This is a genomic window from Citrobacter freundii complex sp. CFNIH4 (genome assembly GCF_002934505.1).
Classification (GTDB): Bacteria; Pseudomonadota; Gammaproteobacteria; order Enterobacterales; family Enterobacteriaceae; genus Citrobacter; species Citrobacter freundii.
This window is the reverse complement of sequence record NZ_CP026234.1, coordinates 111,834-169,137: the sequence shown is the minus strand read 5'-3', so window position 1 is coordinate 169,137 and position 57,304 is coordinate 111,834. Positions and strand designations below refer to the sequence as shown.

General features: G+C 46.2%; 63 protein-coding genes (1 of these 63 running past the window's edge). 45 read left to right on the top strand and 18 right to left on the bottom strand.

What is annotated here, in order from left to right:
• The 3 genes from C2U41_RS28615 to C2U41_RS28605 form a co-directional block, all read right to left on the bottom strand.
• Entirely contained in the window at positions 1-792 is a 792-nt protein-coding gene (locus C2U41_RS28615) for an ABC transporter ATP-binding protein (protein WP_001325019.1), read from the bottom strand.
• Between the two features lie 5 nt (positions 793-797).
• Positions 798-1,943, bottom strand: a complete 1,146-nt coding sequence (locus C2U41_RS28610) for an MlaE family ABC transporter permease (protein WP_001325018.1) — start codon at positions 1,941-1,943, stop codon at positions 798-800.
• Between the two features lie 113 nt (positions 1,944-2,056).
• Positions 2,057-2,308: a hypothetical protein gene (locus tag C2U41_RS28605; protein ID WP_001515736.1), complete on the bottom strand. Its 252-nt coding sequence runs from the start codon at positions 2,306-2,308 to the stop codon at positions 2,057-2,059.
• Between the two features lie 58 nt (positions 2,309-2,366).
• On the opposite strand from C2U41_RS28605, the gene C2U41_RS28600 reads away from it, so the two are divergent.
• Complete coding sequence (locus C2U41_RS28600; RefSeq protein ID WP_004118358.1) at positions 2,367-3,071, top strand: IS6-like element IS26 family transposase; 705 nt, start codon at positions 2,367-2,369, stop codon at positions 3,069-3,071.
• A 242-nt stretch (positions 3,072-3,313) separates the two neighbouring features.
• Here C2U41_RS28600 and C2U41_RS28590 read toward each other — a convergent pair.
• From C2U41_RS28590 to C2U41_RS28575, 4 genes are all read right to left on the bottom strand, one after another.
• A protein-coding gene (locus C2U41_RS28590) for an IS3-like element ISSen4 family transposase (protein ID WP_085954994.1) occupies positions 3,314-4,440 on the bottom strand; the annotation gives its coding sequence in 2 pieces (ribosomal slippage) (positions 3,314-4,176 and positions 4,176-4,440; 1,128 coding nt in all).
• 806 nt (positions 4,441-5,246) lie between these two features.
• Complete coding sequence (locus tag C2U41_RS28585; protein WP_016241600.1) at positions 5,247-6,221, bottom strand: hypothetical protein; 975 nt, start codon at positions 6,219-6,221, stop codon at positions 5,247-5,249.
• A gap of 23 nt (positions 6,222-6,244) precedes the next feature.
• Positions 6,245-7,360, bottom strand: coding sequence for a toxic anion resistance protein (locus tag C2U41_RS28580; RefSeq protein ID WP_016241599.1), 1,116 nt, complete (start codon positions 7,358-7,360; stop codon positions 6,245-6,247).
• A 6-nt stretch (positions 7,361-7,366) separates the two neighbouring features.
• Entirely contained in the window at positions 7,367-8,137 is a 771-nt protein-coding gene (locus tag C2U41_RS28575) for a hypothetical protein (RefSeq protein ID WP_016241598.1), read from the bottom strand.
• A gap of 170 nt (positions 8,138-8,307) precedes the next feature.
• On the opposite strand from C2U41_RS28575, the gene C2U41_RS28570 reads away from it, so the two are divergent.
• The 7 genes from C2U41_RS28570 (at position 8,308) to C2U41_RS29885 (ending at position 14,255) form a co-directional block, all read left to right on the top strand.
• Complete coding sequence (locus tag C2U41_RS28570; protein ID WP_016241597.1) at positions 8,308-8,724, top strand: hypothetical protein; 417 nt, start codon at positions 8,308-8,310, stop codon at positions 8,722-8,724.
• 4 nt (positions 8,725-8,728) lie between these two features.
• Positions 8,729-9,457 (top strand): signal peptidase I, encoded by a 729-nt coding sequence (lepB, locus tag C2U41_RS28565; protein WP_007372211.1) that lies wholly within the window; start codon positions 8,729-8,731, stop codon positions 9,455-9,457.
• 6 nt (positions 9,458-9,463) lie between these two features.
• Complete coding sequence (locus C2U41_RS28560; RefSeq protein ID WP_016241596.1) at positions 9,464-10,099, top strand: hypothetical protein; 636 nt, start codon at positions 9,464-9,466, stop codon at positions 10,097-10,099.
• Positions 10,096-10,404: a hypothetical protein gene (locus C2U41_RS28555; RefSeq protein WP_016241595.1), complete on the top strand. Its 309-nt coding sequence runs from the start codon at positions 10,096-10,098 to the stop codon at positions 10,402-10,404. Before C2U41_RS28560 ends, C2U41_RS28555 begins: the two co-directional genes overlap by 4 nt.
• A gap of 459 nt (positions 10,405-10,863) precedes the next feature.
• The gene (locus tag C2U41_RS28545) at positions 10,864-11,943 is read left to right on the top strand and encodes a restriction endonuclease (RefSeq protein WP_007372212.1); all 1,080 of its coding nucleotides are present in this window, start codon (positions 10,864-10,866) and stop codon (positions 11,941-11,943) included.
• Positions 11,944-12,175: 232 nt separating this feature from the next.
• Positions 12,176-13,504 (top strand): hypothetical protein, encoded by a 1,329-nt coding sequence (locus tag C2U41_RS28540; protein WP_007372213.1) that lies wholly within the window; start codon positions 12,176-12,178, stop codon positions 13,502-13,504.
• A gap of 58 nt (positions 13,505-13,562) precedes the next feature.
• Positions 13,563-14,255: a hypothetical protein gene (locus C2U41_RS29885; RefSeq protein ID WP_016241592.1), complete on the top strand. Its 693-nt coding sequence runs from the start codon at positions 13,563-13,565 to the stop codon at positions 14,253-14,255.
• Positions 14,256-14,290: 35 nt separating this feature from the next.
• On the opposite strand, the gene C2U41_RS28530 is transcribed toward C2U41_RS29885, so the two are convergent.
• Positions 14,291-14,863, bottom strand: a complete 573-nt coding sequence (locus C2U41_RS28530; RefSeq protein WP_016241591.1) for a phospholipase D family nuclease — start codon at positions 14,861-14,863, stop codon at positions 14,291-14,293.
• A gap of 261 nt (positions 14,864-15,124) precedes the next feature.
• Between C2U41_RS28530 and traA the strand changes: the two genes are divergently transcribed.
• Complete coding sequence (gene traA, locus C2U41_RS28525; RefSeq protein WP_007372215.1) at positions 15,125-15,460, top strand: TraA family conjugative transfer protein; 336 nt, start codon at positions 15,125-15,127, stop codon at positions 15,458-15,460.
• Between the two features lie 48 nt (positions 15,461-15,508).
• On the opposite strand, the gene C2U41_RS28520 is transcribed toward traA, so the two are convergent.
• Positions 15,509-15,796: a DUF1294 domain-containing protein gene (locus C2U41_RS28520; protein ID WP_007372216.1), complete on the bottom strand. Its 288-nt coding sequence runs from the start codon at positions 15,794-15,796 to the stop codon at positions 15,509-15,511.
• A 175-nt stretch (positions 15,797-15,971) separates the two neighbouring features.
• On the opposite strand from C2U41_RS28520, the gene C2U41_RS28515 reads away from it, so the two are divergent.
• Entirely contained in the window at positions 15,972-17,447 is a 1,476-nt protein-coding gene (locus C2U41_RS28515; protein WP_007372217.1) for a UvrD-helicase domain-containing protein, read from the top strand.
• 39 nt (positions 17,448-17,486) lie between these two features.
• Here C2U41_RS28515 and C2U41_RS28510 read toward each other — a convergent pair whose 3' ends face one another.
• Positions 17,487-18,386 (bottom strand): DsbA family protein, encoded by a 900-nt coding sequence (locus tag C2U41_RS28510; RefSeq protein WP_016241590.1) that lies wholly within the window; start codon positions 18,384-18,386, stop codon positions 17,487-17,489.
• Positions 18,387-18,408: 22 nt separating this feature from the next.
• Positions 18,409-18,978, bottom strand: a complete 570-nt coding sequence (locus C2U41_RS28505; RefSeq protein WP_016241589.1) for a hypothetical protein — start codon at positions 18,976-18,978, stop codon at positions 18,409-18,411.
• A gap of 149 nt (positions 18,979-19,127) precedes the next feature.
• On the opposite strand from C2U41_RS28505, the gene mobH reads away from it, so the two are divergent.
• From mobH to C2U41_RS28425, 15 genes are all read left to right on the top strand, one after another.
• Positions 19,128-21,830, top strand: coding sequence for a MobH family relaxase (gene mobH / locus C2U41_RS28500; RefSeq protein ID WP_007372219.1), 2,703 nt, complete (start codon positions 19,128-19,130; stop codon positions 21,828-21,830).
• A complete protein-coding gene (gene traD / locus C2U41_RS28495; protein ID WP_048242093.1) occupies positions 21,823-23,799 on the top strand; it encodes a conjugative transfer system coupling protein TraD in 1,977 nt (658 codons plus the stop codon). Before mobH ends, traD begins: the two co-directional genes overlap by 8 nt.
• 2 nt (positions 23,800-23,801) lie before the next feature.
• Positions 23,802-24,188: a hypothetical protein gene (locus C2U41_RS28490; protein ID WP_009654243.1), complete on the top strand. Its 387-nt coding sequence runs from the start codon at positions 23,802-23,804 to the stop codon at positions 24,186-24,188.
• Positions 24,173-24,823, top strand: a complete 651-nt coding sequence (locus C2U41_RS28485) for a DUF4400 domain-containing protein (protein ID WP_007372221.1) — start codon at positions 24,173-24,175, stop codon at positions 24,821-24,823. The genes C2U41_RS28490 and C2U41_RS28485 overlap by 16 nt, the downstream gene beginning before the upstream one ends.
• An 84-nt stretch (positions 24,824-24,907) precedes the next feature.
• The gene (locus tag C2U41_RS28480; protein WP_007372222.1) at positions 24,908-25,201 is read left to right on the top strand and encodes a hypothetical protein; all 294 of its coding nucleotides are present in this window, start codon (positions 24,908-24,910) and stop codon (positions 25,199-25,201) included.
• Positions 25,198-26,016: a DsbA family protein gene (locus C2U41_RS28475; protein ID WP_007372223.1), complete on the top strand. Its 819-nt coding sequence runs from the start codon at positions 25,198-25,200 to the stop codon at positions 26,014-26,016. Before C2U41_RS28480 ends, C2U41_RS28475 begins: the two co-directional genes overlap by 4 nt.
• A gap of 54 nt (positions 26,017-26,070) precedes the next feature.
• Positions 26,071-27,039 (top strand): IS5-like element IS903B family transposase, encoded by a 969-nt coding sequence (locus tag C2U41_RS28465; protein WP_000654812.1) that lies wholly within the window; start codon positions 26,071-26,073, stop codon positions 27,037-27,039.
• 92 nt (positions 27,040-27,131) lie between these two features.
• A complete protein-coding gene (gene traL / locus C2U41_RS28460; protein ID WP_007372224.1) occupies positions 27,132-27,416 on the top strand; it encodes a type IV conjugative transfer system protein TraL in 285 nt (94 codons plus the stop codon).
• Positions 27,413-28,039 carry a TraE/TraK family type IV conjugative transfer system protein gene (locus tag C2U41_RS28455; RefSeq protein ID WP_007372225.1) on the top strand — a complete coding sequence of 209 codons (627 nt, stop codon included), beginning with the start codon at positions 27,413-27,415 and terminating at the stop codon, positions 28,037-28,039. The genes traL and C2U41_RS28455 overlap by 4 nt, the downstream gene beginning before the upstream one ends.
• Before the next feature lie 159 nt (positions 28,040-28,198).
• Entirely contained in the window at positions 28,199-29,317 is a 1,119-nt protein-coding gene (locus C2U41_RS28450) for a TraK domain-containing protein (protein ID WP_016241588.1), read from the top strand.
• Between the two features lie 4 nt (positions 29,318-29,321).
• A complete protein-coding gene (locus tag C2U41_RS28445; protein ID WP_007372227.1) occupies positions 29,322-30,719 on the top strand; it encodes a TraB/VirB10 family protein in 1,398 nt (465 codons plus the stop codon).
• Complete coding sequence (gene traV, locus C2U41_RS28440; RefSeq protein ID WP_016241587.1) at positions 30,716-31,282, top strand: type IV conjugative transfer system lipoprotein TraV; 567 nt, start codon at positions 30,716-30,718, stop codon at positions 31,280-31,282. Before C2U41_RS28445 ends, traV begins: the two co-directional genes overlap by 4 nt.
• Before the next feature lie 93 nt (positions 31,283-31,375).
• Positions 31,376-32,974 carry a YadA-like family protein gene (locus tag C2U41_RS28435; RefSeq protein WP_007372228.1) on the top strand — a complete coding sequence of 533 codons (1,599 nt, stop codon included), beginning with the start codon at positions 31,376-31,378 and terminating at the stop codon, positions 32,972-32,974.
• A 180-nt stretch (positions 32,975-33,154) separates the two neighbouring features.
• Positions 33,155-33,919, top strand: coding sequence for a DsbC family protein (locus C2U41_RS28430; protein ID WP_007372229.1), 765 nt, complete (start codon positions 33,155-33,157; stop codon positions 33,917-33,919).
• A 27-nt stretch (positions 33,920-33,946) separates the two neighbouring features.
• A complete protein-coding gene (locus C2U41_RS28425; protein WP_233901309.1) occupies positions 33,947-34,927 on the top strand; it encodes a conjugal transfer protein TraC in 981 nt (326 codons plus the stop codon).
• A gap of 45 nt (positions 34,928-34,972) precedes the next feature.
• On the opposite strand, the gene C2U41_RS28420 is transcribed toward C2U41_RS28425, so the two are convergent.
• Positions 34,973-35,941, bottom strand: a complete 969-nt coding sequence (locus C2U41_RS28420) for an IS5-like element IS903B family transposase (RefSeq protein ID WP_000654812.1) — start codon at positions 35,939-35,941, stop codon at positions 34,973-34,975.
• An 81-nt stretch (positions 35,942-36,022) separates the two neighbouring features.
• On the opposite strand from C2U41_RS28420, the gene traN reads away from it, so the two are divergent.
• On the top strand, positions 36,023-38,596 hold the full coding sequence (gene traN, locus C2U41_RS28415; RefSeq protein WP_233901308.1) for a conjugal transfer mating pair stabilization protein TraN: 2,574 nt from the start codon (positions 36,023-36,025) through the stop codon (positions 38,594-38,596).
• 44 nt (positions 38,597-38,640) lie between these two features.
• On the opposite strand, the gene C2U41_RS28410 is transcribed toward traN, so the two are convergent.
• The 6 genes from C2U41_RS28410 to C2U41_RS28385 all read right to left on the bottom strand — a co-directional run bounded on the left by C2U41_RS28410 (position 38,641) and on the right by C2U41_RS28385 (position 42,752).
• The gene (locus C2U41_RS28410; RefSeq protein ID WP_007372251.1) at positions 38,641-39,411 is read right to left on the bottom strand and encodes a hypothetical protein; all 771 of its coding nucleotides are present in this window, start codon (positions 39,409-39,411) and stop codon (positions 38,641-38,643) included.
• A 127-nt stretch (positions 39,412-39,538) separates the two neighbouring features.
• On the bottom strand, positions 39,539-40,069 hold the full coding sequence (locus C2U41_RS28405; RefSeq protein ID WP_007372252.1) for a FlhC family transcriptional regulator: 531 nt from the start codon (positions 40,067-40,069) through the stop codon (positions 39,539-39,541).
• A 2-nt stretch (positions 40,070-40,071) separates the two neighbouring features.
• Positions 40,072-40,602: a hypothetical protein gene (locus C2U41_RS28400; protein WP_016241572.1), complete on the bottom strand. Its 531-nt coding sequence runs from the start codon at positions 40,600-40,602 to the stop codon at positions 40,072-40,074.
• Complete coding sequence (locus C2U41_RS28395; RefSeq protein WP_016241571.1) at positions 40,595-41,155, bottom strand: transglycosylase SLT domain-containing protein; 561 nt, start codon at positions 41,153-41,155, stop codon at positions 40,595-40,597. The genes C2U41_RS28400 and C2U41_RS28395 overlap by 8 nt, the downstream gene beginning before the upstream one ends.
• Before the next feature lie 29 nt (positions 41,156-41,184).
• Positions 41,185-41,715 carry a hypothetical protein gene (locus tag C2U41_RS28390; protein WP_016241570.1) on the bottom strand — a complete coding sequence of 177 codons (531 nt, stop codon included), beginning with the start codon at positions 41,713-41,715 and terminating at the stop codon, positions 41,185-41,187.
• A gap of 14 nt (positions 41,716-41,729) precedes the next feature.
• Entirely contained in the window at positions 41,730-42,752 is a 1,023-nt protein-coding gene (locus C2U41_RS28385; protein WP_007372253.1) for a ParM/StbA family protein, read from the bottom strand.
• A 1,183-nt stretch (positions 42,753-43,935) separates the two neighbouring features.
• Here C2U41_RS28385 and mobI point away from each other — a divergent pair.
• From mobI to dinG, 19 genes are all read left to right on the top strand, one after another.
• Positions 43,936-44,367, top strand: a complete 432-nt coding sequence (gene mobI / locus C2U41_RS28380) for a conjugative transfer protein MobI(A/C) (RefSeq protein ID WP_016241569.1) — start codon at positions 43,936-43,938, stop codon at positions 44,365-44,367.
• Between the two features lie 876 nt (positions 44,368-45,243).
• On the top strand, positions 45,244-45,933 hold the full coding sequence (locus tag C2U41_RS28370; RefSeq protein ID WP_009652897.1) for a hypothetical protein: 690 nt from the start codon (positions 45,244-45,246) through the stop codon (positions 45,931-45,933).
• Positions 45,934-46,527: 594 nt separating this feature from the next.
• Positions 46,528-47,091 (top strand): hypothetical protein, encoded by a 564-nt coding sequence (locus tag C2U41_RS28365; RefSeq protein ID WP_007372259.1) that lies wholly within the window; start codon positions 46,528-46,530, stop codon positions 47,089-47,091.
• A 12-nt stretch (positions 47,092-47,103) separates the two neighbouring features.
• Positions 47,104-47,520, top strand: a complete 417-nt coding sequence (locus C2U41_RS29605) for a hypothetical protein (RefSeq protein WP_016241566.1) — start codon at positions 47,104-47,106, stop codon at positions 47,518-47,520.
• 121 nt (positions 47,521-47,641) lie between these two features.
• Positions 47,642-47,893: a hypothetical protein gene (locus C2U41_RS28355; RefSeq protein WP_007372261.1), complete on the top strand. Its 252-nt coding sequence runs from the start codon at positions 47,642-47,644 to the stop codon at positions 47,891-47,893.
• Positions 47,894-47,908: 15 nt separating this feature from the next.
• Complete coding sequence (locus C2U41_RS28350; protein WP_016241565.1) at positions 47,909-48,181, top strand: hypothetical protein; 273 nt, start codon at positions 47,909-47,911, stop codon at positions 48,179-48,181.
• Between the two features lie 13 nt (positions 48,182-48,194).
• Positions 48,195-48,578 (top strand): hypothetical protein, encoded by a 384-nt coding sequence (locus tag C2U41_RS28345; protein WP_007372262.1) that lies wholly within the window; start codon positions 48,195-48,197, stop codon positions 48,576-48,578.
• A gap of 62 nt (positions 48,579-48,640) precedes the next feature.
• Positions 48,641-49,345: a hypothetical protein gene (locus tag C2U41_RS28340; protein WP_007372263.1), complete on the top strand. Its 705-nt coding sequence runs from the start codon at positions 48,641-48,643 to the stop codon at positions 49,343-49,345.
• 168 nt (positions 49,346-49,513) lie between these two features.
• Positions 49,514-50,686, top strand: coding sequence for a hypothetical protein (locus C2U41_RS28335; RefSeq protein ID WP_048213837.1), 1,173 nt, complete (start codon positions 49,514-49,516; stop codon positions 50,684-50,686).
• A gap of 792 nt (positions 50,687-51,478) precedes the next feature.
• Positions 51,479-51,814: a hypothetical protein gene (locus C2U41_RS28325; RefSeq protein ID WP_007372266.1), complete on the top strand. Its 336-nt coding sequence runs from the start codon at positions 51,479-51,481 to the stop codon at positions 51,812-51,814.
• Positions 51,815-51,961: 147 nt separating this feature from the next.
• The gene (locus C2U41_RS28320) at positions 51,962-52,555 is read left to right on the top strand and encodes a hypothetical protein (protein WP_007372267.1); all 594 of its coding nucleotides are present in this window, start codon (positions 51,962-51,964) and stop codon (positions 52,553-52,555) included.
• Between the two features lie 92 nt (positions 52,556-52,647).
• Positions 52,648-52,914, top strand: coding sequence for a hypothetical protein (locus tag C2U41_RS28315; RefSeq protein ID WP_007372268.1), 267 nt, complete (start codon positions 52,648-52,650; stop codon positions 52,912-52,914).
• Positions 52,915-53,022: 108 nt separating this feature from the next.
• Entirely contained in the window at positions 53,023-53,481 is a 459-nt protein-coding gene (locus C2U41_RS28310) for a hypothetical protein (protein WP_007372269.1), read from the top strand.
• 35 nt (positions 53,482-53,516) lie between these two features.
• Positions 53,517-53,993: a hypothetical protein gene (locus C2U41_RS28305; RefSeq protein WP_007372270.1), complete on the top strand. Its 477-nt coding sequence runs from the start codon at positions 53,517-53,519 to the stop codon at positions 53,991-53,993.
• A 74-nt stretch (positions 53,994-54,067) separates the two neighbouring features.
• Positions 54,068-54,343, top strand: a complete 276-nt coding sequence (locus C2U41_RS28300; protein WP_007372271.1) for a hypothetical protein — start codon at positions 54,068-54,070, stop codon at positions 54,341-54,343.
• Positions 54,344-54,457: 114 nt separating this feature from the next.
• The gene (locus C2U41_RS28295) at positions 54,458-54,730 is read left to right on the top strand and encodes a hypothetical protein (RefSeq protein WP_007372272.1); all 273 of its coding nucleotides are present in this window, start codon (positions 54,458-54,460) and stop codon (positions 54,728-54,730) included.
• Positions 54,731-54,884: 154 nt separating this feature from the next.
• Positions 54,885-55,190, top strand: a complete 306-nt coding sequence (locus C2U41_RS29425) for a hypothetical protein (RefSeq protein WP_016241563.1) — start codon at positions 54,885-54,887, stop codon at positions 55,188-55,190.
• A 12-nt stretch (positions 55,191-55,202) separates the two neighbouring features.
• Complete coding sequence (locus C2U41_RS28285) at positions 55,203-55,496, top strand: hypothetical protein (RefSeq protein ID WP_007372274.1); 294 nt, start codon at positions 55,203-55,205, stop codon at positions 55,494-55,496.
• Positions 55,497-55,590: 94 nt separating this feature from the next.
• Positions 55,591-57,304 carry the 5' portion of an ATP-dependent DNA helicase DinG gene (gene dinG, locus C2U41_RS28280; protein ID WP_016241562.1) on the top strand. Its footprint extends 359 nt past the window's final position, so 1,714 of the gene's 2,073 nt are visible here — the first part of the coding sequence; it begins with the start codon at positions 55,591-55,593; its stop codon lies beyond the right edge, outside the window.

Here is a 57,304-nt window from a genome sequence, read left to right as displayed (position 1 = left end):
TTACAACCTCTCTCCACTGTTAATTGCCGCTGCCTGATAAGCAGCCCGGCCACGTGGGCCATGAAAATACGCCTGAATCCAGCCATCATCAGTCGCTGCAACTTTATCCAGAGTATCAACCACCAGCACTTTTTTCTGCGAAAGCACCGCCACACGATCACACAGTGTATACAGCGTATCCAGATCGTGGGTCACCAAGAATACCGTTAGATTGAGGGCATCCCGCAGGGTGCGGATCAAACTGTCAAACGCCGCCGCACCAATGGGATCAAGACCCGCAGTCGGTTCATCAAGAAACAGAATATCCGGGTCCAGTGCTAAGGCACGGGCTAGCGCAACACGCTTGACCATACCACCCGACAGAGATGCTGGATACTTACTGCCAGTGCCCGGCGGTAGCCCAGCCAGTGCCAGTTTAACCTGAGCCAATCGCTCAGCCTCAGACCGGGGTAATCCGGCGTTTTCTATTAATGGTAATGCCACGTTCTCGGTCACGGTTAGAGAACTGAACAGTGCGCCTCGTTGAAATAATACGCCGAATCGGCGCTCGACCATGGCGCGGGATTGACCTGACAGTGCCATTAAATCCTTGCCAAAAACATGAATTTTCCCGTCAGTCGGACGACGTAACCCAACAATACTGCGTAACAGAACAGATTTACCGGTACCCGAGCCACCAACCACGCCAAGAACTTCGCCGCGCTTAACATCAAGATTCAACCCTTGATGCACGCACTGTACGCCAAAGCAGTTAACCAGATCGCGAATTTGAATGATTGCATCTTGCGTCATTTGGCTCACCACCCCATTTCCATGAAAAATAGCGCTGCCACGGCATCAAGCAAAATCACCACAAAGATCGAATGCACCACACTGGTGGTGGTATGAACCCCGACTGATTCAGCACTACCGGTTACTTTGAACCCCTCCAGACAGCCAATAATAGCAATCAGGAAAGCAAAAATAGGGGCTTTACTTATTCCCACCAGAAAATGCTGCAACCCATTACTGTTTTGCATAATCGACAAAAACATAGTGGGAGAGATATCCAGTGTTAAGGCACACACCACCATGCCACCGAAAATACCGCAAACCATGCCAATAAAGGTTAGCATCGGCAGAGAGATCAATAGTGCCAAGACGCGCGGTAGCACCAACAGTTCGACCGGATTCAAGCCCAGTGTTTGGATAGCATCAATCTCTTCATTGGCTTTCATCAAGCCAATTTCAGCGGTAAAAGCACTGGCTGTTCGCCCTGCCATCAGGATCGCGGTAAGCAGTACCGCAAATTCACGTAGAAAAGAAAATACCACCAAATCGACGGTAAAAATGCCCGCGCCGAAAGTAGTGAGTACGGTTGCACCGAGAAAGGCGATAACTGCCCCCACCAAAAAGGTGAGCAACATAATGATCGGCACAGCATTGAGGCCAATCTGTTGAATATTGGCAATTAATGAGGTAATGCGCCAGCGGGAGGGGCGAAAAAGTGTTCCCAGCAAGGTTTCCAGCGCCAGACCAATAAAGCCCAATAGTGACTTAATATCTTGCCATAAGTTATCTACCGAACGGCCGGTATTAGCCAGCATCTCAAGCCAAAACCGTGTGGGTTTTTCAGACAACTCAGGGGTTAAGTCAGGCAATACATGGCTTACCGTTTCAAGTAATATCCTCCGCTCTTCTGGCAATTTAGGCGCAAGTTCGCGTAAATTTGCTACACGGTCCTCACCCAGAAGCAGAGCTAACAACGTTGCACCGGCGGTATCTAACGCCCCCAGTTGGTTGAGATCAAATACCCCCCCACTGGGCATATTAGCGCGCAATTGCGCAACGCGCGGCTCCAAAACGCAGTAATGCGCCAACACCCAGTCCCCCCGGATATAAACTCTGGGGGGCTGAGCCGCGCTATCGAGATCAAGTTGTGCGGGGGACGTTTGCTCAGTCATTGCTCAGACCTTACCTATTTCAAACTCTAATGTTTCAAACCCTAAATAGGTATATCACACAGTTAAGTAAGAGTAATGACTGTTTAATTAATGAAGTGTTAACCACACCCTAATCAGTGAGGTGTGGCACGCTGTTTGCCCAATTGCCGTATTTTCCTCTCTGGCAGGGTAAACCAAACGACTACCGCCAGCAGAATTAACAGTACGCTGGCAGTACCTAATACCAGACTATGTGAGGCAGAAAAGGCCAGTTTGGCGCTGCTCAGTAGATGCTCGTCCCCACCAAGGCTATTGACCACCTGAATGGTTTCACTGATAGAAGCACTGGCCTGTGTAACCAGATCAGCGGGTAAATCTGCCGGCACTGTTGCAAATAGTCGGTGGTGATAAACTTATCATCCCCTTTTGCTGATGGAGCTGCACATGAACCCATTCAAAGGCCGGCATTTTCAGCGTGACATCATTCTGTGGGCCGTACGCTGGTACTGCAAATACGGCATCAGTTACCGTGAGCTGCAGGAGATGCTGGCTGAACGCGGAGTGAATGTCGATCACTCCACGATTTACCGCTGGGTTCAGCGTTATGCGCCTGAAATGGAAAAACGGCTGCGCTGGTACTGGCGTAACCCTTCCGATCTTTGCCCGTGGCACATGGATGAAACCTACGTGAAGGTCAATGGCCGCTGGGCGTATCTGTACCGGGCCGTCGACAGCCGGGGCCGCACTGTCGATTTTTATCTCTCCTCCCGTCGTAACAGCAAAGCTGCATACCGGTTTCTGGGTAAAATCCTCAACAACGTGAAGAAGTGGCAGATCCCGCGATTCATCAACACGGATAAAGCGCCCGCCTATGGTCGCGCGCTTGCTCTGCTCAAACGCGAAGGCCGGTGCCTGTCTGACGTTGAACACCGACAGATTAAGTACCGGAACAACGTGATTGAATGCGATCATGGCAAACTGAAACGGATAATCGGCGCCACGCTGGGATTTAAATCCATGAAGACGGCTTACGCCACCATCAAAGGTATTGAGGTGATGCGTGCACTACGCAAAGGCCAGGCCTCAGCATTTTATTATGGTGATCCCCTGGGCGAAATGCGCCTGGTAAGCAGAGTTTTTGAAATGTAAGGCCTTTGAATAAGACAAAAGGCTGCCTCATCGCTAACTTTGCAACAGTGCCTTCCTGAATACTCCAAGCTCATTAATCAAGGTATCGTGCCTGAAAAACTAAGTACGGGGGCTATTCACTTCCACGAAACGGCAAAGAGCGACATTGCTCAAGCCTGTTGTGAGTTGTATCAGCAATCACCTGAAAATAGTCGCGTCATGGCACCGACCAAGTGACCTGCCCCCACGATTAGATACAACACTCAGTTAGTAACGTCGGAATCTTCATTCTCAGAATGACCCTTTCTCCAGCCCGCTGCAAATTCAGACGGTGTCTGATAATTCAGCGTGGAGTGCGGGCGGCATTCGTTATAATCCTGCCGCCAGTCATTAATAATTTTCCTGGCATGAACGATATCGCTGAACCAGTGCTCATTCAAACATTCATCGCGAAATCGTCCGTTAAAGCTCTCAATAAATCCGTTCTGCGTTGGCTTGCCCGGCTGGATTAAGCGCAACTCAACACCATGCTCAAAGGCCCATTGATCCAGTGCACGGCAAGTGAACTCCGGCCCCTGGTCAGTTCTTATCGTCGCCGGATAGCCTCGAAACAGTGCAATGCTGTCCAGAATACGCGTGACCTGAACGCCTGAAATCCCAAAGGCAACAGTGACCGTCAGGCATTCCTTTGTGAAATCATCGACGCAGGTAAGACACTTGATCCTGCGACCGGTGGAAAGTGCGTCCATGACGAAATCCATCGACCAGGTCAGATTGGGCGCCGCCGGACGGAGCAGCGGCAGACGTTCTGTTGCCAGCCCTTTACGACGTCTTCTGCGTTTTACGCTCAGGCCACTGAGGTGATAAAGCCGGTACACGCGCTTATGATTAACATGAAGCCCTTCACGGCGCAGCAACTGCCAAATACGACGGTAGCCAAAACGCCTGCGCTCCAGTGCCAGCTCAGTGATGCGCCCTGATAAATGCGCATCAGCAGCCGGACGGTGAGCCTCATAGCGGCAGGTCGACAGGGATAAACCTGTAAGCCTGCAGGCACGACGTTGCGACAGACCGGTCGCATCACACATCAACATCACGGCTTCCCGCTTCTGGTCTGTCGTCAGTACTTTCGCCCAAGAGCCACCTGAAGCGCCTCTTTATCCAGCATGGCTTCGGCAAGCAGCTTCTTGAGTCTGGCGTTCTCTTCCTCAAGCGACTTCAGGCGCTTAACTTCAGGCACCTCCATACCGCCATACTTCTTACGCCAGGTGTAAAACGTGGCATCGGAAATGGCATGCTTGCGGCAGAGTTCACGGGCGGGTACCCCAGCTTCGGCTTCGGCTTCGCGGAGAATACTGATGATCTGTTCGTCGGAAAAACGCTTCTTCATGGGGATGTCCTCATGTGGCTTATGAAGACATTACTAACATCGGGGTGTACTAATCAACGGGGAGCAGGTCACTATTGCCTTCTTTTATGAATTTTACTCAGAAGAAGTTAACCTTTAATCCACGCTAAATCAATTGCTTCCAAGCGTACATCATTTCGCTAAGTAAGCGCTCTAGCGGTTTCGCGCCCGCAAGACCGTGGTTAAAAACTTAATAAGAAATACTAAACGTTAAATCAGCTTATACTGTTGATGGATAGTGCAGGTGTTTGGGAGATTTATTCGTGGATTAACTAAAACCTGCAATTCAGTAACAGCCAAAGTCAATGTCCGTTTTTGGCACAAAGCCGAGATCCGACGAAGTGGTACTTTCCGTGAAAGTTGTGGTGCGATTAATTTGCAACACGTGGTAAGGAGCGGTTGCAATGTGGTGGTAAATTAAGTGCAATTAATCAAGAAGGTGAATCAATGAGTGAACAACTGAACTGTCAAAGCCGCATGGATGCGGCGACAACTCTGTACTTGCCGCAAATAACTATCCCCGTCCTGCTAAACCAATGACGTAACTCCTATCTCTCCCGACTTGTTGGAACAAGTCGCACTCACAAGGTGCAATTAAACACTGAACAAAAATTCATGGATGAATGGTTACCGCCGAAGGACTCGGCGCAAATAAAAAACGTACATACCATTATACACAGTATGTACGTTTGAAATGAAAGCCGCTGACGTTATATGTAAAGCCCTGTCACTCACTCACACGCGAATAGACACTGTTTTTACTATATACTCCGCAGGGGCGTTTTATTTTATTTCGACAGATATTTAATATTAGACTCTATCAAATAAGTAAGCCTACGGCCATTTCTAACCGTCAGCAGTATAATCACCACAAAAATTACGGCAAGTATAAAAAATATTAGAGCAGTACTTTTTATAATATATTTAATATAATTGGATTTAAGATCATTTCCCGACTTCCAAGCAGAAAGAGGATTTGAAGCAAGCGCACCAGACTTGTAACCAATGTCATAAATATGGTAATCAATAGCTTTATAAAGTTGTGAATCAAACAGTGTGTTTTTGTCTTTGACACTATCCTCTTTATATTCAGGCATTAACAAAACCAAGTTTCCAAGATGATTTTTATAATTGCTATCAGATACTTTTTCAGCAGTAATTATTACACCTCTGAGTAACAGGCCATCGATATCTCCCAGTTTTTTTGCAGTAGCTGGTTTAGGATCTGCAAGTGCTTTTTCAACTGACTTTCTTAGTAAACTCCCTCTGTCTCCATAGATTTCATACAAAGAGTCCAAGTCTCCAGTTTTCATAGCAGTACTTATTTTGTCGGTATTGTATTTATAATTATGAGGCTCATCACCAAATGCAGCAATAAATAAATTAAACCCTACAAACAATACTATGCAACTTGTCATTATCTCAAGTTGTAAACCATTCCCATTAATAATTGCCCCTAGTATTACAATCAATATACATACACCCACACCAACTCTTCCATATATGGAAATAAATGATCCTATCGTATCAAAAGCATTTTCAGGAACTAACTCATTGGAGCGTAGAATGTTGAATATATCGTCAGAAACCTGTTTGACTTGCTCATCTACTGGCATGTCTGATGGAATACAAAACCATAATATTAGAAATATAATAGCGAAGATTAGAGATATAGCTAAGGTAAAATATATAGCTCTATCACGCTTCCGTCTAATAGCATTCTCAACATCATCATATGGATTACTTTGTCTGATTCTAGCCATAGCACATCCTCTAAATTTAACTATTATTTGGAAGACAGTTCTTTTGCTACCATAAAACGCTTCTCCTTCCATTGCGCTGCGCGAGCTTCAAGCTGGGTATGTTGCGTCTTGGCTCGGTCGTGGATTTTTTTAATTTCTCGACCGGCCTCATTGATCTGGTTTGATATGTAATCAATTGTCTCAACATCATATACAGTACGATTAGCTGTTTTGGCTACACGAATACTGCTCTCTTTTACTAACAAAGCTTGACGTCTGGCTTGTTGATTTACAGAATCACCAATTGCCTGAATCAGTAATGAGCTTTTATCACTCCTTTCGGCCTGGTCAATAATAAGATGGCTGCGTTTAGAAGATGGTATCGTTACTTTAATAATAGTTTCAAACTGGTCTACCATCGAGAGGTTATTGAACTTCATCATTTTCATCATCTTTAGGTCTTCAAATGCCTTTTGTTGTTCCGTGATCATGTCATTTCGACGTTTTGTTATGAGGGCGATTTGATGTTCAATATTCATTGCTTCCATGCTCAGCATGGTATTATCAGGCTGATTTTTTAGTTCCTTACGAATAGAAGCCTGAACTGTTTGTAACTTCTCCAGAATGTAATAGGCAGCTACAATGTTAACCCCTGTATTTTTTACACTAGTTAAAGCTTGGTCATACATTCCATCAATATTTTTATTCATTTCAAACAACCCCTCCGATATGCTTTCGATATCCGAGGTTAAAATATCGATTTGTCCTTTAACTAAATCAAATCTTGACATTGCACTAAAATGAAGACCGATGGCTTTCATTATGAAAGGCCCAACATACGGTATCCGTGACAGTTTCTTTTGAAGATAACTTGGTTCGACTGCATTACTGACTTCACGAGCCAGTGCAACAATCTCATTCAGAGTCTCTCCCTTCTTGCCCTGAGATGATGAGCTGACGCTGAGAAGGAGGTTATCAAGATAATTAATATCAGTAGTGTCCTCCAATCGTCCAAAGTTATGCGCGGCATCAATATCACCAATCTGGAAAGATCTGACTGCATCTTTTATTGATGATTCCATACTTACATCAACAGCATATTTATCAAATTCCTTAGCCACTTTGACATCTAATATATCAATACTATTTATGATCTTCATGTTATCTCACCTTATGTTCTTATTTAATTTATTGACCAGCTTCTTGAATTTTTCATGAGCCACTTCATCAATACCACTACAAACACCACTGGCGTTGATGTTCTTAGCCTGCCCTTCCCACATAGGTAATAAATTATCTTTAATATCTCGAAGGCTATCTTTTACATCGACAGCTGTTTCATAGCTCATTTGTGCTTGAACCTGACTTAGTTTTAAACCAACAAGAACTCCCTGAAAGTTATTAACTCTTATCCGTAGCCTGTTAATTGCCATATATTCATTGCTTGTGACACTATAGTCACACTCGTTCTTATTTTTCAGATATGACTCAACAACATCTATGAAAACCTCTAGCTGATGAATATCTTGCGCATAGATTGCCTCCAAACCCTTCGTGATTTCAGCATGAGCGGTTAGCATTTTGAAATGATCAGGTATCCGTTCGCATAGTTTCATAACTACTTTGTTATAAATATCTAGCTGGGCTTTCCGTAAGATTTCGGAACCTGTTAAATGATCGAACATCCGACGAAAAAGATTCTTTTTTCCCTTTGAGAAATTGACTTCCGCTTTTGTCATTGCGTCTATGAGATGGTAAATTTCATCTAAGAGCGACTTTTCAATATCACTCATCTTAACTGCTTCATCAATTGACATTTCATGCCCATTGATGTTGAGGACACATTTTTGATTTGAAATAAGCTCTGGCCCAAATCTATCGTAACTTAATGGGTCTTTAACAAAGGCTTCAACCATCTTAGTGGCATCACTGCTCATTTCAATTCTCCACAAATTTCGATAGAAAAAATTTACCATGTTCTCTTAAACTATCGAAATTCCTGACCATATAATGTCCGTTTTTCGGGGTCGTTTTGCGTTCAAAAAAAGTCGGAGAAAATTTGTCTGTCTATAAGATGGTGTAAACAAGTATAACTATGGTGGATTTCATGGTTAAATTTATACCCATTATGGTGGTAGCGGGCAGAACGCAGGCCAACTCTATTGCCAGGTTTCTACTGGATTCAGTGCTGGTGTGGTCATTATTGTGCTGGCTCAATACAATTATTCCATTCTATGTGCCGTTGGTAATAACCATTACAACATGCACAATTTATGCACGAGTTGGTTATAAAGTATTTTTCAAGCCGTTAACCTTCATGAAAACTAGAAGTTTTTATGTCGATGCTGAAAAACCAACAGTTCAACTCAATTACACATTAGCTGGTGGGCAGGCGAACCAATTTTTCACTTTAGCCCAAAAAACCACCAGCATCCATTTTGTTTACCTTTTCACCTGTCTCGTATACCTGTTTTTGGGTAAATCGCTCTCTAATTACGCAAAAAATATTAAGCGTGGTATATAACTCCATGAAACCGTTAATTATTGTTTTTATCATCTCTGCACTTTACCTCTCTTATCAGCTGATAAGGTCTCGTCGTCCAAAACATTGGTTGATAGTTTCCTCCTCATTGTCGCTTGCGGTTATTGTGTCCTTTCAGTTTCTCGGCGGTGTATTCCTGATCCCGACAGAATCCATGTACCCAACTATAAAACCTGGAGACTTGGTTATCGCTCAGCGTGTAGGTGGTTTATTCGATCATCGCGCTATTAGGCGTGGGGACGTACTCGTTTTTAACGCCCCTTCTGTTCCCGGCGTTTACTATGTCAAACGCGTATTAGGTATTCCTGGCGATACCGTCACATACAACGAAGAGAAAATCTTCTCGATAAACGGTAAACAAAACGGAAACCAGATTAAAAAAGATGGTTTTACTACTCAATACCAGGCAGATACCGACACTGCCGGTCAAAGTTATATCTTCCAGACAGATAACCGTATCGGCTACGTGAAAACGGGTAAGAAATGGATCATTCCCGAAGGATACTACTTTATGGCCGGTGATAACCGAGACCATTCGCTTGATTCCCGTTACTGGGACAATCCCCCTGGCACACCTAGGAACCTCAGAGGTCTCATTCCCCATGATAGTCTCGTAGGGCGAGTAAATTTCAGGATCGTCAATTTAGGCTTTCTGGCGCGTGGGGATTCAGGTGACCGTTCCATTAAACAACGACAGCAGCCGCATCAAAGGTAATCAGTCATGATGATCGAAACCTTTTACAAAACCAATAATGTGGAGGTCAGAAGCACTTACGAGGAGGTACTATCTGCCTACCAATTGTGGTTCAGGTTAACAAACCAGCTCTGTAACGATGAAGGATTCGAAGGTTTTACTGCTCATGATTTTTGTGTGCCTGATTTGTTTCTGCGATCAGTCGAATGCCATATCCAACGTGTGTCTGGTTTCCGTCAATTCAAAGAGCAATGCTTAATTAGCCCCGACAATACTATTCCTTTTGCCCTAAGAACAGACCATGAACATGGCTCTGCGCTATTCAATAGGTTTAATGATATATCGAAGTCTGCACTGACATCGCTGGGTATCGATCCAATACGCTTTGGTAACCCACCATTTGGTTTTGCGAAGGCTGTATTTTCGATTCTGAAAATTCACCATGAAGCAAAATTAAATGGATTAGTTGGGTACAGCCAGTTGTGGGCACTTGAAAACCAGTTCGACGAAATCCTGTTTGTTTGTTCTCTACCCGTAGCAGGCTGCGGGAGAATTCCATTTTATGAGGCTCCAGCCATCCCTCCTTACTGGATACCCATCACGGGAACTGAAGCCATCGACCTCTTTAATACCCACAACACCAAAATGAGGAAGAGAGAATGAAATCTATCACGACTGTTCTTTTATGCTTCCTTATCCTGGGTTGTGGAAGTCGGGATAAATTACCAATTCCCGCAACCAAGGCAATAAACGCGCTTCCAGATGCGATGGCAACCCTTTCTAATGCTGGTCTCTGGAATGAAAATGAACTTTCTGGCGCTGAATTCCTTGAAAACAGTGACAGAAGTATGATAGTTGCGAACTTAACGAGCGTTCCATGCAGAATGGTGTTCAGTTACGTCAAGACTTCAAATCATCCTTATTGGATGCCGAGCCAAATTGCTTGTGAGGGAGATGAGAATGATTAACTAGATACACTGATATGCTTCGTCAATCGCTACACGGTGGTATTCTGTTATACAGGCCTGTAAAGTGTATGAGGAAACCATGAACTCTCTACTCCAGCGTGTTGTGATTTACGCCATTGTGATTCTGATATGTAGCGTTTATTGCGTTCTGTACTTTGTGCCGCTCACTTCCATAAAGACGATCAACGCCATAGGCATTGCAAACTTAGTGGTACTGGCGTTACTCACATGGTTGTTAGTAAGACCACGGTTGTTCCAATTGTGGGGTGGGTATCTTGTACTGTCAGCAATTTATTTAGGTGCGATTTACCCTGATTTTCCATATGTTGAAGAAATCATCGTTTATACATTTGCCCTGATTTGTTTATCAGTCATGTTTTACGATGTATTCATTGATAACTGTAATGGGATACTGAGGCGCACCTTTCTTAGAATTAATTCTGAATGAATGGTGACCATATGGTTTTTAGAAAATTGGCAGCAAAAGGAATGTCCCGATGCGCCAAATTCCAGTGGTGCTTTTTCCTGCTAGCGTCATTAGCTTTATTCTTTCTACATGATGGCCCGTTGGTCATTGCGGGCCTCTTTATTACACAATTGTCTCTCCAGATGTCGATGACCCGTACAGGAAAGGAAGTCTTCGGCGTTATTTTTAATATCCAGTCATGGAGAAACAGTGGTGCTAGCCAGCAAACCTATTTTTTCCGGTGGTATATCGGCTTCCCGATTTCCTGCTTGCTATATATTCTTTCTCTTACTAATTATGTGTACGTTCCAGGCGATTTGTATTATCAGTTTATTGCAAGCAGTACTGATGACCTAGCACTCGTAATGAATCGTTTTGCTGTAGGCGTGAGTAACATACTCCCTGAAATCCTTCGAGGCGCATCTCTAACCCTTTCGATGATGATGTTTGTCGCAACATTGCTAAAAAATGTACAACTTGCTGAAGTACGTCGAATTTACTCCTCCATTCAGGATGGAAATGATTCCCAGAAAATTCTCTCGAATATGACATGGGAGCAATTCGAAAAGATTATAAGACTGCATTTCGAACTCAATGGCTACAAAGCAACTCTGACTAATACAGGAGCTGACGGCGGAGTCGACATTCTGCTGCAAAAAGATGGTCGCCGCGAAATGGTACAGTGCAAATTATGGAAAACCAGCAAAGTAGGAGTCTCGGTAGTCCGCGAAATTTACGGTGTAGTGCAAGCCAATGCATATGAGCGGGGTTATATCATCACCTCTGGGTTCTTTACTCAGGATGCATGGGAATTCGCTCTTAGCGCAAATGTTAAAGGAACATTATCGCTTATCGATGGTTCCAGACTTCTGAAAATAATCAAGGATAAAGAAATCCCCCCGCCTGCCACTGAGATAATAAATGTTGGTCCAGGTGAGAATCAAATATACGATCTTAATGTCATACCTAGCTGTCCCCGTTGCCATAGCAAAATGGTTAGAAGAATGTCGAATGGAAATTATTTCTATGGTTGCTCGGCTTACCCAATTTGTAAAGGAACCCGTAACCTCTAGAAATCTATTTTCAAGAAAACCATCTCATTTTGCGGTCGTTTTCAGGCCGCAAAATTTCGAGAGCTACCTCCCTCAAGATATAATCCGTTTATTATCGCGAGAGCATATTTTCCTAATCAATTCCGGGGCAACCATCTCACGCGATTATGGGGCTTTCCATATCATGCTCACTTTCATATACACCGTGAGTTGGGGCTTCGGCCAGAACGAATAGTGATCAACGAGGTTTTCAATGACGAGTGAAAAACGTGGCACAAGTGCTGAATACGGCCAGGAGAAATTACGCGAACGCGCAGCGCAGAATGCTGGAGATGAAACCCCCAGTGTTAAGGCGCGATTTTCTAAAAAAACCTTGAGTATCCTGGTTGCCGGTATCTTTGCGGTAAGCACATTAGGCGCATTTATTTTAATGAATGGTAAACCAGACAAAGAACCGAACCTATCTATCGTCGAAGTTGCAAAGAGTGGGATCAGCGTTAACCCGGATATTGCAAAACAACATGGTATCGATGTGGATGACGATGACCTTGATACCGATGAGGCTGGGCCTCAGCCAACACTGACACTTCCTATCACAAATAATGAACAGGAACCCGCATCAGCGCCCCCTGATGATGATAAAAGTGAACCTACTGTCACAAAGCAAGATAGCGCCGGTGTTTCCCCTGCATCGTCTGATAATCTTGGCGATCAGATGCTAAAAATGGCCACAACCACGCCACCAGCTAACCCGGATGCAAATTCACCAGTTGTATCTAAGTCAGATCCTGCTACGCAGTCATTGGTTGACTCAATTAAGGCTGAACCTGGGTTTACTGACGGTAGCGAGGTTTCACAAAACGCAGAGCAACCTGGAACGGTTGAGATAACTCCTGCACAGGAAATCGCTAAAAAAGCACTATCTGGGGCCACTAGTGAAGCCCCGGCTTCAGCTCCAGTTACAGCAGAACCAAATCAACACGCTGCGGCGCAGACCAACCCGGTTCAAACACCGCCATCACCTACCACACGTGATATTGCAGGTGTTGAAAACATCACTAAAGATACCTCTGGCCATCAAATTGACCCAGCTGAGTTCGGTTATACGGAACCCACTAAAACTACTGCTACGTCAGACTATAAAGCAGCATCAGAAGGCTATACAGCCCAACAGTTTGTTGTTCAGGAGAAGAATGCGCTTACTGGCGCTGACCTGGACTATAGTGGGCACTTTAAAACTGTTGAATACAATTCGCAGGGACAAAATACGGTATTCGTTTATTCAACCTTTTCATCAAAAGTATTCTTGTTACCATCGAAAGGTAAGGTCAACGTATACCTTTCTGATGAAAAAGGTTGGTCAGTCTCACTCCTCCCAGGAAATATCCTGCGGGTACAGCGTTCTGAAAACAAGGGGGCATGGTCGCAGGCAACCGACCTCTTTGTACTCAATGGCGAAAACTCCTACTCGTTGATTCTTCAGGCTGTTGGCGATCCTGATAAACGAACCGATTCCCTCAAATTCACAAAAAAGGAACTTTCTAAGCAAACGGACAAGTTGGCCAAAAAATCCAAAGCCTGACTGTTGAATTGAAAATACGAGCGCATCTTTGGTGCGCTTTTTTTTCGGGAGAAGTTACATGACAGATTCATGCATCGACGGCTTAAGGCTGGTTTCGACCAGTTACCACATTGGTTTACCCTGGATTGAATGGTCAGAGGCGAGATCCTACATCGTATGCCGAGCACTGGTAGATCAGGGAGTAATTGCCGGAACTGCTACTATAGGAACACGTCGAAAAAAGGTCAAAGAACGCATCAATCCAGGAGATCGTGGGTTATACCAAGTCACTGAAACTCAGTACGGATGGATAGCACTTAAGGGTGGTGGCGTGATCGATCCCTGCGGCTTTCTTGGTAACTCTTTTTCCGGCCCGGAACCCCAGTTTTGTATCCTTGAGAATGATGAGTGCTATATCAGGGGTATAAATCCTGTTCAGTGCCCGAGAACTCACTTACCTGAACATCTTGTAAGTGATGAGTTATTCCCGCTAACACGCGGTGTTATGCGCGATACATGCAGCCGTCTGCTGGGTTACAGGTTGCATATACAGGGATTGACTATGTCAGAGGCAGCATACCTTCTGTCGAGACCGCTTACCGATTTTGACCGGTACAGCCGCCTGGTATATGAATACTTTATTAAAATGGGACTAAGCAGCATTATGCCATTAAGCAACATCAAAATGCTGCATCCGAATTTAGCCCGTAAAGGTTGGCGTTCATTTTATAACGACCTGGATATGGACGAACTTGAAGCGTTTCTTAAATGATAAAATCAGGGTTCATCCCGAACCCTGATTAAAATTCAATAATTAGGTATGTAATCCACACCACCAGTCCAACGAGATTCCCAGTGGGCCAGATACAGCGCTGTAACATCTGGTGCGTTATAAAGTACAAGGCTATTTTCACTATTTTTATTGAAAGCCGAACTTGAGTAATTATAACTACCGGTTTCAACAGATATCCTATCAACACACAAATACTTATCATGGTGCAGAAGAAATTGATCATTCGTCCGTAACGGAATGCCCGCGTTAACTACTGTATTCATAGTCGAGACTGCATATCGGTTATTATTTTGCCCTTTGTCAACTACGATCCTGACATCTACTCCCCTTCGGTGAGCATTAATTAATGCTTTCGCAATTACGGGTGACGTAAAAGAGTATGCCGCCATACGGATTTCCTGCTGAGCTGAATTGATCAGATCCAGTATTGCTTTCTGTGCAGACCCTTCAGGTGAAAATCCGACAACGACTCTAACGCCACCAGCCGGTAGCATTACTTCTGTTGGATTATCAGCCTGTGCAAAAGTAGAAAAAAATAATAATCCCAACGATGTCAACGTACTGACCAACACCTCTGATTTCAACATATCCACCTCGTTTAAATGTGACACTAGTAAAGTTGGCTTTCATACTCAAAAAGAAGTTTTCATCCAGATTTTCATATATGTTAATAGACACGGATAAATGTCACCTTATATCACACATTGCTATTGTATAACGCCCTGCTTTAACAATGAAATCAAACAAAACAAATTTTATATTAATAAAGTTCCCGGCTCAAACTCGTTAAATAGCTGGAGAACATCCAAAGATCGAAATTATTAAAACTCGTTATTAAGGATGTTTAAATGAACGCTATCAAATTTGAGAAGTTTAAAACCCCGCTGGTGATCACCGGCATTCTGATTCTTGCCATTGTTACCGCTCACGCTTCTGGTTCAACCCAGGCAGGTTTTGACGATGTATGGCTCAAAATCTCTGATTACATGCAGGGTTCTCTGGGTAAGGTGCTGATCGGTCTTATCGTTCTGGTTGGTCTCGCAGCTGCTGTTGTACGTCAGAGTCTGATGTCACTGGCGGTTGCTGTTGGTGGTGCGATCTCCCTGTACTACTCACCGGACATTATCAATGGCATGATGGCCGCATCCCACGCAGTGCAAACCACTTTACCGGCATTCATGTAACCATCATGGATGTAAAAAAAACCGGCTCTGGCCGGTTTTTTTACATCTTCATATTTTATTTCCCGCCCATAGAAAATTCCATAATCCGATGTAAAGAACTATCCAGACCGCAACGATAACCCGGAACCGACGTTGGTAAGCACTGCGTGTTTTGTGTTTAAACATTCGTTGAGCAATGAAACAACCTGGCCACCCGCCCAGCACAATGAGCGCATCCAGCGTCAGTTCATCCACACGGTACTCGCCAGCAGTCGCGGCCTTTTTATCTTTGTAATAGATGTAAATCGAAATCAGACTCCAGATTGACATCCAGACAAAGGACGATAAATAAAACATAGATTACCTCCTGTTGAGGGCCGCAGTAATAGTTTGATGGTACTATCTTATTGTATTACTCATGAACAGATAAATTTGTATTCTTAAAAATGGGTACAATTTGCCCCCATTTTTAAATCATTCGCGCCGTGTCAAAAGGTACTATGAAACGATATCTAACATAAAGGTAATTCTGATGCCGGTAACTGATGAACAGAACGTGATCATAGGTTTCAAACCTACACCTGGCAGTATTGTTTCAGTACAGGCATACGCGGGGTCTGGTAAGACCTTTACACTAAAAGAATTCGCGGATGCAAACCCCTCACTCAAAATTCTCTATATCGTTTTTAATAAAGCTATTAAAGATGATGCAAAAAAGAAATTCCCAAAAAACGTCGAGTGTAAAACATCTCATGGTTTGGCCGTGACCCGGTACAAACACTTTGCTCATAAATACAGACAGTTTATATCCGTGAGCGAATACCGCGCAATGATGGGTGAAGATGACTGGAGAGTGGTTAAGCTTGCAATAAATGGGCTTACCCATTTCATGAATTCAGATGAACACGAAATTACTACTGAACACGTACTTAAAGACTTAAGTAAAACCGATAAAATATCTCAAAGCAGGTTGGATCAAGCGCTACGTGCAGCAAAACGTACATGGCAAATGCAATCTGACCCACTCAACGATGCCTATTGCTCACCGAATACCATCCTCAAGTTGTTCCAGTTATCGAACCCAGCCCTAGACCAGTTCTACAATGTCATTCTCTTCGACGAATCGCAGGACGCAAATCCGGTAACGATCGATATCGTTCTTAGAAACAACTGCTGCAAAGTTTTTGTCGGCGACCAGCACCAAGTGATAAACCGCTGGCGCGGTGCGGAAAACGCCCTTGAGATTGTTGAAGACCACGGGGCTCAGGTTATGCGCCTGACTAAGTCATTCCGGTTTGGGCCTCTTGTTGCAGCACTGGCCAACGTTGTGCTGTCAATGAAGGGTGAAACGTTCCCCTTGGTAGGCCTGGGTAGTCTTGATGCTATCGTTGAGCCATCGGCGATACAGGATCAAAACTTTTACGCCATCATCAGCCGCACCTACATGGGAGTCATACAATCTGCCTACGAGTCGATTATGTGGGGCAAACGGGTGATGTGGAATGGAGGTATTTCAAAATACCGTCTCGACGAGCTCCTTGATTTACATGCGCTAAAAACAGGTAACATTGCTGCTATTAAAAATAACCGTATCACTACGGAATACGGGAACTGGGCAAATTTTTTAGAGATCGCAGAAACCACCAAGGACGTGGACATGGTGCGGGCGATTAAGTTAATGGAAGTCTATGCTGATATCCCCGGGATGGTTGAGACCATGAGGATGAATGAAGCCAGAACAGAAAAGGAAGCTGATTTAATTGTTACCACAGCCCATACCTCGAAGGGAAAGGAATTTGACCATGTCATCATCAATGACGACTTCCCATCCATTATAGAAGCCGTTGTGATGAAGAAGCCACGGGAAGTAATTATTGACGAACTTAATCTGCTGTACGTAACTATTACCAGAACCAAGAAATCTGTAAACATCAATACTTCGTTAATGGAGCTATTAGAAGAATACCGAAGTCGTATTGAGCGAAATGTTTCAGTAGTGATAATCTGACAAAAAAAGCCCTGGTTAATTCAGGGCTCTTTTTTATTTCTATTTATCTTGTTGAGCTGGTGAGGCTTCGCCTGATGTGTCTCTCTGAGAATCGACAACCATAGACTGGATCACTTCAACGAATTTTGAGAAGGGCTGTGCGCCTACAACAGAGACTTCTTTACCGGTGACATTATCACGCACAATCGTGGTTGGTGTACCATCAACACCGGCAGCTGAACCGGCCTCCATATCCTGCTTAATGCGCTTAATCACTTCAGTACTGCCCATACAGGTATCAAATTTCGCCTGGTCTACCTCAAACAGTGCTGGGATGCTGTCCGCATCCTTAAAACCTTTACCGTTTGTTTCAGTATGGTTAAACCAATAATCAGTAACGGCCCAGAAAGCACTCGGCCCTTTCTGCTCCGCAATACACTCAGCAACAGCTGCGCCCTTCGATGCGACCGGCTCATGGAATGACATAGGGTAATGACGCCATTCCCAGTTAACAGCCCCGGCTGTCGCGGTATCAACGATATACTTCGGCGTTTCTTTGAAGCGTTTGCAGAATGGACACTCCAGATCTTCATAGTTGATCAACGAAAACCGAGCGCCAGGCTCGCCATAGATATAACGGCCATCAGTATTTTTATTTGCTTTGTCCCAGCCTTTATAGAGTGCCTTTCGTTCTTCCGCGAGCTTTTGGTCGGCGATAGACTTAAGAGCACCCTTTACTTCGTCCTGAATATTTCCGTTCACTCCCTGTTGAACTGCGGGGTTCTTGGCCAGCGATGTACTAATTTTATCCAGCAGTTGATTGGTCATCACCTGGGTTTTGTACGAGATAAAACTAATTACCATCAACCAAACCATTCCGATTACAACAACGATTCCCCCGGCCCAGGCAAAAATTGTTTTATTTCCAGAACTGCACTTTTCATTTCTTTGCTTATCCATTGTACCCTCGCATTTTGATGGATTAGGACTTAGGTTGTTGGTTATCGATCTGCATCTGAATTCGATATTTCCGCAGCTCTTCCGGTTCACCACTGGAAAGCACATTTAATTCGTGGGCACTTAACCGATAGCCAGGTGTTGAGCAGTATTTATCTTTGATACGGAGGTATTCAGCCCTACTGGCGTTCTGTGTGTTATTAGGAAGGAGAAAGGTATTTTCCCCGCAAAATGCTGGGGTCTGTGTGAACGTGCCACGCGGCCCATTGGCATACTTTGTGTTTGCCACTGAAGTGAGCAAGACCTGGGTGTAATTGTCATGTGCCACATATCGCTTCCCGGATGGATCATTGATGGCATACGGACTCACGAGCGTATGCTCATACCCAGGGTAACGTATAGCCGCGCCACCGCGTTCTGTACCACGCCAGGATTCGGAGTACTGATACTGGTAGGGGTACTCGGCCCTGGCGGGGAGATTGCGCGTTTCGTCGAGGTAAGTACGTTGTGGCTTACCTGTCCCACTGCAACCGCTGGTGATTACGCCGGTAATAACCACCAGCAGGGGCAAAACAATTTTATTCGCCAATTTCATTGCTTAGTCTCCAATTGGATAGCAACGTCATTATCTTAATTTCTCACCCTTGACGTTATGTTTTATGAAGACAAAACGTCGTCATTTTCCAGCACGATTTTTTTCTCAATCGGTTAACTTACAAGGTACTTAACCGGAGAAATCTTTTAATGCTGAGACACATTAAAAATATTCTGAATACTTTTTTGCCTGATAACAAAAAGGCTACCACTGATCTATTCGGTGACGAAATCGATATGTCAGTAGATGAAGAAATCGGGAAACTCATTTCATCACGAGATAATATGCGCTATCCGGCAAGCGAAATCGGATTCCCGGCTCAAGTACCGGGTGAGTACGTATTACGTCATTACCAGAAACCACTTGTGATGGCGATTAAACGAGAACTGGATATTAGGGACTCTGAGTTTAATCAGCTTATTCTTCCTATGCTGATAAATTTCGCTAACTTTGTTCACCTCTTCCCGGCATCCGAAAACCATCATCACCGTGCTGCAACCGGATTGTTGCGTCATTCATTGGAAGTGTGTTTCCAGTGTATCCGGCGTTCTAAAAACATCGAGTTTGATTCAATGGCGGTTCCCGTACATAAATCAAATCGTGCATTAGCATGGCGACTTGCAGTCGCAGCTGGTGGGCTACTTCATGACCTCGGGAAACCATTTACCGATTTTGAAGTATGGAACGAAGACGGGAAAATTCACTGGCCTCCAGGCCATGAACCAATCCATGTCTGGGCAAAAGAGAACAATGTAAAAAGATACTATCTTGTATGGAAACCAGGCCGTCACCGCCAGCATACCTCCAGCACGAGCAATATGTTGTTGATGATCATGCCAAAAGAAATGCATGTTTACCTTCTTAACGGCGGGAATGATATTTTCAATGAATTGACCCGGGCACTGAATGCCAGTGCGCAGCTCAATGCAGAAAAAATCAGTGGTCAGGACGTCAAAAACAAGATCCTCACTACCATTAAGGCCGCCGACTCAGCATCCGTTAACTATGATATGCGGCAATACGCCGGTGATGCGATTCGTGCAAGCCAGTCAGGTGTACCTGCGGTTCAGCGTGTAGTTGATGCCATGCGCCATAGATTGAAAAAAGGAGATTGGATTCCCAACAAGCCAGGAAGCCCTGTATGGGTGACTACCTATGGCGTATTCATCGTCTGGGGTGTTGCGGTCAAGGATATTATTGAGACCGTTAGGAACTCCGGCGCTGTTATTCCACAAACCCAGAATAGTCTGGCTGACCTGATGCTAAGTTATCATCTCTGTCGACCAAACGTTCACCAGGACGATGACACTGCATACTGGCGTATTGCCCCTCATATCTTGAATGATAAAAGTTCAAGAGAAAGCAAAGACCCTAAAGTTGCGTTGAGCTGCATCCTTCTGATATCTCCAGAAGTACTATTTGTCGATACTGTTGACCCTCTACCATGCAGCAGCCGCATCCGTATTGAAGGTAAATGGGTGGAATACCTGACCGGGAGGCCAAACCAGCCAAAACTCGTCGAAAGCGAACCCTACATTGGTCAGAAGCCGGTTCCGTCAACCGGAATACCGAATGAGGTCGACCGCTCAGTTTTACAGGGCGGAACAATCATTGCTGATGAACAGGAATCTCCACTGGAGAGTATTTTTGGAAACCGACAGGTTACGCCGGAAAACGCCCACGAACTGCTGCATAAGCTCAATCTGCTTTCTGATGAGGACTACAATCGTGTAAAGGAAAGAAATACCAGTACCAAAAATCAAAAAGATTGTCTGGATGACACTAATTCACCAACAACTGAGCTGGCGGGCAGCGGGGAATCAAAAGGGCTCAAAGATAATCAACCAAAGCCAGTGTCGGAGAATAATGAACCCAAGCGCCGTCTTTCCCTCAAAGAAACCCTGGCATCGGCACAAACAGAGATTGAGTTCTCTGTACCCAGTTCACTTATAAAAGAACCAAACCATAAAACTCTGAACGAAACCCTTGAGTTTCATTCAATCATCAACTCGTATAATAGCAACGAACCAACTTCAAGCGATGCATTGGATCAGACCCAGCCCTCACCTACCCGTCAGGCATTAAAGGAAATTCAGCTGCACCAGGATGCTGTCGATACCGGCATTCAGTCTGGTGAGGTAATTGATGATTATTCAATTTACGAAGATTATGATTCCATGTGGCAGGATGACGTGAAAGCTGATAACGATTTTGGTTACTCGGCTCATGCGGATACTTCGGCCAACATACCGGCTAACGTAAAATTTTACGATAAATTTAGTCAGCTATACGTATCTGGTCTTGAAGCGGCCAAAGAATTTCTCGTTAAATATGTTACCGACCACTCAGACGATCTTTTCATTGAATCAGGCCACTTAATCATTGCTATTGATAAAGATTTTGATGAGCGTAATTATGCTCTGCTTCAGGACTCCAACTGGTTATGGCAAAGGTTTATGGAAGCCCCAGCCCAGTATTATTTCCATCGTACTCAGAAGTGCTTATATCTCAGAAAAGAACTTAATAATGATATCGACTTGCTGATGGATGGGAAGTTTAACGATCTGCTTTACTCTGCTTTAACTGATGTTTCTGATAAAGATTACAACATTACAGATTTATGCAATGAAATGATTTCAAAAGGTATGCTGAAGCGAACCTATTCTGGAGAGCCTGTCATTGCCGTAAGCGTTGCCTTAAAGCGACGTATTGCGGATGAACTCGGCATTGATATTACTCAATTGCAGAAGATTATGCTGATGCACTTTGATTTCTATTCAAAGACCGGTGTTGACTACATTCTTCCTAATAGTGAACGAATGCATAATCAAATGGTGGATAAAGATGAGTGAGTGGAAATATAACTTACGTTGGCGCACAAATTTTGAAGGCCTTGAGACTCTTGGTTGGACAGCAGGTATAGCCGCAACTATCGGGGTTAATACACTGTTTAACATGCCATCTCTACCCTGTTACCTCTCAGTTGCAGTCCAGGCTGCTTATGGTATTCGTAGTCTCCCGGCAGCATGGGATATTTATACGCACAAACGCCGCCTGAAGCGAAAACCAAAACCACTCGTAATGGACATGAAATCATTTATCGAACAGATGATTCGTGAGCCTGACAGCTATCTTATTTGCAGAGGCTTTGAGTGGGGCCAGAATGAGGGTCAACTGGCATCTGAGTTGATAAAGCGTGACATAAAGAAATTTGTAGCCAAACCATCCAAAAATTTTATGGGCCTCGGCTGGATTCATGCGCTAGGTAAAAAAAACGAATGGATCGGAATTTCTGAAGAACTTTTATCGTTGCATACGCTTATAACTGGCACAACCGGCTCAGGCAAAACAACATATTTTAAACTACTTATTCTTCAAGCCGCACTAAAAAAACAACCACTAATCCTCATTGACCCCAAAAATGATGAAGAACTGGCTGAATGGATGAAGTTCTGTCTGGAATTGGTGGATCGCTCAACGAAATATAATTACGTTTCATTGGCGCATCCTGAAAAATCAGCTCGAATATCTCCAATTACTAACTACACTCAGGCTGGCGAGGTAGCTAACAGAATTACATCGGTTATTCAACGTGCTGATAGTACGAGCAATCCGTTTGTTTCATTTGGTATTATGTCATTAACTACGGTTGTTGAGCTGATGAAAATCTGTGAAATCAAACCGACTTTACGCAATATTAAATCACAACTGAGTGCTGACATCTCTTCATTAGCATCTCTATTGATTATGGCCATCACTAAATTCGGCCACAAGACTTTAGGAGAGTCCGATTTCGACATTATTTTACAGGCGAAAATTGACCGTTACTCGTCTAAAATTAAAGGCCCAAAAGAAATAGCAGAAATATGTGCAGACATTTACCGAAATGACATTAAAGGTAATAAAGGGAAAGGCGATACTTCAATTGAAGCCGGTATTGATATGTTCGGTCATCAGCGCGAACACTTCCAGAAAATGATTCTGAACGTGATGCCAATTCTTAGTCAACTAACTCAAGGGTTTATGTCAGAGTTGTTATCCCCTGACAGTGCTGATGAAGATGAACTGAATGATACTCGTCCAATTTCGAATATTCAGGATATCATCACTACCGGGGGAATGTTGTATTTGGGGTTAAATTCCCTTGCAGATGCTGAGACTGGATCTGCGGTCGGTTCTATTTTCCTGTCTGATATAACATCTGTTAGCTCGACTGTGTACAATTTTTTAAAACCTGGTGGTCAGGACTTGGCTTCTGTAATGGTGTTAATCGATGAAGCAGCTGAAGTTATTAATGACCAAGTTATTAAAATGTTGAATAAAACCCGTGGTGCTGGGTTCCGCTTATTTATTTCGTCGCAATCGACTTCCGACTTCGAAGCCCGTCTCGGTTCAGAAGCCAAAATGAAGCAGGTTATAACCAATACGAACCACTTTACGGCGCTACGCACACCAGATCCTGATGCCCAGGAAGCAGTCATGAAACGAGTACCACCGACAAAGTTCAAATATATTATGCGTGGTCATGGCTCCAGCGCAGGTGCAGATCCTGAACAAATCACCGGCAGTGTCGGGGAACGATTGATGGAGGAAGAAGGCGAGTTATTTCAATCTCAACTGCTAGGTTGGTTACCCAACCTCGAATGCATGGCCATAAATCAGGCTAATAAAATAGTAAAAGGTAAAGTCCCCGTCATATTAATGCCGAGGAATGAGTCCGAGTTAAGCGATGTCCGAACTATCGCTAAAAAGTACCTTTCAATCTACGAACGTCAACAAAAGGTTCGTGGTGAAAAATCACGTATCAGCGCCGAGGGGTAAATATGATTAAAACCAAAACTCTATTAAAGCGTAAAGATGATCAAGCCTCATATGACGGTTTGACCATGATCTGGCCATGTGTTGATGGCATCACTGGGCAAATGTTAGCTCTACTGAAAACCCTTACTCCTGATGAACGCGTTGGTGCAGCAGTGAGCTCCGCTATCAAAGCTTATCATCAGGACAACGAGCAGGAGCTGAATGACTGGGAGCGGCTTGCGATCTATATCATTGAGCTTGGCTTGTTCGTTTGCCGGGAACTTCAACACACGTTGAATTTCTGTGAAATTACTTCACGGATAAATCTCCCGAGAAAGCTAACCAACGAACTGATTATCCAGGCTGGGAGGAAGGCGAAGATTGGGGATATCGAATGTCTGATAAGTTGAATGAGGAAAAGTGGCCTAAGACGATAAAGACACTGATCATCTGGAGTTCGACGATTCTCCTTTTTATCTCTGTCTTCTTTCCGGTTGAGTATTTTAAGTCTAATGCTCTGAAAGAAATCGCATGGGGTCATAAAATGATAGGCGAAAAAGATTTCGTCATGGTATTGCAAAAGGCTCGCGACAATTATACTGAAGCATTTGTAAATACGGGGATTGATAAGGCGTTAAAGGATTTTTACCAGCTTCCTCCCAGCGACATGGCCAACCACGGCGGGCCACTGAAATACTTTGTTGGGCTTTTCCAGAACATTGCCGAGAACCTGAATTATTGGCTCTACATGATTATGTATCGTTTAACACTTGATATGTATTGGTTACCGTACATGGCCGTGGTCATCATCCCGTCTCTGTTTGCAGGGGTAATGCGGTGGATGGCAAAAAGATATAACTTTGGATATGCCAGTCCGTTTCTTAACCGTCGTAGCATGGTATTGATTGGCTGGGGTGTATATAGCGTTCTCCTGTCGCTTTTTATACCGTTACCTGTGCCTCCAATGATCGGGGCACTCATAATGATAGTAATGATTCCTATTGGTTCATCTCTACTTATTTCAAACCTACCAAAACGTATTTAACCTTAAGAAAAGCACCTCAATTTGCGGTGCTTTTCTTTTTCCTCAATATTTCATGTTTGTTAAATTAGCTGTGCGAGGTGATGCATGACTAATTCGAAACCATTTATTCTTTCTGCCCTGCTCTGCCTGACGTTTACCGTAGGGATGATTAGCTATTTGCTAATTTCTGATGTCCCAGAAAAAATCCGTATCCTCAATCAGAAGATCACGGCATCAACTTACCCTCAGTCACGGGATGTCCTGAACAAAGACATGGCTGAAATCATACTGCCCTATCTTAAAAAGCAAAAAGCTGCTGAGGCGTCTCAGGTCAAAGTCCAAAAGCCAAACGAAATCTATACGCCGGAACAATTGCAGCAATCAAGAGGCTACAAATGAAAAAGAACATTTTGAACTCTCTTATATTTGGAATTCCGCTCATGGTTATGGTAAGCACGGCTGCATTTTTTACTTACCAAATCGATAGACAGTCCCAACTTCTTAATGACCTAGCGATCGTTGCTGAGACTCACAAGCCCGTAGTAAACAACAAAAGCGAACTACTGGACGCATTTGCAAAATACATTAATGCAGCGGGCCTAAAACCTGAATCGCAGAAACAATCCAATGTCGGTTACCGGACTGGAAACAAACCCGATACCGCCTATGCGCCTTCTACGGACAACGAACGTATTTATGGGAACCCGGATGCTCAGTTCTATATCATTGAGTATTCCGATTTTGAATGTCAGTACTGCAAACAACATTTCCCAATCGTTATGGATCTCGTGGATTCATCACAAGGGAATATTGCGATGGTTTTCAAACATGTTCCTGTTCACGGGCAGGCTTCCCGTACTGAAGCTTTAGCAGCGGAGTGTGCTGTTGAGCAGGGAGGAAATCCATCTTTCTTCCAGTTATCTAAAGCGTTATTCCGCTACAGCCAATCTGACGGGCACGGTCTTAGCGCACCGCTAGACCAAATCGCCCGCGAAACTGGTTTAGACCCGAACCGCTTACTTGAATGTATCAATGCGGCCAGGCCGTCCAGCAAGATAGCCGACGACGTTCGTGAAGCAGGTCAGCTTGGTATCCAAAAGACCCCTACAAACATTGTTGTCTACGGTGATAAGTCAGCCATTGTTCAGGGCGCAGTAGATGGAGCAGGCCTTATGCAAATGATGGCTCAGCTTGCAGGCTCTGGTCAGAAATAGGCGCATTTTGTCGTCAATAAATGGCTTTGTTGAATAAATCGAACTTTTGCTGAGTTGAAGGATCAGATCACGTATCTTCCCGACAACGCAGACCGTTCCGTGGCAAAGCAAAAGTTCAAAATCACCAACTGGCCCACCTACAATAAAGCCCTCATCAACCGTGGCTCCATAACTTTCTGGCTGGATGATGAAGCTATTCAGGCCTGGTATGAGTCAGCAACACCTTCTTCACGAGGCAGACCTCAGCGCTATTCTGACCTTGCCATCACGACTGTGCTGGTCATTAAACGCGTATTCAGGCTGACCCTGCGCGCTGCGCAGGGCTTTATTGATTCCATTTTTTCTCTGATGAACGTTCCGCTACGCTGCCCGGATTACAGCTGTGTCAGCAGGCGGGCAAAGTCGGTTAATGTCAGTTTCAAAACGCCCACCCGGGGTGAAATCGCACACCTGGTAATTGATTCCACCGGGCTGAAGGTCTTCGGTGAAGGCGAGTGGAAAGTCAAAAAGCATGGCCAGGAACGCCGCCGTATCTGGCGTAAGCTGCATCTCGCCGTTGACAGTAAAACACATGAAATCATCTGCGCTGACCTGTCGCTGAACAACGTTACGGACTCAGAGGCCTTCCCCGGGTTAATCCGGCAAACCCACCGGAAAATCAGGTCAGCCGCCGCCGATGGCGCTTACGATACCCGGCTATGTCACGATGAACTGCGGCGTAAGAAAATCAGCGCGCTTATCCCTCCCCGAAAAGGTGCGGGTTACTGGCCCGGTGAATATGCAGACCGTAACCGTGCAGTGGCTAATCAGCGAATGACCGGGAGTAATGCGCGGTGGAAATGGACAACAGATTACAACCGTCGCTCGATAGCGGAAACGGCGATGTACCGGGTAAAACAGCTGTTCGGGGGTTCACTGACACTGCGTGACTACGATGGTCAGGTTGCAGAGGCTATGGCCCTGGTACGAGCGCTGAACAAAATGACGAAAGCAGGTATGCCTGAAAGCGTGCGTATTGCCTGAAAACACAACCCGCTACGGGGGAGACTTACCCGAAATCTGATTTATTCAACAAAGCCTCAATAAATCTGAAAAAATTCATATGAGAGGTCATCATGGAACCTGTTTATATTTCTCACTCGATTGACGAACCACCAAAGTTATTTTTTTGGTCGATTGATGAAGCCATGCCATTTTTCGTTGCTCTCGCGGTTGGGATTATCACTGGACGATTATTACCGATGATAATTCTGGGTGTTGTAGTTTCACGTGTTTATGGCGGTTTTCTGGCGCGAGCTTCTGAGAAATATTTTATGCACCTCTGTTACTGGAAATTCGGAGTCACATTCGGTGGTGGCACTTTTGTACCTGAATCCTTCGACCGGGAGTTTATTGTATGAATATCCATAATTTCAAAAAAGGGTTAGTTGGACTTCAGTTAGAAAACAAAAGTTTCAAGTTAATCTCTGCCTCAATGATTCTGGCAAACCTTGTACTTGGTTATGCTCTGTTAGCCAAAACACAACCCATCACTATTATTCCGCCAAACCTTACAGAAACAGCCTGGCTGGATGAAAAAGCCGCCAGCAGCTCTTATATGAAGGCATGGGCGTTATATATAGCCGACAGTTTTGGAAATGCTAACCCAGCCACTTTAGATCTACTCAAGAATTCTATCGGCCCGTTTCTTGACGCTTCAATTTACACAAAAGTTATGAAAGCAATGGACGACCAGATTGACCAAATTAAGCGCGACCGAATCTCGCTTTCTTTTAATCCGGTCGGGGTTATCACCGACCCGTTAGCAGTTGGTACTTTTTATGTCACCGGTAACCAAACTCTCGAAGGTATCACCGGCAAACCATCGACCACGCCAGTCTATTACGAGATTACTGTTAACGTAAAAGGCTACCGGCCCATTATTACGTTCATTGAGATAAAGAGTGGCAAACCGTTGCTGCCAAGTGAAGAAGATAAACACAAAGGTCAAAGGCAGAAATCTTCGGCAGCTCGAACTTCCTGACAGAATTTCGTTAGTTGATTTAACCGAGATATAAATCTTTAAGCGAGAGATTAATAAATCAGCAATCAGTAAACAAAACGGATGTGCCGAAATGAATTTTCTGATTGGTAATAGCCAATTTAAAAATGAACGTAGTGTTGCCACTTATCGGGGGGCTAAATGTTGAATAGTAAACGCATAATTATCCTGTTGCTTACCGCGTCGTCCACATTAGCGACCCATAGCGTAACGGCGGGCGAAATGTCTGTTGATCAAGGCATGGTATTTGAGCAGCCTGATGCGCAGTCGCAACCCAAAGTCACTGCAAAACTCGCCTCTCGACCAGCATCCTCAACTCAGGCAATGCTCAGCACAGAAACACGCCCATATCCTGACAACTATACACCACCAGCAAGTAACTCTATCAATGGCGGGAGTGAACCAGCTATTGATGGCCGTAATATTCAACCAGTACCTGCTGCAATTGCCAGTCCCGTTCCACTCACAAAAGAAGTCATTCCTTCTCGGCTGGAATATATCGTTGCGCCTGGCGTGAACACCCTCGTACCGATTTCGATTAACCAGATCAACCGGCTTGTTACACCGTTTGAACACCCTGTAGTGCAGAAAGTTAAACAGGAGGGTGTAACTGTAAATGTAAAAGATAACGCTCTCTACGTTTCCACCTCAGACAGTAACCCGGCAAGTCTCTATATCAGTGAGAAAGGTGACGAAAGTGTAGCGATCTCCGTGTCGTTAGTACCTCAGAAAATTGCACCGGTGCAAGCCACTCTCATGCTTTCACGAAAGCTGAACAACACGAGTACTTCTGGTGTTATGCCTGCGGCATATAACAACTATGGTGGAAGCGAAGTCAAAGCCAGGCGATGGGAACAGAAAGATAATTACATCGAGACGATTCGCAACATAATGCGAACCATCGCGCTTGGGGACATTCCACCCGGATACTCTCTGGGAAATCTCTCTTCAGGAGTTGGTATCCCGAACTGTAATTTCCGCACGGGTACTGACCAGGATCAGATTCGCTACTCCTTTGCAAATGGCCAGTATCTTCAGGGTAGTCAATTCAGTGTCATCATCGGCGTTGCACAAAACACTGGTTCATCAACAGTAATGGTTGATGAATCACTCTGCACCCATCCTCAGCTTGCAGCAAGAGCACTATGGAGTCGCAACACTCTCCAGCCTGGCCAGCGAACTGAAGCTTACTTCGTTATCCGCAACATCCAGCCAAACGAACAAGCTAACGATTCCATGCGCCCTAAACTCGCGGAGTAAAATCATGCTTATCCCCTTAAAAGAGAAATGGGCCTCAATTTCAGCAAAGCATAAAAAATGGGTTTTATGGGCTGGCGTATTTACTTTCGCCGTTCTTTTTTTGCTCTTGGTTATACCCGACTCAGCTGGCCCCCGAAATCGAGCGCCACAAGAAAAAGTGATTGCCAGCGTCCTTACCGATGGTGATACCAATGGAGTTAGCCAGAATGCTATTGCGGCGCGAATTCGCGCACTCGACAAGACCATTAAAGAGCAAGGTCAACTGATTAAAACGTTAACCGAGAAATATGGTGCTGATCAGACAGCTCAGCGTCTTAGCAATCTGGAGAACAACCAGAAAAAATCAGGCGCTGAGGTTGCAGCTATTAAGAAACGCGTTGATACCGTCTCTAACCCTGTGCCTTACTCACAACAGTCTCGCGGAGCGACACCACTGGCTGGAAACGGCCAACGTAACGTCCCTACTCTGTATAAACCTGAAGAGATATCTGCCCCTTCAGTTGCGCCAAGAAACTCAGGAAGTTTCAATAACGGGAAAACATTACAGCGCGTATACGAAGATGCGGCCCCCCCTGTCGTACCGGAACCCGCAGCAAACCAGCGTCAGCAGAAAGGGAAGGATGGCAAAGCAGTACCAAGCCAGGCAACTCCTGAAATCATCACTGTACAGGAAGATATTGAAGCCGCACCCGTTGCTGACGAAGATGATAACCCCGAGAACCAGACCTACCTTCCTGCAACGTCGATCATAAGTACTGTTTTGATTGCGGGGATGGATGCACCAACATCTCGTGATGCACGAAAAGACCCTTATCCGGCGCTGGCCAGGGTGAAAAAGGATGCAATTCTCCCAAACCGTTTCCGTGCAGATATACGTGAATGCGGAATGCTTGCAGCTGGGTTCGGTGATTTGTCCTCCGAAAGAGCTTATTTCAGATCGGAAGTCATAACGTGCATTCGGGATGACGGTGCAGTTTTTGAAGCCCCACTCGTAGCCTACGCTGTTGGTGAAGATGGTAAATCAGGTGTTCGTGGTCGACTGGTTACCAAACAAGGGCAATACCTGGCACGAGCCCTGACCGCTGGCTTCCTACAGGCTGCATCTCAGCTCTTTAACGTACAGAGTATTCCGACAATCAGTATTAAACGCGATGGAGATAGTAGTGACGCTACTCCTTACCAGCAGGTTATGAGCTCTGACGCACTCCAGGGCGCAGCAGTTTCTGGCGTAGGTGGCGCATTGAATCGTCTTGCCGATTTCTATATGCAAATGGCCGGTGACCTTTTCCCTGTAATTGAAATTGATCCAGGCCGTAGTGTTGATTTTATTGTGCAAAAAGGGGTCATGCTGAAATTCACACGTGTTACTTCAAAAACTCAAACCGTTGGGGGCAAGAAATGATGACGAAGAAAATTGTATCGGCATTGTTTTTAGTTAGTGCCGGTTTTGCGATGTCGGGTTGCTCACTACTGGGCCAGAACGATGAATATGGATGCAAGGGAATGCCCAATTCGGTCACATGTATGAATGTCCGAGATGTGTATGCCCTGACCGATGGAGATGATTACCAGGAGCAGATTGACACCGCATCTGAAAACCAACTTTCGGGAAAGCCTGTGGAGGTTAAGCGGCTGCGCACTACAGCCGGGAACGGTGGACGGAATACTGCCGATGGTGGTCGATACGTCCCTGTGCCTGCTACTGCTGCTGATCCTCAACCCATCCGAACGCAATCTATCGTCATGCGGGTGCTGGTTGACCCCTATGAGACCGCAGATGGAGACCTTAACGTCCCTGGCTACGTCTATACCGAGATTGAGCCGCGTCGTTGGGAAGTCGGTGCAAGAAATAGTGCCACATCAACTGCTGTTATCAGACCAATGTCTGCACCGGTTGCCGCTGCTCCAGCACAATCCCAGGGTGAGACATCACAACCTCCTCAGAAAGGGAGTTACATTAAATAATTGTCCAGTAGTACCGGTATACCGGTACTACTTTTTTCATGTGCTGTATTCCTTGGTCGTCTTTTTAATACCCATCACTGAAAAGGTAAGCACATGAAACAAAAGTCATTATATATTGCTATTGTTCTGGCACTTCATTGTGCTGTAGCCGTGGCAGATAACTCAATCGATAGCACCCAAATTGACGAAGTTACTGTAAATGGTGATGGCAATAACATTTCAGGGCTAACACCCTGTGCAACCCCATCAAACTGTAAATCACCACTCGGCAACTCAAGTGTTTCAGGGAATAACAACACAATTACTTCGTTAACAAACTATATTATTACCGGAAGCAATAATGACTTATCATTTAGTTACGACCCAAGCCAATTCTGGAATGACTACGCCAATAGTTTCAATGTTTACGGGAATAATAATACTGGCACTGGTCTTTTTGATTTGAATCTGGTTGGGAGTGACAATAAAGTTCTAGGACAAAACCTTGCCGTTATGGGTTATAGCAATAACGTTTCAGGAAGTGCATTGCAAGTAATAGGCTCTTATAACGAACTGGATATGGTAGGTATGGGAGCAATTCTTGGTTCCAGAAACACTGCTACTAATTACGCTGGTTCTATAATGGGTACATTCAATACGGTGAGTGGTGGTTCCTACGCTTTGACTATCGGTTCCTTAAACAATATTACAGCTGCACCGATTAATGACCCCTCTGCTGTTTTTAAATTTGGCAACATCACAATCGGCACAATTAATACCATTGATTCCGACGAATCGATCGTGCTTGGCAACTACAATACTGTATCCGATGATAACGCAATTGTTATTGGTAATTATGCTTCTGCTTCAAATGGAGGTATTTCCATTGGGAACGGTTCATTCTCCAATAGTGCTGATACCGTATCGTTTGGTTCAGCTACGGTACAAAGAACACTGACTAATGTTGCTGATGGTTCCAGCCGGTATGATGCGGTGAACTATGGTCAGCTCATGAATTCCGTTAGTTCACTTCAGGCGTACACTGATAGTGCCATCAGTTCGTACCTTTCATCCATTGGCTCTGGCTCTAACACAACGCCACCTACTACAGGCGGAAATAACAATAACGGTACGGACGGCAGCGGGACAGGAAGTGGTACAGGGTCTGGTAGCAGTAACGACAATAGCCAGACTGCCACGGATACTAATACTTATACCGACGAGCGTGAAGTGTCGATCAACGCTCGTACCGACAGTCTAATTGCAACTGAAAGCGCATCCCGAGTTGCTGGCGATGCTCAAACTCTTGTAAGTGCAAACAGTCATACGGATGCCCGTGAATCTGTCATCAACTCAAGGACTGATTTCCTTGTCGATACTGAGCGCCAGTCACGGATTGATGGTGACCGACAGACCTTGGCTTCAGCTAATAGCTACACAAACCAGAAGTTCTCTGACCTTAAAAAGACGGTTGACCGTAATGATAAAAGAGCAAAAGCAGGCTCAGCAAGCGCAATTGCTATCGCTTCAATTCCCTTCCTCAATAACGTGTCGGGTTTTGGCATGGCGATGGGCGCGTACCGAGACCAGGGGGCAATTTCGGGAGGAGCGAATTACGCTATCAATGAAAAAGTAAACGTCCGCTTTAGCATGTCGGCTGATACAGCCGGTGGTGTTGGAGCTGGTGCAGGATTTGCGGTTGGCTTCCAGTAATAATAAAGCATAAATAAAAAGCCACTTTTTTGTGGCTTTTTATTTGGACTAATTGAGTAATTAAAACCGATATTAACATTTCATCACTTCCTTTTTTTGGGGACAGTTTGCAGCCCTTTTCCCTGCGGCAAAATAAATCAATATGTGAAAATGAAACCTCTCTCATTTGGAGCGGTTACTATGAACTTTATCAAACATGTCGCGACTGCGGCACTTTTGGTGGCACTTTCTGCATCAGCTTCTGTATTCGCCGATACAGTAAAAACAAACACCGGGAATATCGATACGATTTTCAATGAAAAAGCGTTCAAGAACATTCCTCAGAATTCGCAGGAAGTAAAACGTTTTGTCGTCCCTACTAACGGCATCATCGCACTAGAGATTGATGGGAAAGTTAATTTGCTGTCTTCTAATGGCCGCTTCGTTATACAGGGAACGCTCTATGACACATGGGCTAAAAAGCCTCTGACCACCATGAGCGAAATAACCAAGAACGCCAGCATCATTCCGATGAAAGAGCTGAACCTAAATATCGCGGACTTGCGCCCAGCCGTATGGGGCGATGGGCCTAAAAAGGTCATGATATTTACCGCACCTGGTTGTGAAGCCTGTGCAGCCCCACTTTCAGCACTTGCTGACCTCGACCCGAAAGAATTCACCGTTAGCGTTCTGTCGCTCGGAGCTCTGGGCCCGGCAAGCCAGCAGCGAAATATTGAATTGTATTGTGCATCCGACCGCTACCGCGCAGACCGCGCAATTATCAGCGGAAATTCCACTCAGAAATTCGACCAGGTAAAGAACTGCGATATGCAGGCTCTGGCTCGACGTGAAGTTACGGCTCAGATACTAGGTGTCAGCATGATCCCTTTCATTGTGCGTGATGACGGCTCCTACGTACTCGGCTCACCAAAACAAGGCCTCAAAAACTTTATCGAGAACAAGTAACACTTTCTTGGGAATCCTGGAGGCATTATGAGTGAATCTTTAATTTTTCAGCGACTCAAAAACCTGAAGCGTTTTTCTGACTTGTGTCCTGTACGTGCATATGACGAATCCAATCATTTGTTTATGTGCGACAACAAATATGTTGGTTTCGGATTTGTTTGTCGTCCCTTAAGCGGGACAACCGGCAAGGAGATGACTAACCTTCAAACGTTGCTGTCTTCCAACTTCCCCGCCAAAACTATCGTTCAGTTTGACCTGGTTGCAAGCCCAAACATCGTACAGAAAATTAACCGGATGGACGTATTGCGTATGGATTGCCGGGACGCAATCCTGCGTAACGCAATTTATAACCGCTCTAAATTCCTTTTGAAAAGCACCGAAACGCCGATGAAGCGAACCGGGACTCGCGTCCGAAATTGTGTGCTTCTCATTACAGTAAAAATTCCGATCAAATATAACTATGAAATGCGTGAAGAAGAATTCAATCACGTTAACGAGCTGCGGAATGTGTTCGAAACGACGCTGAGCATCACTGGTTTGTGTCCCGGTGCATTGACGCGTGAAAGTTACATCGATGTTCTGAGCTCCATTTGCAACCAGGGTGAAAGCGCCTCCTGGAGAGACCGGACGCCGGTACAGCCACAAGAAGACAAGTACATTTCAGAACAGTTAGTCGACCACGATCGCATGTTTTTCATTAAGAAAGACTATTGCGGTTTTGGTGATCCGACAGATTCCGAGCTTCGTGGAGAAGCACCTACACCGACAACGTTTGTGAAAACATTGAGTGCGCGAAAATTCCCGAAAAGATTCTTTCCCGGGCAAGCGCAATACTTTCTCGGCGATATGATGAGTGGTGTTACTGGAATTAAATCATCCTGCATCATCTCAATGAGCCTGATTTTCTTTGATCAGCAAAGTGAAAAAACTAAATTCACCTCGAAACGTAACTGGGTTGTTCAGCAAACCAGTGGCCCATTAATTAAGTGGGTTCCATGGCTTTGTTGAATAAATCAGATTTCGGGTAAGTCTCCCCCGTAGCGGGTTGTGTTTTCAGGCAATACGCACGCTTTCAGGCATACCTGCTTTCGTCATTTTGTTCAGCGCTCGTACCAGGGCCATAGCCTCTGCAACCTGACCATCGTAGTCACGCAGTGTCAGTGAACCCCCGAACAGCTGTTTTACCCGGTACATCGCCGTTTCCGCTATCGAGCGACGGTTGTAATCTGTTGTCCATTTCCACCGCGCATTACTCCCGGTCATTCGCTGATTAGCCACTGCACGGTTACGGTCTGCATATTCACCGGGCCAGTAACCCGCACCTTTTCGGGGAGGGATAAGCGCGCTGATTTTCTTACGCCGCAGTTCATCGTGACATAGCCGGGTATCGTAAGCGCCATCGGCGGCGGCTGACCTGATTTTCCGGTGGGTTTGCCGGATTAACCCGGGGAAGGCCTCTGAGTCCGTAACGTTGTTCAGCGACAGGTCAGCGCAGATGATTTCATGTGTTTTACTGTCAACGGCGAGATGCAGCTTACGCCAGATACGGCGGCGTTCCTGGCCATGCTTTTTGACTTTCCACTCGCCTTCACCGAAGACCTTCAGCCCGGTGGAATCAATTACCAGGTGTGCGATTTCACCCCGGGTGGGCGTTTTGAAACTGACATTAACCGACTTTGCCCGCCTGCTGACACAGCTGTAATCCGGGCAGCGTAGCGGAACGTTCATCAGAGAAAAAATGGAATCAATAAAGCCCTGCGCAGCGCGCAGGGTCAGCCTGAATACGCGTTTAATGACCAGCACAGTCGTGATGGCAAGGTCAGAATAGCGCTGAGGTCTGCCTCGTGAAGAAGGTGTTGCTGACTCATACCAGGCCTGAATAGCTTCATCATCCAGCCAGAAAGTTATGGAGCCACGGTTGATGAGGGCTTTATTGTAGGTGGGCCAGTTGGTGATTTTGAACTTTTGCTTTGCCACGGAACGGTCTGCGTTGTCGGGAAGATACGTGATCTGATCCTTCAACTCAGCAAAAGTTCGATTTATTCAACAAAGCCACCACTCTGCACAATAACGATGTTATGTCACCTTGGTGTTGTATCCTACGTGCCGTATGCCTTTTCAGCAACGACCCAGGAAAACGTTACATCTGCCACTAATTTCTATAAAACACTGCCGCAAGTTTCAGCTACGTCAAATGGTACGGTTCAGTATGGAAAAGGCCAGGCCGTTGATTTGAACTCTGCTTATCCAAATCAAGGTTCATCAACTTCACTGGATAGCCTGAAAGGAACCTACGGAGATGACAGCAACACGCTAAAACTGGGCAATACAACCAACGCCAATCTGAAAACCGAAAATTCACTGCGCGGCGAAGCTTACCGAACGCTGGTGGGCTCAACGAAAACTACAGCAAACATTAAACCTGATGATTCCATCTTTGATGGCCATAAAGACTTCCTGGAGAATCAGGATAAGTACATGCAAGATCTTGGTGATTGTTCTATGACCAAGACCATGACGAATAAGGACACCGTCAACCATATCCCTGATTATCGCGAATGTACCCGTACCACAAGTGTCAGCGGCACATTCACCCTCTACCATCCTTACGTTGCCGGTATGCTCTCGCATTATAGTGGCGCGGCGAACATCGGTTCTTGCGGCACTAACTGCATCGAACTCTGGCTCGGGACTGTCGGTGATAACTACTGGGACGGCAACTGCACAATATTTGAACAGGCAATGGCCGTCACTGTCTACAATCCCCAGGCAGTTACCAGCGCCAAGATCATCAGGGCTAAATGGGATGATTACATGCAGATTTATGTCGGTGGTACAGATAGGGGTAGTTTGGTTTGGGCAGGGCCAAAAGGTTTAAACGTCTTCCCGCCAGAGACATCAGGAGCCTGTGAATTAAAAACAAGCTGGGATCAGTCGATTAATGTAGATGTAACAGCACAAATCCGAAATACCCCCCAAAATGGCGTTCTTAATTTCAAAAACCGTGTGTCAGTGACTGGCAGCGGCGAAGGTTATGCTCTCATTTATATTTACTTTGACCCAAACAAAATTATCTCGGATAACGCCTGGACTGTTGATAAACCTGAACAATTCGATACGTTGCTGAAGGCCATCAACGCCGGGTATTGCCAGAATTACACGGTAACCTGCCGCGAGACAGTCATTCCTGATGCAAATGGGTGCGCAACCATAAATGGCGCACGTATCTGCGAAAACCAGCTTGCTAAGCCGCCGATCGGAGGTCTCTCACCTTTCTGTAAGTCTGCAACGGTAGTTTCCAACTGCGGAACCGACGGTGGCGTTAACAATACTTGCAAGCAGTACGATGCAAACACTGCATGTAAATTCATTAAGTCCACTTGCATAACAGGTGCGGAGGGTGACAAAAATGGGTGCTGGCAGGCAACCGAGGTATGGGATTGCGGAACGGATGTCGTTGTACCCAATACCTCCTCCACCGATACCTATACTTGTCCTGGCGCTGTGCAATGCCTTAATGGGTCTTGCCTACAGCCTTCTGCTGAACCAAGCGGCGATTTCAACAAAGCAGTTGCAACTCTTCAGGCCGCAACTTACGCATTGAATGAAATGAAGTGTGGCGATGATACTGACGAAACCAACCGTTCCTGCACTCTTTTTAAAGGTGAGTCTGCACAATGTAAATCGGCGATGGGGGGATGGGTGGATTGTTGTGATCAGCCCGTAGATGTCAGCTGGATTCAGTATTTGCAGTTGTCCTACTACACTCTAAAAATTGCTGATGCTGTCTCTGTAAAAGCCGGTATGTTCGAACAGGGAAAAGGTATTTTTGACATGGGTTCCGAACTTATGACTAATGCCATCGATACAATAACTCGACCAGCTATTTCCGCTTTCAACAGTCTGGTTGGGTCGGCAGGTACTGAAGCGGCTCAGCAAGCTACAGAAGCAGGTTTGTCCGGTTTGATGAATCAGGCTATAGGAGCGCTGACGAAACAAGTTGCTCAATGGACTCTTGATACCTTCGGCCCTGCTGCGACGAATCTGATATTTGAAAGTGCGGCCTCTGGCGGTGGCGCAGCCGTAACATCGTCTGGCCTGGCTACATCTGTTCAATTGTCGTCAACTATTGTTTCGGCAATATCCGTGGTTGGATATGCTTACATGGCGTACCAGATTGCTAATATACTGGTCAACATCATCTGGGCTTGTACTCCTGATGAATTTAAGCTTGCCGTTAAGAAAGAAACAAAATTGGCCGTGCATATATCCAGCTGGTGTGAAACAAAGTTTCTGGGTGTCTGTATCGAGAAACGGTCAAGTTATTGCACGTTTGATTCTCAGATTGGTCGCATCATTCAGGAACAAGGGAGACCAATGTTAGGTATCGGCTGGGGGGATAAAAAGAACCCGGATTGTCGACCACTGACGTTAGAAGAATTTGGACGGATTGATTTTAACAAACTCGATTTGTCAGAGTGGATTGGTTCACTTTACGAGGCGAAACTTTTACCTAAAGCGTCGGAAATAAATCTGGATAAGATAACCGGTAAAGGAAACGTATTGAATATAGATGGATCTCGCCAGAACTCCCTGGAGCGATTCCAGAGCGGTGTTGACAGTATCGATGTTGATGCGGCGAAATCTAGCACAGAGGCTGTTTTGAAAACTCAATAGCTTTGCAGGATAAGAAGCCCCGACTTTATGTCGGGGCTTTTTTTTTACTTTCTGAACAGGTATTGCTTACCGTCACTGAATACCATTGGTTCATGTTCAGGAGAGCCTGGTAAGAACAGAGCCCGCTGAGCACCCAGTTCTTTACTCATTTCTTTAACCAGACCTACGTTAGAGGCTCGTGTTGCATAGAGGTTGAAGCAGTCATTACCGATAATGAATGTCACCTGACCGCTGGTGCTGATAGGTGGTTTCGGCAACGTTGGAGCTATATCAGCATACGATACCCAATCACCGTTCGTCGCTTTCCGACGAACTGCATTTTCAACAGCACCGCCTTTCCCCTCACACATCCCACCAACTTTGTATCCATCCATCCGGGTTAGTGTTTTCCAGAAAATCGCATTGACCTCACGCTCATTATCTTCCTGAGATTTACCGTTCCATGACGCGACACGCACCACGCCATCAACAATAGCAGTAGGCTGTTGGGCCGTTAAAACAGACAGCACAGGGATGAAAGATGTGTGTGTCGCGAAGCCCGCAGCCACATCGGCCACTCCATTACCTCCCAGGTTGGTTACACCTTTTTCACCAGCCTTAACCGGGGTTTTGAGAGGGACAAGCTGCCCATTGGACGCGAAACCGTTATAGATAAGGTATTGATCGCCAGCATCGGTGATCTGACGTAAATCCATCGCTCGGGCAAATTTCAAAGCATCAGATGGATTGCTGTCAACCGGCATAGCTGGTGGTTGAGAAGCCGCGCAACCAACTAACATCAGCGATACCAAAGCAAGACCAGAGATTTTCTTCATTTTATTTTCCTTGGGACACCAGTAGGTTTGTTATTCAATACTAACCCGACTCATTCACGTGACGAAGTATCCAGGCAATAAAAAAGCCCGTTAAAACGGGCTTTTTTATGAAATTTAACTTAGTCACTTACGAGCTTTCATTTTCAGCTTCTGTATCAGAGCAGAACGGACAAATATGTTTTTTCCGTGGACGGTCACAACTCTGCGGTGAAATAAATGAAAGATCGCAACGGTAACACCTTACCATACGTATTTCTTCAGCTCGAAAATCACGAGCAAGAGTCCAGGCCTCGTTGGCATCAATCATCATTTTCGAGGCTTCTTCCGGGCGGAATTTAAGGTTTAGTTCCCGGTAGATTTCGAACGCACTCACCACATCAACGATGTTGTCACTGTTGTTTGGGTCTTTCGAACGACGCAGATAGATGCTCATAAAATTGGTTGCCTCAACCTTTTTATGTGTCGTATTGAGCAGCGTCTCTGAATGTTTAAGTCGTCCGATTGATACATCACTCAGATGGAACTCTTTTCGCAAAAAATCAATAACACGGTCACTTGCATTAAGCGAATGCACAATGATCTTTCTACGAAATCCTAATTTTACCATTTTCTGTGTTAAAGCAAATTTATCTTCATCCCGGACAAGAGCAGCCTTCATAATCAATTACTCCAATGAGAATAGCGCGACTGTAAGTAACCTGTTAATTCTAAGGTTGGGTTGGGGGCTCCAATAACTGTACTGAAGTCACAATCTACTAAATCGGCAAATGGACGAATAGGTTTAAAATATATTTTGCCGGTTATGATTGCATCGATTGTTTGTGCATCATCCATACGTTCGACAAGCTGTACGGTTTTTTCATTATCAAACCAGTAGAACGTTTGGGCAACAGTCCCCGTATTAATGAAAACACGAACACTGAATACCAGCAGGGCAAGCCGTAGGATGTATGAGTCATGACGAACGAATTTTTCTACCTCAGTAGATATCTTGCGCTCGGGATCATGACAGATATTAAAGATGGGCAAGTCATACTTCTCCATCGATAAAGCGAGCTTGGCCTGATTAGATTTCTCTATCAAAAATTCCCGGTCTCCTTCTGCTAACTCAAAAGGGCTTTTATACAACGATTGCGCACGGGTAATAATTGAGATGGCAGTCTGTAGAAAATACAAATTTTGATTAATCATTTTCGATAAGCCTCTTCCATACGCGTAATACGCGCTGACCATATTCACGAGCCTTGCCTTCCAACTTAGGGTTTTGAGTGTTGTATCCACCTATCGCCAGTTCTATATCGCCAGGGTTAGCTTTGATGGCTGCACACAAAGTCTTTGCCCCGATTCGGATGTTTGTATCGACATCCAGGAGTTCTTCAGGATGGTTAACATACTGTCCGTTCCAACGAAAATTAATTTGAACGATTCCAATATCTGTTACCGGAGTGGCTGAGAGATAGCGGGCTAGCGCTCTCTTTGCATCTTCATAACTTGTCGGGTAATACGACCCATAAACATAGTTGTTCAATGCCCAGGGGCTGGGAACAACATACCCCTTGGTTCCTGCATTATTTTTACTCTCGGTGAGTGCCACCGCGTAGAGAAGGTACGGATCGAGGCCACACTCTTTCTGGGAATGCTTTTCCCAAGAAGTGCCACGAAGATCTACAAGCCTGGCGTTCGTACTCGTGCAGTAAGCAGCACATAGTAAAGCGAGCACCAAACTCTTCGTTGCTATCTGCATTTCCCCTCCCCACAAACCCTACAACGGCATCAACTTATGCGAACACGCCTTGGTGTAACCTTTTCATTAACGCCGCTATCTTGATTGTCGCCTGTCTCCCCAACGCCCGATTTATCTCCAGGATTGGGATCCGGTATTTTTCCAGCAATCTCAGGCTTACTGGTAAGGTTCGCCGTCGATAACTGGTCATCTTTAACTTCGAACTCTTGAATATCACTGCCCACACAAAATGGCGGGCCTGTATTGACTATATCGTTGCTAACCACGTGACGAAATTTTGGTTCAGTGTCCTCATTTACTTTGGGTAAGTGGCCGTCTCTCTGACTAGTCATCAGACCAGTCTCATTTTCTGTATTCGGCCCACGGACTGATTTCTTCTGTTCTGATTTACGTTTTTTTGAAGTCTCACGGACGATACCGGGTATAAAACTGTCACCTGCTAGCAATGCTCGGTTTGCCAGCGCCAATAGTGAACTGCTGCGCTGGCCAGACTGTTTTGATTCCAGATAATTAATCAGCTCTGGAAACAGTATTGGATTAATCGTCACTCGAACTTGCATGAAACCCCCTTTGCTCAATCATCGCCGTAAAGCATCAAGTCAACGCCATAGTTCCAGAAACCAATGGCATTACTGGCAACAGGCAACGGGCTCGATACGATCCTGGCTCGGGGGAATTCTTCTCGTATGGTCTGTTCGTAGAACCTTGTCCCACCACCGGCAGCTGCAATGATATGGACTGGCCCGAGAACCCTTGTCGATTTTCGCAACTCTTTGACTACATCACTGGCGATGGAGGGAATAGCTTCTTCAAGCAGAGGACGTAGGGAAATGTGGCGGAACCCATTAAAGAAAGACTGCTCATTGTTACGGAGAGCGATTTCAATAATTTCTGGTAGATCATCAATTCGCTCTTCCGGGTTATCGGCATTAAGGCGGTTCACAATGCTTTCGATAATTGCACTGGTTGCTTTTAATGATGAACCTGAAGAGCCTGATACCCTGCTTCCGCTCTTAAAGGCGATGTAGTCCATCGAGAAGAAGCCAGGGTCAACCACGAGAATGGTCGACTTCTCTAATTCTTCCTGACTGATAAGGCCCGGTCTGTTAACGATGTCATTGATGACACCAACGCCCTGCTGAAGAACGAGGCATTTTTTAACAGTCACTGTTTTTCCTGGCGCAATAGTAAACGTACCGGTGAGCCTCGCAGTCAGTTTCGCGCGTTCACTTTCATTAGCAAGACGGACAGGTAAACCAGTTACTACCAGGTCGATTTCATTGCCTGCTTTAGCAGTGATTTTATCCAGTGAGGCCAGATATAGTGCCAGGTACATTTCTGTCATGTGGTAACGGTCATGCAGCTCACGCGCATCGGGGCGTTCGGTAAAAGCCCGCCATTCTTTACCTCCTGGGTACACCAACACTTCATGTTCGCAGCTACGCTTTACCAGCCGCACATCATCTACTGGCTCATTCGTAGCGTAGGCCGGATAAATACTGACTGTGGGTTTGTCATCCGCTGAATCCCCTACAGCAATTTTTACATTGCTGTATCCAATATCAATTCCGCAGACAACCAATTTGTCATTGCTCATTCGTTAACCCTGCAAGTTAAAAATGAATTACTGCCACTCCGATAACATTTGAGCGCCAAAAAGGGGTTCGCACTAACGTAAAGAAAGGTGGCCTCCCTCTGTCAACGTCGGGAATTAACCGTTAACAAGTTGTAACATGGTATTCAAACGATCATCGATTACCATTTTTTTTATCGGCAAAACGTCCCCATTTTTGACATTAATAATGGCTAGATACGGACGTTTAAAATGTCAGATATGTACATAAATGCTGCATGAAACTGGACGTCATATATGGCTAAATCCGGCCCTAAAAACCTTAACCCCTAACCTAAATCAGACTGAGGAAATTAGGTGGTAATGTATGAGGGCAACACATTTAGATTGGCTTTCCGCCTGGGGATTTCGCGGAGTATATATACTAAAAACACATGCTTCGGTGAGGTGAATTAAGGTATGTTGTGGCGATTACTCGAGGGTACACTTCGTGAAAATTTTACTTAAGCACAAGTTATAATTTCACTTAAATATGCATATCTCCCCTTCACTTCCCCCCCAAAAAAACTCTCTCAAACTAGTATATATACCTACAAAATGTGACATAAATCACTATGAAGTTACTGTGATTTAGGATTGATCCTGAAGACGGAGGGAGGTGATGGAAGTTTCAGCTGCGTTTGCCATTGTATTCTCCAGAAAGGTAACAAAAAGTGGAAAAGCCAGAAACATAAGTTTCTGCCATATCATATAGCGACTCTACATAATCGTTTACTAAGAGGTTTGTGCAGCGGTGGGCGTCATCCCGTTAATCGCCTCTACATTAGGGGAAGTAAGTTTCCATTATATTCCCCAGAAACCTATTAAAAATCAGAAATGCCCAGAAACGTAGTTTTCTGCCATATCATATAGAGATTGGCAAACTGCTTGATTAAAATAAAATGGCTTGATAAAAGTACCCGTACAGATAGATATTAATAGCTCAATCACCAGATTGCCATTGTATTCTCCAGAAACATGCAAAAAATGAGAACACCCAGAAAGATACTTAACTGGAGAATCAATCTTTCCTGTTTTGGAACTGAAAACTAAAAATCGAACCTGAAAAGGAGTTTTCTCTTTCTCCAGAAACATAGAGTTCTGGCGTAATAATAGAGATTCTCTTTTTTGGGGTTAAGTCCTAATCAAAAAACATCGAGGTGGTTTTATGCAACTCGTCGGGTACATCAATGATCTGGAAAAGGCTCGTGATGCGGTTGATTCAGCCGCAGAACTTCTGTTTAACGAGGCCAATAGTCTTCGGGAGGAATACTGGGACAAAGCTATTGCTGATGACGAGAAGGCACGGTACAGCTTTAACGTAACCAGGCAAGGAACAACTATCAGGATCCGCTGGGCCAGATTGACACCTTTGCGCAAAGCTGGTGGAGGCATTGATCGTGTCGTTCCCAAATACCTACCTCTCAACAAAGGCGAATCATATCCACCAGCGAAATTTAAGGATGCAAGCCAGCGAGAACTTGCGCTTATCGAACTGTATGAAGGTCAGCTTATTTGGTTGCGTGATGAGTTACGAAAAAACCGTGCAATTCGGCAGGCACTTTCACTTCGAATAACTCACCTAAGAAAACAGCTTTAGAAATACAAACCGCTCTGGAGTAAACATAACGGATATACATGAATACCAGGCGATGACCTGGTATTTTTGTTAGTGAGCCTTCAGGCGATCTGTTAGTGAGCCTTCAGGCGATAGCGGACTTATCGCGGCGGAAATGAATCAGGATGATCGCAATATGATCGCGAGTGTTTTCGCCCGGGTATGATCGGGTGGGAATGCAGCGGACTATTTCGCGGGCGCGAATATGGAAGGTAAACAAAGCGGAAGCGATAGCGTCGGTTTTCTCTATTTTTACATCGGGAGGTTGAGCATGGTAATAATCAAACCGCACGATGTCGGAGGAAAGATGAATTTCCTCCGGGGGTTTTTATGGGCAACCGGAGGTTGCCCTGGTTTTAATCGCCGGGGAAAACCAAAAGTGAATAACCAACATGGTTTTCCTCCGGGGGTTTTTGTCGCGGCGAGTACCGCTTAGAAATTGTGATCGGCTATCGAAACGGACAATATGAAGTCGATACCCTCGTTCGGAATAACTTCCCTCCCGATACACGCGTAAACAAAACGAAACCATTAACAAATTATCGCTCAGATTATCAAAGTGGATCATCTCCGTCTCATACCAGCCAAATTCCCTTGTAAACCGATCTGTATTCGCAAAAGGATCCGTTATTGGGATAAAACCACGCCAGAATCGCCTCAGAACGATTCTGAGCTTATCCCCCTGGTATTTTCACGATCGGATTGATTAAAACGCGCCTGAGCGTTTTGAGCGCGTTTTGTAGATCGACATATCTGTAAATTTCCTGAGTATGGTTTGGCTATGCCCTGATTTTGTTCCGAACGGGGAAGCCGTTATGATTAGGTCTGAATGTAAAGCACTTGTAGAGGTGATGCGGTATGAGTCACGAGCGCATTGAGGTTTTTGGTGATGGAGGCAGCTGGATAGCCGAAAGGCTTAAGTCATTCAGGTTAACGATCTTGGGTCAAAGTGAGTCGTTGTCTATCGTCAGGAACCCGACTGACAATTCTGCCTGGGTGACTCACGATGATACCGGCCTTGTTTTATGTCCCCTCCATGTTGATGGTTCGTTGGCCCCGGATATCGCTGAAGCTACTGAGACGGTGGAGAAATACATCTCCCGAGTGAGCCCTGCGGGAATATCAGCACGGATAAAGCAAGCCCGTAACCACCTGGATAGAATTGCCGCACCGGTAGACTCACGTTCTGCGGCAGCACTGTTAAGACGTGGCGGAATCCCGATTCTCTCACTGCGAACCACGGAATATCTGAAGTGGTACGAGTTGTTAGCGAGACTGGCGAAAGGTCAGGCTCTGTCACCATCCATCTGGGTGGATAACTACCTTGCCGGTGATACACCAGAAAGTGCATGGGCTAATGGACGCGGACTCTATGAGTTAATCAACAATGGGAATATGACATCAGCCAATACGATTTTCCCGGTCTGGTATTCTGTAGCTCTCGCACTGGGAAGATTCACAACAGAAGAACTACCTGTGATGAACGCCTGGCCGAGCTATTGTGATGGAACCCGTGTGGAGAGTTTTATCCAGTTGTATCGTGATTAATTCTTATTCATATGTCATATGATTAACGCTAAAGAAGATCTGCGGTAAGTCTGGCCGTTACCCGGAACCCCGGGACAGACCGAAACTTGCTTTCGGGTTGTCTCGGGGTTGGCCGAGCGAAGCGCTGGCAAGCACCACACCTATTTTGAGGAGAAGCCAATGTTAATTTCGTATAAGAGCAAATTGAAATTAGGATCTATCGCACTATGTTCATTTGGTGTAGGTATGGGCGTTATGCTATCAAAAACCGTTCCACTATCTTTAAGCGCTGTAGTAGTACTCGCCTTTTTCTGGTTACTCTCAATCATTTGTTTAGGGGTTGCTGCTTTCTTTTGTTCCGATTGAAATTGTGTAGTTCATACAGTACCCCGAATAATCCCCGCCTTTGTCAGTAGATAACCGTGAGGCAGACCGAAACTTGTTTTCGGGCTGTCGAGGGGTTGGCCGAGCGAAGCGCTGGCAAGTACAGACCATATTGTTCCCCCTGCATTTCTCATCGCTAAATTCTTTCTTGAAATATCGTCAGATTCCCTGTTTGTCACCCACCAGCCTCATGTTGTTATTGACCTAACTGCCATTCAATGGGAAGCAACAATGTTTAATTTAATCGCGAAGGCTAAAGAAGCAGGTTATCAATTCTGGATCAGTGCCTCCAAGGTACTGACAGTTACTACCGGAACCGAGATGGGGCTGACGATTATTAAAACTGTAACTGATATTAACCCTTGCTTGCTGGTGGCGGAGTTAATGAACCTTGGGATCACGTTATCCCCAGATAATAATTATTTCTGCTGGTTGGATAGCGAAGGTGTCCTTTGGGCCGTTGACCGCCACCATCTCTATCGAGGAAATACAGGGGAGCATGGGGTAAACTGGGATGTCGTCTATCATCACGGCATGGTAATTAATACCCCTGAGCAGGCATCCATCCTTTTCAAAATTCCCCACATTGGGCGCTTTACTGCCACTGTAATGTATAGCGCTGGCTATACACCCGACTGGGCTCTTCCAGCCTTTGTTGATTTTTCTGGTGAACCGGATCATGAAACAATACTGTCGTGGTTATCCGAGGTAGGCATTCGTAATGCAGGAATGCATCTCGAAGATATTGAGTTTCTTTCTGTTGAAGAAAATCCCGACGCTTATATCTCTCTTTAATGAGGTCTCTGTATGTCAAACGTTAAACCTTATTCCTGGGTAGTTCGCTTCGATGTTGCTCCTCAGTGGGTAGCTGACGGCTTTATCATGACAGATACCACAGCTCTCGAAATGCTATCTGATGTTATCAACTATGCAAACGATCACGAACTTGCCGCATTGGTTATTTCAGCACCCGATGCAGAAAGAATTTCCGAGGAGCAAGGCTATTTGGCTTCTAACAATGCGGAGCTAATGCGTCAGGTGCTAATCGGCTCACCGCAGGCATATGCTAAAGCATCTGTGGCAAATACCCTGCTAAAGGCTATAACCGCACTTGAGCAAACGCAGGATAATAAGCAGGTCGTTAAAGAACTGCATTCCAGCCTCGCTTTACTGACGGGCAATAAGCCTATTTCGGACATTATCTGGTTTCCAACCCCAGAATAATTCTTTCATAAAGAGCTTAAATCTTTAGCTCATTTATTTATGGATTTTCTATTCGTCAGCCACCCAGCGTGTGTTTAACTGAAGTTAGTAAACAAAACGAAAAACATACGCGGGGTGATTTATGAATACTGCAATTCATCAAGTACGAAATAACGTTCGTCGCACTACATCTGCACGTCCTGTTTGTTATCCAGTTCGCCCGCAGACAGAGAAAGAACTTTTTTCTGTAGGCCGCAGCCTCTGGTATCGCTACACCACTTCATTTGGCCCGTGCCGTGAAGTTCACCATCATCATGTGCAGCAGCTTGCACACCTGGTGGGTAAATCTGTTGGCTATGTTGAACATGCCATTAATCATTACCTCACGCATTGAACGAGGCGGCTTAATATGTCTACTCAAATCTATTGTGCGGTGCTTCGCCATTTCATGATGATGGCTGCATCCTCCCAGCACTCATTGATTGTGCTGAAGCAATTATATAACGCAGAGATTTCATCGAAAGCTCACCTGGCCGGTCTCTCCGTGTCCGAAGCTGAAGCGCTCCTGGCTCTACCATCCACCAGCTGGCGCAAACGCGATGATGTAATTCATGAGCTGAACATTCGCCTTAAGCAACTCACTAGCGTAGCCACACCGCCAGCTCAACAAGTCGCAAACTGAAGGAGTCTATAACATGCTGCCATTTCTCATTTTGCTGTTCTGCTCATCGCCTGAGACGGCGCGAATGATCCTAATCTACGCTACCGATGAATCTGCGGCCCGCCTCCAGGCGCTTGAAGATTTCGCACGTCTGAATGATTCGGGTTTTGCTGCTTCCGCCCAAACCCCATATGAGTGGGAGAATCCTCACGGTGACCAGCTCTTTATTGAGTCGGTATACCCGGTTCCATCCGGCGATTTATCTGCTATCCGCCGTATGCTCGGGGATGACGATGCCCCATATACCGACAAGCACCTTATTGCCGGTTTACTGGAGGACAGCCGACGTATCCAGATGATTGAACCGAATGCCGGTACTCTTTCTCGTATTGCTCAGGCAGAGCAGTACCTTCAGTAGACTTGTGTTCCGACCGCCCACCAGCAGGTGGGCTTCGGGCTAATTTCCTGTACGAGGTATGTATGCAAGGTACACCACGCTGGTGGCAGAACGGTCGTCGGGTGCAGGCCGTTCTCGCAGAGAATCAGACCGCAGATGTAAGGCTCAATATCGGCCCAGAAAATGACTTCTGGTTTACTGATGATGGTAATAATCCTGTTGCTGTGCTTAGGGTTATCGGCCCGGTCTGTCCACTGGATCCGCTAAAATTCACCTCCAGTATCACTGATGTCCTTCCTGAAGATGTCCATAGCTATAAAAAAGCCCTTCAGGAACACCAGATGATAAACCGGCCTGTCTCGTTCTATCTTGCACTTGCCGATGCCTGGTTGCTTGTTAACGAACAGCAGCCGGTTTACCAGTTCCGCATCCGAAACCAGTACAACGGCATGACTACTGAATGGAATTCCGTTGCCCGGGACAAAGTCATTGAAGTGATTAAGATGCAGCCGGAAACCGCTGAATTCCGGGTTCTCGTCCCATCGGCTCCTGAGCCTGCTGCGAATGCCCGGCAGTTGATCTCAGAAATTGAAGGTCTGCGTGAAGCTATTGGGAAACTCTACCCGGCAAATACTGATGTACGTCGTATTGCCAGAAACAGCGGCTGGATGCATGTATACGACGACACCAATGCCAAAATGAACTTTGCAGACAATGCCAGAAATACCCCTTATCTCGATGCCTTTGTGACTCAACTGCATCTCTTCCTCACAGATGATCGAGAGTAGATGTAAAACCTCCCTGAATCTTTCTGCTCTAACCAGCGCTGTCATATAGCATTTTTTTGACGGCGCTGCCGGTTGCGCTTTTATCAAACATGGTAAATACATTGTTTCATGCTGTCTGGCTCCCGGGCGCGGAGTTATCGTTGATGGAACCAAGTTGAGATATTCGAAATGAAAAGACCAACGGCACATAAAAATGACCGTCTGCCGGTGCGAAGATCTAACCCTACAACGCCTCAAGCAAGAGAGCGCGTTATTGCCGGGCTGGTGGCCTCAGCTACATCTGACTTCGTCTACCTCGTTCAGTGGCTGAAATCAGGAAAGCAGAACGGTGACCCTCTACAGCTATCCAGATGGGATAGCCTGAGAAATGCAATAAGCCACCTTGAGACGCTTGATGCTGGTGTACAACCTGACTGGCGCAAAGTCCTCACCCTGGTGTCGCGGGAAATTCATACCAGCCATAATGTCCAGGCGGTTGTTACTCCTCCGTCTAAAATCGCCGGTGGTATACTCAGCAACCTTAACGACATCAGCCAGAAGATAGCGACCGGGCTTGCTTCCCCTGACATGCTCGGCAGGCTCGATTATATGCTTCAGTTGACCGCAGGCCTGGCAGGTGGTGATGATCTGACGCAAAGCATCCGTAAGGTTTCAGACAGTGCAGAAAAAGCCCTACGTGGTTATGACAAGCCGCAGGCAAAGGCCAAAACGCCTAAACCGGCCCCACCAGCTCCTGCATTCCGGGATGATCAGACGTTCAGGCAAGAGTGTGCGCCACTGATTGGGGTTGATGACCTCTTTGTTCTGGCTAATTGCCTTATTGCGATGTCCGCCCGCCTGGGCCGTTCTCCTGTCAGCCTAGCGAAACGCGCAGCGGGTTTAAAAGGTGTGATTAAACCCGATATGCTGGCTGACCTGCTGGAGCTCTTACAGCAGGACGTGGATCTGACCGCCCTGGCCCCGCCACCCAGGGTTAAAGACGATAATAGCCGCAGTGATGGAGGTAAGCTCGTCGGTTTAACCGGGGTCGTCGAAGGTGGCGCGTCAATCGGTGCTGAAGCGCAGCGTATCATCACCGCAGAACTGAAGAAGCACTCGCCGCTCACTTCGGCGCAGCGCGTATCTTTCGATACCGCCCGTGCGGGTCTGGCGCTGGAGAGCGATACATTCCGGGTTATTGAAGAGATCAGACGTATTGCAGCATCACTCAACTGGAGACCGCTGGCTGTCGCGGCCCATGCCGCGCATAAATCGCCTGGTATCCGCCCGGAGATTGCCGGGGATGTGATCACGTTGCTGGCGCAGGATGAGGCCTTAACCACCAGCAAGCCTAGCCGTTAAGTACCTGCCGCGCTGACTACAGCTTACCTCGCGATATTGCACCAGCAGCTCAGAAATAATACCGGTATAAACGTCCGCGTTTTGCCGGTATTTTAATTCGCCCTATTTTTAGAATTAGCGATAATAGCGTTGCTTATTACGTATTTTTACACTCAGAAACCTTCGTCACATGAATAGGGTATGGTTCACTGAATAGACAAAGACGTTAAATCTGGTCAGCTACAGAAAGGAGGATTTATGTAAATGCTCTCGTTACGTTCAAACTCTTAAAAAACTGCCGCGCCTGCCTATATAAGCCAGGCTGTAGACCTGAAGTCTACAAATTTAGCGTTACTGACAATTCACAATCCAGTGAACCGGCCCACACTAAGGAGGTTATATGCGAACGCGTAACTTTAAATCTGAGTCTATGTAATCTGATCAGCTGGCGCTGCCGAGAATGGCGGACTCCGCTACCCCGGTGATAGACCGGGGTAGCAGGAAGAAAGAGTAACGATTTACCGGTTTTAAAACCAAATTTTCGTCAAATGGGATACAAGCGCCCAAGGCCGGTTCCCGTCTGACAGACCGAAGTTGTGATGTGTGCATCGCCCCCCTGGAAGTTGTTTTATTGAATTGCTGTGTGTAGTTTTGCGGGGATAATACCCCGCTTTTTTTTTGCTTATTCTTCTTCGTCACCCCACCTTCCTGTGCCATCATACGTATAGAAAATAACTTTTCACTTCTGACCCTTTTTCAGTTGAAGTCTTATGATTTGATATTCCGCTAATACACACACATTAAGGAATGAAAATGAGCAACGATATTCATAACAAAATTGCTGATGCTTTAGCTTCTGTTGGTTTAAAACTTTCCGATGGATATACCCGGGCCGCACTCTTACTGAAGATGAAAGGTTCAGTTAGTCTCAATTTTGCTGTTGATGGCAAACCTGTCACTGTCACTCTCCATATGACTGAATCGGGTGATGTTACTGCTACCACTGATTATGACGATTCAACCGCTACTGCCGCAGCAGCAGCCGCAGCCACTACAACGCCAACACAAGAGTCGGTGGAAAAACCAGCAGAAGAGTCGGTGGAAGAGCCAGAAAAAAGTAATACACGAAAAGGCCCAAGGCCTAAGTAATAACTGCGCTGGAACTACATGTTGGCATAATTATAAATATCAAAACTGGCGGGGTTAAATCCCCGCTTTTTTATGCCCGATTTCCTTCGTCACCTGAATACCCCGTGAGACTATAAGTAAACAAAACGAACAACACGGGGCAACGCCATGACCACCAGCAAAGAGAAAAATGTATTCTACGTTCACTACTATGAATCCGACTCCAGTGGTGGCGAACTGCCACTGATGCGCATTGAAGCGGAGAACGAAGATGAAGCCAACCTGATCTGTCTTCGCAACCTCGCGGATGTTTATGACGTTGATCATGACGACATCAGTCTTGAAGACGGCTTCGAAGTGAACGGCAATAGCGTTTATCTGCAAGGTATCTACCCGGCGACCTCAGAGCAGGCACTGGTAGTTGATGCGGTATTTAATATGACTTCTGTAGAACCAGTCGCTGAGGCTGTGACCGGCACGGCGGAATCCGCCTGCGGTATCAGCCTGGTCTCTGATAAGGTCTGGCTGGAAAGCTGGTTCGACCTCGAAGACAAATTTGCTGATCAGATGGCCCACGTCGCTGAAGATGACAAGTCTGATACACGCTTCTTGCTCTACCGTGACCAGGTCATCGATGTGCGTGAATGCGAGACATCTTCTGTCCCAGGCTGGGATCTCCAGTTCGGCTTGAGCGGCGGTACGCAGATGCTATTCATTCGCCTTTCTGATGATGGCGATCACGTTGCACTGGGTCTCGAATAACTGCTGCCTGCGCCCGGGCTTGTTTGCCCGGGTTGCTCCCCTCCCCTGAATCAAACCGAGTATCATGACATCATTCTGAGGAGTACCAGACGATGAGCGAAGTAAAGCACTTCAGCATCACGAAAACCGTTGATTTTTACATCAATGAAGCATCCCCGGAAATTATTGCGGGCCGCAGGATCTATCTGGAAACCGTATTGATTCCTCGCCTTCGTACCGGCCTTGCCGTGCTCAATAAGATGGGCCTGACCGAGCGTGAAGATATGGAGCTGCGCGATGTGTACCAGCGTGGCGTGGAATTTTTTGACAAATTGTTCGATGGCCCTGTCCCGCAGGCCAATACCACCACCAGCCACTAATCCGCAAATTTTGTCCTTTTTTTACCCGGCTCTGACTTCGTCACCCGGGTAACCAGTGATTTAATAAGTAAACAAAACGAACATACCAATAATCACTGGGGATGCACCATGTTTAAAAGTCTGTCTGAATTGATGACCAGCGTTGGCAAGACTGATGCGCATAAAGTCTCGATAGTCCAGGTTAAAACCGGTGTCACCTCGTGGGGCCGCAAAAACCAGTCATCCCGGCCTACGGCTGAATACCAGATCTGGATGGATACTCCTGACAACGACAGTCGTATCGTCCTGAAGCTGAATTTCGTGCTGAGTTCCCGCCGTAACCAGCCTGAGAAGAATGCGCCCCTGAATATTGAAATCAGCCAGTACGCTAACTGGGATACGGTGAAACGCGCCTGGGCGGAATGCGCTCCTGAACGCTATATGCGGCTGGAGAATGAAACGACAGATGAGTTTATGTCCACCAGCGGGGTCTGGGAAGAAGCATCCGTCATCACCAATGACATGCAGCCGGATTACCGCTACTTCTATCCAGGCACGTCCTATTACGTGGCAAACGACAGCTACTGAAGCCAGAAAACACACCATATAACCGAGGATCTACCATGACCGACGCTATCCAGACTGCCCCTGAAAGCTTCAGCCTTTCTTCCCTGACCGACCTGTATCGCACAGTGCAGGCAACCGAGTCCCACGCTCTTTCAATGATGCGTGTCCAGAGGGGGATCACCTCCTGGGGGAGCCGTCGTATAACTGACCGCCGAACTGAGGGGTTCACCGTCTTTCTGGATGCGCCGGATAACGCCAGCCGTATTACTGTTAAAACGGAGTTCGTGCTGAATGCAGCAAAGACCGGCCCTGATACGTCTAATGATCTGGTGGTGGAAGCGCGTGAACATTCAGGCTGGGATGAGAGCCGGAATTGTTTCACTGTTACCCGCGAGATCGGCGAACTGCGGGTTAATGCTGGTGGTGAAAATCATGCTGCTACACTTCGTCAGCTGTGGAAGCTGCTTCACGCGCAGGCAAAAGCCTACCAGTCCAGAAATACTGCCGGTAACGCCACCTGGCTTATGTTCTGATAAGCCCCGGGCATGGTAATGTGCGTCACGACATTACGCCGTGGCGCACTACGTTCGTTTAGAAGGAAATGAAGATGAAAATAAGCCAGCTGGAAGTCGGGATGAGTGTCTGGTCGGTTAGCCGGGTAAATATGGGCAACACCACACTTAAAACAGTTGTCGTCCACCCGGTCGTGATTGTCGAAGTCCATGATAACCACGTCATAGCCACCTGGAATGGTAACGCCCCGCGTCGTTTCGGTGAGTCCGTCGTTAAGGGCTGGAAGAAAGAAAAGCCGTTGCTGATCCGTGAAGGTTTCGGGCAAATGCGCCTGGCTACCAGGGAAGAGAAAGCGCTGGCTGGTAAGTAACCCCCTTCGTGACCTGTATGACCCGTGGTGTAATGGCTCCGACAACCTGGCAGTTTTCGCAACGCAACACTCTGCCGCAAATCACCCTCCACGGGGCCAGACAGGGAATACACGATGACCGATGCCATTCTCTCTGAAGAGCTGTACTTCAAATACCTCAACACCTACGAACGCGAAAGCAGGTTTCGCATTGACTCTTTTCGCTTTGATGGCGAGCCTCAGTGGACAACCAAATTCGGTCAAGCTCGCATCCGCCCTTCTCAGGTACGTGTACTGCTCTGCCGCTGCGGGGCAAACAACTGGAAAGACGATGGCAGGTTCGCCAATGAGTACTGCTGCGACAGCTGCGGACAGTTCGTGGAGGTGCTACAGCATAACGACCGTTGATTCGCGTCCCGGGGCCGGAGCTGATGGCTCACTGATAAACCATTTCAGACCGACATATTCATTCTGATAATACCCGACGTATCGCCTTCGTCACCTGCCGGGCCCGTGTTGTACTGGTATCAGTACAACATAAAACGAGATCACGGGGCGCATCATGCAGACACTGACCGACGTATTCAGCGATAAGGCGAATAAAGCCTTTCATTCGATTTTCGCCGATTTCCTGCCCACCAGCGCGGATGGGGTAATCACCTTTACGGTTCGCGGCTATGGCGGAAAAACTGCCTGCATGACCGTCCCCTCTGGAACCCCGGTTTTCGTCTTTGGCACTGAAGAGCTCGCCGACTTCCATCGCTCCGCCGTGGCGGGTGAATTCTACATCGTTGATCACGGTGGTTTCCGCACCCTGAATCAACAGGTAGAACGTGGCCGCGTCCCAGTCATCTACGACATCCTCTGAAGGGATCCGATTATGGCAATCGACACAGTTTACCGCCTGCGGCTCGATTTCGACGTGTATAACGGCGATGTCATCGACACCAAAGAGCAGGAAGACAAAGACCAGATCTCCATTGCGAAAATCACCCAATTTATCTTCGATGCCTCCGTTCGGCTCAAGCTTGATGCCTGCGAAACCAGCGATGGCGGGCCAGCACATGGGCCTTACTGTGTTCTTGAGCACTGCAACCGAGCTGTACTGGAACAGGCCGAAACTGAAATTAAACGCTATGTGAGACGCTTTAAAGGCCATTCACTGGAAGACTGATGAACCCGGTACATCCACCAGCATGAGGATGTACCTGACTTCGATAGCCGCTGCCGGGCTGTGCCTCCTGAGCAGCAGAGGACAAGGTACGGATATGCCAGACAATAAACCCCGGATGACTGCCGCTGAAATGACTGAGCGAGCCTATCACTTCTTCCTGGACGCAAAGGGTCTGTCCCCTCGTGCCGGGCAGGTAGACATGATGGCGTTTTGCAGCGCAGTCGTTAACGCTACCCCCGCTGAGGAGCAGTATCGCGTCGGGGTTATTGAGGCCGGTACGGGGACAGGGAAAACACTCGGGTATTGTCTGCCGCTGATCCCCCTGGCGATGGAAAAGCATAAGACGCTGATCATCTCCACGGCAACCGTTGCGCTTCAGGAACAAATCATCTCCAAGGATCTGCCAGAAATACAGGCGAGAGCGGGCCTGAGCTTCTCCTATGCGATGGCGAAGGGCCGTAGCCGTTACTTCTGCCAGATGCGCTGTGACGTTCATATGGAAAGCGAGATGAATGCCTATGGCTACATCCGCGATGATGTGGAGGATATCAGCAAGGCCTTTGCTGGTGGTCACTGGACAGGAGAGCGTGATTCCTATCCTGATGAGATCAATGAGGCGGTATGGGGTCGGGTCAATGCTATTGGCAGTCAGTGCCCTAAAAAGCGTTGCCCACATTATCACCGTTGTCCGTTCTTCCTCGCCCGCGCCCTGCTGGAGTCGGTGGATGTGGTTATCGCCAACCATGACATCGTATTGTCTGACCTGTCACTGGGAGGCGGTATTATCCTTCCCCCGCAGGAAGAGTCCATTTATGTGTTCGACGAAGGTCACCACGTTCCGCAGAAAGCAATTAACCACTTTGCGACCTCCGCCTCTCTCGATGCCAGCAGGCATTTCATGAGCGAAATCTTCGACATGGTAATGACCATGCCAGAGTCCTACGGCGGGACTATGGAAAAGCACGTGCAGCAGCTGGTGGAGCTTGCGGGCCATGCCGGTGATGAGCTCGGTGAGCTGCGGGGGACACTTTTACGCTCCCTGAACTGGCGAAACGATCACGAAATGCCAAATGGCACGGAATCGGACATCTATCGCTTCCCGGAAGGTTTCGTTCCTGAAGATATTGCGGCCCTGTTTAAGCCTGGGTTAAAGACAGTAAACGAGATGCAGAATATCGTTGTGAAAATGACGGCGATTGTAGATGAGGCCGGGCGGGATATCAGCGAGGAAGAACTGGCCCTTCAAAAGATGGCTGTCGGCGAGCTGGCAAATCGCCTGGCGGGTATGCATCAGGCTCTGGCCTCATACTGCGGGAATAAAACCGTCTCTGGTATGCCTATGGCCCGGTGGATTAACGTCCGTCGTACTAAACGCAGCACCGAAGTGGTGATTAATTGCAGTCCGGTCTATGCGGGCGAACACCTGAAATCCGAGCTCTGGTCGAAGGCTTATGCCACCATTGTGACCTCGGCAACAATCCGCTCCCTTAGCAAGTTTGACGCATTCCTGGAGCAGGCCGGTCTTCCAGTCGATACACCTACCCTGCTGGCCCGCAGCCCGTTTGATTACCAGAACAACGGCGTGTTGTTCATCCCCCGTATGCGCTCGGTTCCGACCAATCATGAAGAACATACGGCGGAGATCATCGAACTCCTTCCCAAACTGGTGCTTCGGCTTCAGGGTTGCCTCGTGCTGTTCGCCTCCCGCAGGCAGATGGAAGAAGTCAGCAAGGCGATGCCTCAACACATTTCACCGCTTCTGCTGATACAGGGGGCACTTCCAAAACGGGAAATACTGCTGCGCCATA

Excerpts from the sequence above, each read along its gene's own strand:
- C2U41_RS28615 (WP_001325019.1), bottom strand. The coding sequence starts at position 792 with ATGACGCAAGATGCAATCATTCAAATTCGCGATCTGGTTAACTGCTTT.
- C2U41_RS28610 (WP_001325018.1), bottom strand. The coding sequence starts at position 1,943 with ATGACTGAGCAAACGTCCCCCGCACAACTTGATCTCGATAGCGCGGCT.
- C2U41_RS28600 (WP_004118358.1), top strand. The coding sequence starts at position 2,367 with ATGAACCCATTCAAAGGCCGGCATTTTCAGCGTGACATCATTCTGTGG.
- C2U41_RS28585 (WP_016241600.1), bottom strand. The coding sequence starts at position 6,221 with ATGGCTAGAATCAGACAAAGTAATCCATATGATGATGTTGAGAATGCT.
- C2U41_RS28580 (WP_016241599.1), bottom strand. The coding sequence starts at position 7,360 with ATGAAGATCATAAATAGTATTGATATATTAGATGTCAAAGTGGCTAAG.
- C2U41_RS28575 (WP_016241598.1), bottom strand. The coding sequence starts at position 8,137 with ATGAGCAGTGATGCCACTAAGATGGTTGAAGCCTTTGTTAAAGACCCA.
- C2U41_RS28570 (WP_016241597.1), top strand. The coding sequence starts at position 8,308 with ATGGTTAAATTTATACCCATTATGGTGGTAGCGGGCAGAACGCAGGCC.
- lepB (WP_007372211.1), top strand. The coding sequence starts at position 8,729 with ATGAAACCGTTAATTATTGTTTTTATCATCTCTGCACTTTACCTCTCT.
- C2U41_RS28560 (WP_016241596.1), top strand. The coding sequence starts at position 9,464 with ATGATGATCGAAACCTTTTACAAAACCAATAATGTGGAGGTCAGAAGC.
- C2U41_RS28555 (WP_016241595.1), top strand. The coding sequence starts at position 10,096 with ATGAAATCTATCACGACTGTTCTTTTATGCTTCCTTATCCTGGGTTGT.
- C2U41_RS28545 (WP_007372212.1), top strand. The coding sequence starts at position 10,864 with ATGGTTTTTAGAAAATTGGCAGCAAAAGGAATGTCCCGATGCGCCAAA.
- C2U41_RS28540 (WP_007372213.1), top strand. The coding sequence starts at position 12,176 with ATGACGAGTGAAAAACGTGGCACAAGTGCTGAATACGGCCAGGAGAAA.
- C2U41_RS29885 (WP_016241592.1), top strand. The coding sequence starts at position 13,563 with ATGACAGATTCATGCATCGACGGCTTAAGGCTGGTTTCGACCAGTTAC.
- C2U41_RS28530 (WP_016241591.1), bottom strand. The coding sequence starts at position 14,863 with ATGTTGAAATCAGAGGTGTTGGTCAGTACGTTGACATCGTTGGGATTA.
- traA (WP_007372215.1), top strand. The coding sequence starts at position 15,125 with ATGAACGCTATCAAATTTGAGAAGTTTAAAACCCCGCTGGTGATCACC.
- C2U41_RS28520 (WP_007372216.1), bottom strand. The coding sequence starts at position 15,796 with ATGTTTTATTTATCGTCCTTTGTCTGGATGTCAATCTGGAGTCTGATT.
- C2U41_RS28515 (WP_007372217.1), top strand. The coding sequence starts at position 15,972 with ATGCCGGTAACTGATGAACAGAACGTGATCATAGGTTTCAAACCTACA.
- C2U41_RS28510 (WP_016241590.1), bottom strand. The coding sequence starts at position 18,386 with ATGGATAAGCAAAGAAATGAAAAGTGCAGTTCTGGAAATAAAACAATT.
- C2U41_RS28505 (WP_016241589.1), bottom strand. The coding sequence starts at position 18,978 with ATGAAATTGGCGAATAAAATTGTTTTGCCCCTGCTGGTGGTTATTACC.
- mobH (WP_007372219.1), top strand. The coding sequence starts at position 19,128 with ATGCTGAGACACATTAAAAATATTCTGAATACTTTTTTGCCTGATAAC.
- traD (WP_048242093.1), top strand. The coding sequence starts at position 21,823 with ATGAGTGAGTGGAAATATAACTTACGTTGGCGCACAAATTTTGAAGGC.
- C2U41_RS28490 (WP_009654243.1), top strand. The coding sequence starts at position 23,802 with ATGATTAAAACCAAAACTCTATTAAAGCGTAAAGATGATCAAGCCTCA.
- C2U41_RS28485 (WP_007372221.1), top strand. The coding sequence starts at position 24,173 with ATGTCTGATAAGTTGAATGAGGAAAAGTGGCCTAAGACGATAAAGACA.
- C2U41_RS28480 (WP_007372222.1), top strand. The coding sequence starts at position 24,908 with ATGACTAATTCGAAACCATTTATTCTTTCTGCCCTGCTCTGCCTGACG.
- C2U41_RS28475 (WP_007372223.1), top strand. The coding sequence starts at position 25,198 with ATGAAAAAGAACATTTTGAACTCTCTTATATTTGGAATTCCGCTCATG.
- traL (WP_007372224.1), top strand. The coding sequence starts at position 27,132 with ATGGAACCTGTTTATATTTCTCACTCGATTGACGAACCACCAAAGTTA.
- C2U41_RS28455 (WP_007372225.1), top strand. The coding sequence starts at position 27,413 with ATGAATATCCATAATTTCAAAAAAGGGTTAGTTGGACTTCAGTTAGAA.
- C2U41_RS28450 (WP_016241588.1), top strand. The coding sequence starts at position 28,199 with ATGTTGAATAGTAAACGCATAATTATCCTGTTGCTTACCGCGTCGTCC.
- C2U41_RS28445 (WP_007372227.1), top strand. The coding sequence starts at position 29,322 with ATGCTTATCCCCTTAAAAGAGAAATGGGCCTCAATTTCAGCAAAGCAT.
- traV (WP_016241587.1), top strand. The coding sequence starts at position 30,716 with ATGATGACGAAGAAAATTGTATCGGCATTGTTTTTAGTTAGTGCCGGT.
- C2U41_RS28435 (WP_007372228.1), top strand. The coding sequence starts at position 31,376 with ATGAAACAAAAGTCATTATATATTGCTATTGTTCTGGCACTTCATTGT.
- C2U41_RS28430 (WP_007372229.1), top strand. The coding sequence starts at position 33,155 with ATGAACTTTATCAAACATGTCGCGACTGCGGCACTTTTGGTGGCACTT.
- C2U41_RS28425 (WP_233901309.1), top strand. The coding sequence starts at position 33,947 with ATGAGTGAATCTTTAATTTTTCAGCGACTCAAAAACCTGAAGCGTTTT.
- C2U41_RS28410 (WP_007372251.1), bottom strand. The coding sequence starts at position 39,411 with ATGAAGAAAATCTCTGGTCTTGCTTTGGTATCGCTGATGTTAGTTGGT.
- C2U41_RS28405 (WP_007372252.1), bottom strand. The coding sequence starts at position 40,069 with ATGAAGGCTGCTCTTGTCCGGGATGAAGATAAATTTGCTTTAACACAG.
- C2U41_RS28400 (WP_016241572.1), bottom strand. The coding sequence starts at position 40,602 with ATGATTAATCAAAATTTGTATTTTCTACAGACTGCCATCTCAATTATT.
- C2U41_RS28395 (WP_016241571.1), bottom strand. The coding sequence starts at position 41,155 with ATGCAGATAGCAACGAAGAGTTTGGTGCTCGCTTTACTATGTGCTGCT.
- C2U41_RS28390 (WP_016241570.1), bottom strand. The coding sequence starts at position 41,715 with ATGCAAGTTCGAGTGACGATTAATCCAATACTGTTTCCAGAGCTGATT.
- C2U41_RS28385 (WP_007372253.1), bottom strand. The coding sequence starts at position 42,752 with ATGAGCAATGACAAATTGGTTGTCTGCGGAATTGATATTGGATACAGC.
- mobI (WP_016241569.1), top strand. The coding sequence starts at position 43,936 with ATGCAACTCGTCGGGTACATCAATGATCTGGAAAAGGCTCGTGATGCG.
- C2U41_RS28370 (WP_009652897.1), top strand. The coding sequence starts at position 45,244 with ATGAGTCACGAGCGCATTGAGGTTTTTGGTGATGGAGGCAGCTGGATA.
- C2U41_RS28365 (WP_007372259.1), top strand. The coding sequence starts at position 46,528 with ATGTTTAATTTAATCGCGAAGGCTAAAGAAGCAGGTTATCAATTCTGG.
- C2U41_RS29605 (WP_016241566.1), top strand. The coding sequence starts at position 47,104 with ATGTCAAACGTTAAACCTTATTCCTGGGTAGTTCGCTTCGATGTTGCT.
- C2U41_RS28355 (WP_007372261.1), top strand. The coding sequence starts at position 47,642 with ATGAATACTGCAATTCATCAAGTACGAAATAACGTTCGTCGCACTACA.
- C2U41_RS28350 (WP_016241565.1), top strand. The coding sequence starts at position 47,909 with ATGTCTACTCAAATCTATTGTGCGGTGCTTCGCCATTTCATGATGATG.
- C2U41_RS28345 (WP_007372262.1), top strand. The coding sequence starts at position 48,195 with ATGCTGCCATTTCTCATTTTGCTGTTCTGCTCATCGCCTGAGACGGCG.
- C2U41_RS28340 (WP_007372263.1), top strand. The coding sequence starts at position 48,641 with ATGCAAGGTACACCACGCTGGTGGCAGAACGGTCGTCGGGTGCAGGCC.
- C2U41_RS28335 (WP_048213837.1), top strand. The coding sequence starts at position 49,514 with ATGAAAAGACCAACGGCACATAAAAATGACCGTCTGCCGGTGCGAAGA.
- C2U41_RS28325 (WP_007372266.1), top strand. The coding sequence starts at position 51,479 with ATGAGCAACGATATTCATAACAAAATTGCTGATGCTTTAGCTTCTGTT.
- C2U41_RS28320 (WP_007372267.1), top strand. The coding sequence starts at position 51,962 with ATGACCACCAGCAAAGAGAAAAATGTATTCTACGTTCACTACTATGAA.
- C2U41_RS28315 (WP_007372268.1), top strand. The coding sequence starts at position 52,648 with ATGAGCGAAGTAAAGCACTTCAGCATCACGAAAACCGTTGATTTTTAC.
- C2U41_RS28310 (WP_007372269.1), top strand. The coding sequence starts at position 53,023 with ATGTTTAAAAGTCTGTCTGAATTGATGACCAGCGTTGGCAAGACTGAT.
- C2U41_RS28305 (WP_007372270.1), top strand. The coding sequence starts at position 53,517 with ATGACCGACGCTATCCAGACTGCCCCTGAAAGCTTCAGCCTTTCTTCC.
- C2U41_RS28300 (WP_007372271.1), top strand. The coding sequence starts at position 54,068 with ATGAAAATAAGCCAGCTGGAAGTCGGGATGAGTGTCTGGTCGGTTAGC.
- C2U41_RS28295 (WP_007372272.1), top strand. The coding sequence starts at position 54,458 with ATGACCGATGCCATTCTCTCTGAAGAGCTGTACTTCAAATACCTCAAC.
- C2U41_RS29425 (WP_016241563.1), top strand. The coding sequence starts at position 54,885 with ATGCAGACACTGACCGACGTATTCAGCGATAAGGCGAATAAAGCCTTT.
- C2U41_RS28285 (WP_007372274.1), top strand. The coding sequence starts at position 55,203 with ATGGCAATCGACACAGTTTACCGCCTGCGGCTCGATTTCGACGTGTAT.